Source organism: Roseofilum sp. SBFL (assembly GCF_017746885.1).
Lineage (GTDB): Bacteria > Cyanobacteriota > Cyanobacteriia > Cyanobacteriales > Desertifilaceae > Roseofilum.
Genome location: NZ_JAGHZH010000029.1, coordinates 1 through 51,103, shown reverse-complemented (window position 1 = coordinate 51,103; position 51,103 = coordinate 1). Strand labels below are relative to the sequence as shown.

43 protein-coding genes and 4 pseudogenes are annotated in these 51,103 nt (G+C 44.7%); 17 read left to right on the top strand and 30 right to left on the bottom strand.

The window, feature by feature from the left end; genetic code table 11:
- Positions 1-195 precede the first annotated feature (195 nt).
- Positions 196-384, top strand: a pseudogene (locus J7545_RS03170) (hypothetical protein); the annotation flags it as partial.
- A 148-nt stretch (positions 385-532) separates the two neighbouring features.
- On the opposite strand, the gene J7545_RS03165 reads toward J7545_RS03170, so the two are convergent.
- Positions 533-2,149 carry a radical SAM protein gene (locus tag J7545_RS03165; protein WP_318698978.1) on the bottom strand — a complete coding sequence of 539 codons (1,617 nt, stop codon included), beginning with the start codon at positions 2,147-2,149 and terminating at the stop codon, positions 533-535.
- A 310-nt stretch (positions 2,150-2,459) separates the two neighbouring features.
- On the opposite strand from J7545_RS03165, the gene J7545_RS03160 reads away from it, so the two are divergent.
- Positions 2,460-3,542 (top strand): tetratricopeptide repeat protein, encoded by a 1,083-nt coding sequence (locus J7545_RS03160; RefSeq protein WP_318698977.1) that lies wholly within the window; start codon positions 2,460-2,462, stop codon positions 3,540-3,542.
- Positions 3,543-3,599: 57 nt separating this feature from the next.
- Here J7545_RS03160 and J7545_RS03155 read toward each other — a convergent pair.
- The 3 genes and pseudogenes from J7545_RS03155 to J7545_RS03145 form a co-directional block, all read right to left on the bottom strand.
- A pseudogene (locus tag J7545_RS03155) lies at positions 3,600-4,187 on the bottom strand (DUF362 domain-containing protein); the annotation flags it as partial.
- A gap of 36 nt (positions 4,188-4,223) precedes the next feature.
- A pseudogene (locus J7545_RS03150) lies at positions 4,224-4,667 on the bottom strand (transposase); the annotation flags it as partial.
- Positions 4,668-4,777: 110 nt separating this feature from the next.
- Positions 4,778-5,269 carry a transposase gene (locus J7545_RS03145; RefSeq protein WP_318698976.1) on the bottom strand — a complete coding sequence of 164 codons (492 nt, stop codon included), beginning with the start codon at positions 5,267-5,269 and terminating at the stop codon, positions 4,778-4,780.
- 14 nt (positions 5,270-5,283) lie between these two features.
- Between J7545_RS03145 and J7545_RS03140 the strand changes: the two are divergent.
- Positions 5,284-5,516: pseudogene (locus J7545_RS03140) on the top strand (UPF0175 family protein).
- On the opposite strand, the gene J7545_RS03135 reads toward J7545_RS03140, so the two are convergent.
- The 4 genes from J7545_RS03135 to J7545_RS03120 are packed head-to-tail and all read right to left on the bottom strand — an operon-like array spanning position 5,513 to position 9,395.
- Positions 5,513-6,688, bottom strand: a complete 1,176-nt coding sequence (locus J7545_RS03135; protein ID WP_318698974.1) for a glycosyltransferase family 4 protein — start codon at positions 6,686-6,688, stop codon at positions 5,513-5,515. The pseudogene J7545_RS03140 and the gene J7545_RS03135 sit on opposite strands and share 4 nt — an antisense overlap.
- A gap of 25 nt (positions 6,689-6,713) precedes the next feature.
- Positions 6,714-7,208, bottom strand: coding sequence for a hypothetical protein (locus J7545_RS03130; protein ID WP_318698973.1), 495 nt, complete (start codon positions 7,206-7,208; stop codon positions 6,714-6,716).
- 3 nt (positions 7,209-7,211) lie between these two features.
- Positions 7,212-7,847, bottom strand: coding sequence for a hypothetical protein (locus tag J7545_RS03125; protein WP_318698972.1), 636 nt, complete (start codon positions 7,845-7,847; stop codon positions 7,212-7,214).
- A gap of 33 nt (positions 7,848-7,880) precedes the next feature.
- A complete protein-coding gene (locus tag J7545_RS03120; protein WP_318698971.1) occupies positions 7,881-9,395 on the bottom strand; it encodes a carbamoyltransferase C-terminal domain-containing protein in 1,515 nt (504 codons plus the stop codon).
- A 222-nt stretch (positions 9,396-9,617) separates the two neighbouring features.
- Here J7545_RS03120 and J7545_RS03115 point away from each other — a divergent pair, with 222 nt between their 5' ends.
- The 4 genes from J7545_RS03115 (at position 9,618) to J7545_RS03100 (ending at position 14,925) form a co-directional block, all read left to right on the top strand.
- Positions 9,618-11,018, top strand: coding sequence for an NB-ARC domain-containing protein (locus J7545_RS03115; protein WP_318698970.1), 1,401 nt, complete (start codon positions 9,618-9,620; stop codon positions 11,016-11,018).
- The gene (locus tag J7545_RS03110) at positions 10,999-11,322 is read left to right on the top strand and encodes a nucleotidyltransferase domain-containing protein (RefSeq protein WP_271944614.1); all 324 of its coding nucleotides are present in this window, start codon (positions 10,999-11,001) and stop codon (positions 11,320-11,322) included. The genes J7545_RS03115 and J7545_RS03110 overlap by 20 nt, the downstream gene beginning before the upstream one ends.
- Positions 11,319-11,714, top strand: coding sequence for a HEPN domain-containing protein (locus J7545_RS03105; RefSeq protein WP_271944612.1), 396 nt, complete (start codon positions 11,319-11,321; stop codon positions 11,712-11,714). Before J7545_RS03110 ends, J7545_RS03105 begins: the two co-directional genes overlap by 4 nt.
- 193 nt (positions 11,715-11,907) lie before the next feature.
- Complete coding sequence (locus tag J7545_RS03100) at positions 11,908-14,925, top strand: plasmid replication protein, CyRepA1 family (RefSeq protein WP_318698969.1); 3,018 nt, start codon at positions 11,908-11,910, stop codon at positions 14,923-14,925.
- A gap of 95 nt (positions 14,926-15,020) precedes the next feature.
- Here the strand turns inward: J7545_RS03100 and J7545_RS03095 are convergent, their stop codons facing one another.
- Positions 15,021-15,866, bottom strand: coding sequence for a shikimate dehydrogenase (locus tag J7545_RS03095; protein ID WP_318698968.1), 846 nt, complete (start codon positions 15,864-15,866; stop codon positions 15,021-15,023).
- Between the two features lie 166 nt (positions 15,867-16,032).
- Between J7545_RS03095 and J7545_RS03090 the strand changes: the two genes are divergently transcribed.
- Positions 16,033-18,804, top strand: coding sequence for a GAF domain-containing protein (locus tag J7545_RS03090; RefSeq protein ID WP_318719122.1), 2,772 nt, complete (start codon positions 16,033-16,035; stop codon positions 18,802-18,804).
- Between the two features lie 28 nt (positions 18,805-18,832).
- Here J7545_RS03090 and J7545_RS03085 read toward each other — a convergent pair whose 3' ends face one another.
- The 5 genes from J7545_RS03085 to J7545_RS03065 all read right to left on the bottom strand — a co-directional run bounded on the left by J7545_RS03085 (position 18,833) and on the right by J7545_RS03065 (position 21,825).
- Positions 18,833-19,414, bottom strand: coding sequence for a hypothetical protein (locus tag J7545_RS03085; RefSeq protein ID WP_318698966.1), 582 nt, complete (start codon positions 19,412-19,414; stop codon positions 18,833-18,835).
- A 199-nt stretch (positions 19,415-19,613) separates the two neighbouring features.
- Positions 19,614-19,835 carry a Nif11-like leader peptide family natural product precursor gene (locus tag J7545_RS03080; RefSeq protein WP_271944602.1) on the bottom strand — a complete coding sequence of 74 codons (222 nt, stop codon included), beginning with the start codon at positions 19,833-19,835 and terminating at the stop codon, positions 19,614-19,616.
- Between the two features lie 306 nt (positions 19,836-20,141).
- Positions 20,142-20,615 (bottom strand): hypothetical protein, encoded by a 474-nt coding sequence (locus J7545_RS03075; protein WP_318698965.1) that lies wholly within the window; start codon positions 20,613-20,615, stop codon positions 20,142-20,144.
- Positions 20,616-21,032: 417 nt separating this feature from the next.
- Positions 21,033-21,392 carry a VOC family protein gene (locus J7545_RS03070; RefSeq protein ID WP_318719121.1) on the bottom strand — a complete coding sequence of 120 codons (360 nt, stop codon included), beginning with the start codon at positions 21,390-21,392 and terminating at the stop codon, positions 21,033-21,035.
- Between the two features lie 58 nt (positions 21,393-21,450).
- Positions 21,451-21,825, bottom strand: a complete 375-nt coding sequence (locus J7545_RS03065) for a J domain-containing protein (RefSeq protein ID WP_271944598.1) — start codon at positions 21,823-21,825, stop codon at positions 21,451-21,453.
- A 301-nt stretch (positions 21,826-22,126) separates the two neighbouring features.
- Between J7545_RS03065 and J7545_RS03060 the strand changes: the two genes are divergently transcribed.
- Positions 22,127-23,290, top strand: coding sequence for a pyridoxal phosphate-dependent aminotransferase (locus J7545_RS03060; RefSeq protein WP_318719120.1), 1,164 nt, complete (start codon positions 22,127-22,129; stop codon positions 23,288-23,290).
- Between the two features lie 124 nt (positions 23,291-23,414).
- Here the strand turns inward: J7545_RS03060 and J7545_RS03055 are convergent, their stop codons facing one another.
- From J7545_RS03055 to J7545_RS03045, 3 genes are all read right to left on the bottom strand, one after another.
- The gene (locus J7545_RS03055) at positions 23,415-23,819 is read right to left on the bottom strand and encodes a phage holin family protein (protein WP_318698962.1); all 405 of its coding nucleotides are present in this window, start codon (positions 23,817-23,819) and stop codon (positions 23,415-23,417) included.
- Complete coding sequence (locus J7545_RS03050) at positions 23,806-24,288, bottom strand: hypothetical protein (protein WP_318698961.1); 483 nt, start codon at positions 24,286-24,288, stop codon at positions 23,806-23,808. Before J7545_RS03050 ends, J7545_RS03055 begins: the two co-directional genes overlap by 14 nt.
- A gap of 141 nt (positions 24,289-24,429) precedes the next feature.
- A complete protein-coding gene (locus tag J7545_RS03045) occupies positions 24,430-24,735 on the bottom strand; it encodes a CU044_2847 family protein (RefSeq protein WP_318698960.1) in 306 nt (101 codons plus the stop codon).
- Positions 24,736-24,936: 201 nt separating this feature from the next.
- Between J7545_RS03045 and J7545_RS03040 the strand changes: the two genes are divergently transcribed.
- Genes J7545_RS03040 through J7545_RS03030 form a run of 3 tightly spaced genes read left to right on the top strand, consistent with a single transcriptional unit; the run spans position 24,937 to position 28,155 of the window.
- Positions 24,937-25,962, top strand: coding sequence for an ABC transporter permease (locus tag J7545_RS03040; protein WP_318719119.1), 1,026 nt, complete (start codon positions 24,937-24,939; stop codon positions 25,960-25,962).
- Positions 25,959-27,101: an ABC transporter permease gene (locus J7545_RS03035; protein WP_318698958.1), complete on the top strand. Its 1,143-nt coding sequence runs from the start codon at positions 25,959-25,961 to the stop codon at positions 27,099-27,101. Before J7545_RS03040 ends, J7545_RS03035 begins: the two co-directional genes overlap by 4 nt.
- A 40-nt stretch (positions 27,102-27,141) precedes the next feature.
- Positions 27,142-28,155, top strand: coding sequence for an ABC transporter ATP-binding protein (locus J7545_RS03030; protein WP_318719118.1), 1,014 nt, complete (start codon positions 27,142-27,144; stop codon positions 28,153-28,155).
- Positions 28,156-28,168: 13 nt separating this feature from the next.
- Here J7545_RS03030 and J7545_RS03025 read toward each other — a convergent pair whose 3' ends face one another.
- Positions 28,169-28,729: a Uma2 family endonuclease gene (locus J7545_RS03025; protein ID WP_318698955.1), complete on the bottom strand. Its 561-nt coding sequence runs from the start codon at positions 28,727-28,729 to the stop codon at positions 28,169-28,171.
- 98 nt (positions 28,730-28,827) lie between these two features.
- Here J7545_RS03025 and J7545_RS03020 point away from each other — a divergent pair, with 98 nt between their 5' ends.
- Entirely contained in the window at positions 28,828-29,835 is a 1,008-nt protein-coding gene (locus J7545_RS03020) for an oligopeptide/dipeptide ABC transporter ATP-binding protein (RefSeq protein ID WP_318719117.1), read from the top strand.
- 116 nt (positions 29,836-29,951) lie between these two features.
- Here the strand turns inward: J7545_RS03020 and J7545_RS03015 are convergent, their stop codons facing one another.
- A complete protein-coding gene (locus J7545_RS03015; protein ID WP_318698953.1) occupies positions 29,952-31,874 on the bottom strand; it encodes a tetratricopeptide repeat protein in 1,923 nt (640 codons plus the stop codon).
- A 207-nt stretch (positions 31,875-32,081) separates the two neighbouring features.
- Between J7545_RS03015 and J7545_RS03010 the strand changes: the two genes are divergently transcribed.
- Positions 32,082-34,271 carry a hypothetical protein gene (locus tag J7545_RS03010; protein WP_318698951.1) on the top strand — a complete coding sequence of 730 codons (2,190 nt, stop codon included), beginning with the start codon at positions 32,082-32,084 and terminating at the stop codon, positions 34,269-34,271.
- Positions 34,272-34,400: 129 nt separating this feature from the next.
- Here J7545_RS03010 and J7545_RS03005 read toward each other — a convergent pair whose 3' ends face one another.
- From J7545_RS03005 to J7545_RS02985, 5 genes are all read right to left on the bottom strand, one after another.
- A complete protein-coding gene (locus tag J7545_RS03005) occupies positions 34,401-35,462 on the bottom strand; it encodes an LOG family protein (protein WP_318698950.1) in 1,062 nt (353 codons plus the stop codon).
- Between the two features lie 238 nt (positions 35,463-35,700).
- Entirely contained in the window at positions 35,701-36,078 is a 378-nt protein-coding gene (gene trxA, locus J7545_RS03000; RefSeq protein ID WP_318698949.1) for a thioredoxin, read from the bottom strand.
- A 704-nt stretch (positions 36,079-36,782) separates the two neighbouring features.
- Positions 36,783-37,946 carry a GuaB3 family IMP dehydrogenase-related protein gene (locus tag J7545_RS02995; protein ID WP_318698948.1) on the bottom strand — a complete coding sequence of 388 codons (1,164 nt, stop codon included), beginning with the start codon at positions 37,944-37,946 and terminating at the stop codon, positions 36,783-36,785.
- 211 nt (positions 37,947-38,157) lie between these two features.
- Entirely contained in the window at positions 38,158-40,095 is a 1,938-nt protein-coding gene (locus tag J7545_RS02990) for an SPFH domain-containing protein (protein ID WP_318698947.1), read from the bottom strand.
- A 93-nt stretch (positions 40,096-40,188) separates the two neighbouring features.
- Complete coding sequence (locus J7545_RS02985) at positions 40,189-40,875, bottom strand: OB-fold-containig protein (RefSeq protein WP_318698946.1); 687 nt, start codon at positions 40,873-40,875, stop codon at positions 40,189-40,191.
- 228 nt (positions 40,876-41,103) lie between these two features.
- On the opposite strand from J7545_RS02985, the gene J7545_RS02980 reads away from it, so the two are divergent.
- Complete coding sequence (locus tag J7545_RS02980) at positions 41,104-41,337, top strand: hypothetical protein (RefSeq protein WP_318698945.1); 234 nt, start codon at positions 41,104-41,106, stop codon at positions 41,335-41,337.
- Entirely contained in the window at positions 41,337-43,019 is a 1,683-nt protein-coding gene (locus J7545_RS02975; RefSeq protein ID WP_318698944.1) for a WG repeat-containing protein, read from the top strand. The genes J7545_RS02980 and J7545_RS02975 overlap by 1 nt, the downstream gene beginning before the upstream one ends.
- Here the strand turns inward: J7545_RS02975 and lptC are convergent.
- The 3 genes from lptC to metG all read right to left on the bottom strand — a co-directional run bounded on the left by lptC (position 43,009) and on the right by metG (position 46,536).
- Entirely contained in the window at positions 43,009-44,208 is a 1,200-nt protein-coding gene (gene lptC / locus J7545_RS02970; protein ID WP_318698943.1) for an LPS export ABC transporter periplasmic protein LptC, read from the bottom strand. The genes J7545_RS02975 and lptC overlap by 11 nt on opposite strands.
- Positions 44,209-44,241: 33 nt before the next feature.
- Positions 44,242-44,844 carry an NYN domain-containing protein gene (locus J7545_RS02965; RefSeq protein ID WP_413038672.1) on the bottom strand — a complete coding sequence of 201 codons (603 nt, stop codon included), beginning with the start codon at positions 44,842-44,844 and terminating at the stop codon, positions 44,242-44,244.
- Positions 44,845-44,937: 93 nt separating this feature from the next.
- Positions 44,938-46,536 carry a methionine--tRNA ligase gene (gene metG / locus J7545_RS02960; RefSeq protein ID WP_318698941.1) on the bottom strand — a complete coding sequence of 533 codons (1,599 nt, stop codon included), beginning with the start codon at positions 46,534-46,536 and terminating at the stop codon, positions 44,938-44,940.
- Positions 46,537-46,909: 373 nt separating this feature from the next.
- On the opposite strand from metG, the gene J7545_RS02955 reads away from it, so the two are divergent.
- A complete protein-coding gene (locus J7545_RS02955; protein WP_318719115.1) occupies positions 46,910-47,707 on the top strand; it encodes an alpha/beta hydrolase in 798 nt (265 codons plus the stop codon).
- Here J7545_RS02955 and J7545_RS02950 read toward each other — a convergent pair.
- The 3 genes from J7545_RS02950 to J7545_RS02940 form a co-directional block, all read right to left on the bottom strand.
- Positions 47,697-48,593, bottom strand: a complete 897-nt coding sequence (locus J7545_RS02950; RefSeq protein WP_318719114.1) for a HAMP domain-containing sensor histidine kinase — start codon at positions 48,591-48,593, stop codon at positions 47,697-47,699. The genes J7545_RS02955 and J7545_RS02950 overlap by 11 nt on opposite strands.
- Before the next feature lie 18 nt (positions 48,594-48,611).
- A complete protein-coding gene (locus tag J7545_RS02945; protein ID WP_318719113.1) occupies positions 48,612-50,354 on the bottom strand; it encodes an ATP-binding protein in 1,743 nt (580 codons plus the stop codon).
- Between the two features lie 184 nt (positions 50,355-50,538).
- Entirely contained in the window at positions 50,539-50,769 is a 231-nt protein-coding gene (locus J7545_RS02940) for a type II toxin-antitoxin system CcdA family antitoxin (RefSeq protein WP_318719112.1), read from the bottom strand.
- Positions 50,770-51,103: the final 334 nt, after the last annotated feature.

Genomic DNA, 51,103 nt, shown 5'->3' with positions numbered 1-51,103 from the left:
GAGCCATGCAGCGGTCAAAGTTGGACGTGTTCGCGGCAATGAGGTCGAGGTCTTATCCGGTCTTGTACCGGGCACCGAAATCGTGGCTGTTGGCGCTGCTAATCTTGCCGTTGGGATGGTGGTGACCCGCATGCCCAAGCGAGAGCAAGCGGTGCCTCGCGCCGGCGATCCGCAGTAAGACCGAGGAGTTTGGCAATGAACATAGGTGCTTACTCGGTCAATAACCCCGTGGTGTCTTGGTTGCTGGTGGTCATTCTGGTCGTCGGCGGCTTTTGGGGCTTTCAGAAGATGGGCAAGCTGGAGGACCCGGCGTTCACCATCAAGCAAGCGAAGATCATTACTCGCTACCCGGGCGCCTCCGCGCAGCAAACAACAGACTTGGTAGAAGCTCTGAGCTGTTCTAGATATTGTTAAAAACCGTCATTCATGTACCTCATAGCAGAGGAAACTGCTGTAACTTGTTCTGCTTACCCCCAGATGCTCAACATTTAGGCAAAATAATTTATCAACATTGGGGTATTGAACATCAAGTTTACTCCTCTCGCTGTATCTTCTGACTGGTGGCTAAATGTTGTTTTAGAGTTTCTACAGATAAAGTTCCTTGGATATGTTGCCAGGGTAAAACTTTTTCGGTTGACCAATTTTGATGCACATAATCCTCTAACGGGGGCAGTTGTCCTTGAAAATGCTTAAATGCTTGCCGATAACTCCCTAGAGAATCCCCGGAATTTTGCGTGAATTCTAGGATGTGAGATAGACGGCGATCGCCCCTGGAAATTAGAGCTTGGATCGCCGACCAGTTGTAACTCTCTGGGCGAAACTCCACGCCAATTTTTCCTAAACCTTTTTGTAAGAGCTTTAATCGCTTCTTGGCTTGCGGGTTTACCCCATACCATTGAAAGGGAGTATGGGCTTTAGGAACAAAGGTACTACATCCCAAGGTTAAGCGCAATCCGGGCGCGGCTTTTTTCAATTCTTGCATTAAGTCTAAAGTAGGTTCTAAATCCTCAATTTCTTCTCCAGGAATACCCACCATGCCATAAAATTTAATCCCTTTCAGTCCTCCTGCTTTGGCATTAATCGCAGCTTGGATAATTTCCTCTTGTTGCAGTTTCTTATTGACGATCGCCCGCAGTCTTTCCGATCCGCTTTCGATGGCAATGGTAATGGAGCGGCTATCCCGTTGACTAAGAATACGAGCGAGTTTTTCGGTAACCGTATTGGTGCGGACAGAAGCTAGACTCAGACGCACCTGGTCATACTGCGGTTGGCTCAGATAATCGAGCAGGGCATTAAATTCAGGATGTTGGGTGACTGAAGCACCTAATAATCCGAGTCGGTTGGTCAATTTTAACCCTTGTTCAATGGCGGGGATTAATCCTTCTTGAAGATTAGCGGTGTGAAAGGGTAGGGTGAGATAACTAGCGAGACAAAATCGACAGAGTTCTGGACACGATCGCACAACTTCCACCATATAGATGTTTTCCCATGCGGCTTGTGGGGTAACAACTCTAGAGGAAAGGAGGGTTTTACCGCGATAGGTTTGTTTCGTTGGCCGTTCGGGAATGGTATCCTCAAGGGGCGTAATTGTGGCGAGTTCTCCTGTTGGACTCTCGTAGGTCACCTCATATAAACTGGGCACATAAATTCCTTCTGCCCGAGCCAGATATCTCAATTTCTCGCCCCTGGATGCCGCCCGCACCTCTTGATAGCGGTCAATAAACTCGCCTAATAACTGTTCCCCATCTCCCAATAAAATCACATCAAAAAAGTCAGCAAAGGGTTCAGGATTGGCTGTTAATACGGGTCCACCCCCAAAAATTAGGGGATGATGCTGTTGACGCTGCTCACTGCGCCTGGGTATACCGAGTTGGTCAAGCAACAGCAAAATATTGCCATAGTCTAATTCCCAGGATAAGGAGAAACCAACCAGTTCAACCTGTCTGGGGAGTTTTTCCTGTCCATCTGTAAATAAACGGCTCACTGCCACCTGCGATCGCTCACGCAACTGCGACCAAATCACTTGATAGCCTAAACTGGTGATACCGATACTGTAGGTGTTAGGAAAGGCAAAAATTACCGGAATAGCAGTGCTTTCAGGGGATACTGGAGCGAATAAAAGCTGTTCTTCATGTAGGGGGATAGACAAGGAAAAATGCGGTTAGTTTAATTCTGATCGCAAATAGGGCAATCTACCGTATGACAATACAAAAAAATCGGACTTTTGTCAAATTGATAGAAATTGCCTCAAAAATAGGGTTAAGCTCTCATGAGGAAGTGCAAAACTTTTAATTGATCTAAGTCTCACTTTTTTAAAGAATAGGTAAAAAATAAGTGAAAATACTGAGTTTTTGTCTACCCTCATCAGTTATCCTGAAAGTATACCCTTCTTTATATTAATCGGGTGCATTCTAAGGGGGTAAACCGAGTGAGCCAGTTAGAAGGGAGTAGCCAAAACAATGAAATCCAGATCGACTCATTTACAGGGAAAAGCGCAAACCGTGGTTAGTATTCATCGAGAGGGGGTACATCGAGATACATTAATTCCCCGTGACGAAGGAGCGCTTAATGTAGAGAGTTTATCGTCGATCGCGTTGGGAGATCGAGCCGATCTCCTCTTTGAACAAGCCAGTACCTGTCAGCAGCAAGGAAACATTGAAGCGGCTCAAACCTACTGGCAAGAGTGTTTAGCCCTCTACGAAAGCTTGGAAAACCATCAACAGATTAGTCAAGTTTTGGGCCATTTAAGTCATGCCTATTATGCCCAAGGGGACTATAATCGCGCTATCGAATATCAAAAACAACGATTAAAATTAGCCCAACAATTGGGCAATGTGCGCCTAGAAGCCCAAACTTGGGGAAATCTGGGCAATGCTTACCGTCATCAAGGAAGCTACACAGAAGCCATTACCGCTGAAAGTCGCAGCATTGAACTGGCACAAGAGATGGGAGACAACTGCTTATTAGCCGTGGGCTTAAACAATTTGGGCTTAGTCTACAAAGCTCTCAACGACTTACCCAAAGCGATCGCATATCAAGCTCGGAGTTTAACCCTGATTCGGGAACAAGACAACCCCCTGATGCAAAGCCAAATCCTACGAAACCTGGCTAATGCCCACCATTCCCTAGGCAACTCTGAGCAAACCATTCACTATTATGAACAATTATTAGACTTAGCTCGTAAAACCCAAAATCAACGTTTAAGTGCCAAAGTATTGAGAAATTTAGGCAATACCTTCCACACTCTGGGAGATTATAGCCAAGCCATTACGTATTACGAAGAACGACTACAGCTTGCTGAAAAAGTGAAAGACCAACGCATGAAAGAACAAACCCTAGGCAGTTTAGGGGTAGCTCACGATGCTTTAGGAAACTATCACGAAGCGACTCGCTATTATGAACAGCGCCTACAAATTGCCCTACACCTCAAAGATAAACGCTTAACGGGGCAAACATTAGGGAATTTAATTGTAGCCTGTAGTGCCCTCGGTGACTTACTTAAAGTTGAGCAATACCGAGAGCAACGGCAAGCTTTAGCTTAGTAGGGAATAGAAAATAGGGAATAGCGGCTCAATTGTTCATTCTCTATTACCCCTTACCTACTCCCTTTGATAGGCGCTCATCGGTTCTTTTATTAACCGAATATATAGATGTTTAAACGTAGATCTAATGACCCTGGGCATCCCAAAATCAATGGGTTGGATCTTATCGGGTAACTTCCAATTGGCGATCGCCAATTCCTGCGGATTACACAACGGAAACTCTACCTGCTTCTGAGCATAACAGCCGGCTGCCAAAGCGGCCACATGGGTGGGAACCTCCATCGGATCGACTCCCAATATTTCCAAAACGTTTAAGTCCAGAGCAAACACATCCTCAGATGCTCCTAAAATACCCAGGAACCGGGGAATACCCCTCATTGGCCCATTTCCTTCATGGGCAATAATACCATCAAGAATCGTTAAATTTGGCGCAATAGTCCGAGCTGTTTCCACCAACATCGCTCCAAACTCCTGGGGACTTTTCCCGGCTTGCATATGCCACCAAGCCTTCATTTTTCCAGGCACACAGCCAAATAGATTTTTCACTCCCAACGTCATCGTCAATTGTTGGTGAGCCTTAATCTTCGGTAAATTAATTACCACATCCGCATCCATTGCTTCTTTAGACAGCAACAAATGCCCAAAGCGATCGCCCTCTGTTTGATACAGCGCTTCGCGCTGTTATGAGGTACAGTAACAACAATGAGCCAACCCTATTCTTAAATGTTTCGGATTAATTAAGTCAAGGGCTACAGCCAGAAGAGTATCAATCATAGCGGGAGTAGTCGCAGCAAAATCGAGAATAAAAGACTTCAGTTGTGACCCCCACATTTCAATGGGATTAAAATCTGGAGAGTAGGGAGATAAATAGATGACACTCGCACCAACCGCTTCAATTTTTGCCCTAATAGATTCTCTTTTATGAATCGCCAAGTTATCCATAGCAACGACTGCCCCTGGCCAGAGTTTAGGAACGAGAAAATGGTCAATAAATACCTTAAAAGCGGCGGTGTCTAAAGAGCCATCAATGCTCATCAAAGCTAAAACTTTGTCCTGAGTAATTGCACCAACTAAGGTGACTTTTGACCCTCTATAAAAGGGTTTCATTTCTCTGACTCTTGTCCCTACCTCCGAACGCCCCTAAGGGCGATTTTCTCCCAGAAGAATCCCCGTTTCGTCTATAAAAACTAGGTTTTTTGGCTCTACTTCTTTAACATTTTGCCAATATTCTACTCTCAATTTTTGTCCTCTTTCTGTTGCCGCTTGGCTACTGTATCTCGTTTTTTTTTACGAGATAGTCCTAGCTTTTGCAAACACCGGCACAGGGCGGTCGGACTTACCCAATTTCCCGTCAGGTTGGCAAACCCTTCACACAGTTCACTTAAAGTAGCATCTTGATGTTCTGCTACCAGCCCAAGGACAAGTTCCTTCGCTTCAGCATTATTGAGATAACTTAACTGTGGCTTTCCTGGGCATTTTGGCTCTACATTTCCCTCTTTTTTTTGTTGCTTTACCAATTTTTGTACTAGGCTTTTGCTCACCGCAAATCTCCCGGCTACTTGTCTAATTGAATCTTTTTCGATTAGATGAGCTTTGACTATTTTTTCGCGTAAATCTACTGAATATGCTTTCATTGCCTCTTCCTGCCTATCACATTTCTTCACCTTATATTGTACCTCATTACAGCGCGAAGCGCTGTAAGCTACGATCGAGTCTAAACCATTCACGGGATAATTAAAACATGGCTGTTCTCATTCCAGATGATATTCTCCAAGCTTCTGAAATGTCTGAAGCGCGATTATGCTCTTCCAACAAGATAGAATTAGTATAGGCAAAGCGCGTCATTTAGCCGGAATGCACTTGTTAGAGTTTCAGAAAGAAATTGCTAGTCGCGGTATTTGTATTGATTATGATGTTGAAGAATTTGAAGAGGATATAAAAACCTTGCAAACGTTAGAAAAAAATCGGACTTAATCAAGTAAATTTAGGAGATTTTCAAGATTTTCAATTTTAATTGAATCAATAAAATTATTAGCTCTAATTCTGACCAATTGAGATTGACTATAGTATAATTCTCTACTTGAAGTAAGTTGAATAATAGCGTCAGACCAAGGTTTAATATTTTGAGTGGGTACAACCGGAATCATAGTTTGATTTTGCTTGAAACCATGAGTAACTTTGGTAATTGGATTCACTGGTAGTATAAAACCAGTTCCTAGATTAATTTCTTCAATTCCTCCAACTTGACTAGAAATAACAGGAATACCTCTAAGCATTGCCTCAATGATAACCAGTGGGATATTTTCAAGCCATAGTGAAGGAACTAATAAAATACGAGTTTTAGATAAGATTTTGTTGATATCAGAAGATGGTTGAAGTATAGAAACATTTGAATTTGCTTGAAGGAGAGATAGTTCACGATCAGTTGTTCCCCATGTTGGAACACCTGCAAATTTTAAATCAGGAAATTGATTGGCTAGTTTTATAAATATTGAAATTCCCTTAAAGTCACATGGATTAACCAAGGTTATAAAACCCTTTTCAAAATTAGCAAAATTTGGAAAGGGTAGTTTGCCATAAGCAGGTAAATAGATAGGAATTACTTTAATATCGACACACCGACGAACATAATTAGACAGAAAGTAGCTATTAACTATAAATGCATCTGCTTGTTTTAACACAGATGTTTTTCGTCTATCTGGATAGAAAGAATGAGAACCAAAGGGTAATAATGATGGTGTCTGTGCCAAACAAATCACAGGATATTTTTTAAGATTTAGAGACGTTTTTAGTAGTTCTTGTGTAGTATCCTCAGTCGTAACTATTATGTAGTCAGGCTGAAATTTCTGTATTTCATTATTTAAATAATCACTAAGATTTATGGTATCTGCTACAGCATGAACTTGGACATAATTAAGAGAAAATATATATGCTCCTTGATTGAGATGAGAACAGATACTAAGTTTTTGTTGCTCATTGAAAAATTGATCTTTTGTCACGCCACCCGGAGGGTCTCCGAAAGCAGGTACAATAACGACTACTGAATGCTTTCGTAATGCTAATTCCTCAGCTAAATATCGGATAGTCTTATTCGCTCCGCCTAATGGAGGCAAATAAGGCATATGCATTGTCAATAAAATTTTCATAAAATTTCCTGATTGAACTAAAATCTTAGTTAATTAGCTCTTCAACAATTTTCACAATTGATTGGCCACCATTGGTTCCAATATTTTTTAAATATTGTTGTTTATTGATTTCATAAATATCAGGCTCAATCAATCTATTTTCAATTAATTGGTATAAGTTGTCTATGTATTTATTTAAATGTAGCGGATAAGAATAAATATCGTTAAAATTTTTAAGCACAGCTTTGACTTCTTCAGATTCATTAATATGTCGTTTGTATGTATAGTTTTTACCATAATAATTATAAGTACATACAGGACTTTCAATTCCTGCATCTATCAACGCCAGAAGTTGTAAATATTGGGTAGAGTTATGTGGCAGTAGTAGTACAGATCTTTTTACAAAGTAAACAGTTTCATAAAAAGTTTCAATTCCTGGTGTTGTAATTACTAAATCACTACTTGCAATACAGGACAGAAAAATATGATGTTCTAGAGTTTCAAATCGAACGTTCCCATAATTTTTGTATCTATTAGCCAATGCTTACATTATATGATTTTTGCCGGTTACAATAAATTTAAATTCTGATTTATCTGTGAATAACTGTGATAAAGAGTCTGTAATCATGAAAGGATATTTTGAATTTTTAGGAACTTTAATATATGGTGACTCAATACCACCATAATTGATAAGTATTTGCTTGTTGGAATTAGATCTATTCTCGATTTGATCGATGTTCTTTCTAAATACTGCACCTACCTTATAAAGATTAGAAGGTTGTTTACCAAGTAATTTAATTGCATGGTCAACACCTAAAAAATCCTGAATTATATAAGCATCTATTGAAATAATGTCTTCTATATTCGGGGAGCGCCACCAAAAAACAGAGTCAAACATGACTGATTTGATGCCTAAACTTTTAGCTCTTAATGCTAAACTTAAATCACTACAGCTTATAATCAAAGAATATTGTAAGAGTGTTTTATCATCTAAATTCTCTAGTGGGATAAGCCGACTTTTTTTTGAAATACTCATGCCATCTAAGGCAATTAGTTCCCAGCTAGTATCATAGGCAACAAAATCAATATTGTAATCATCTTTTAAGTGACTTGCTAAAGATAAAGCCTTGCCTGTTGGCCCATAAGAAAAAGGAGCAGCATAGATCAGTATTTTTTGCATTGCGTTTCTAGTCCCCTCAAAAATTTAGATTAGTTATTTGATATAAATCTTGCCATTAATATTCAAGATATGAACATCTGTAGAAACAAAGAAATTTTGACTATGTTCTTCTGTATCACAAATAGGAAAACCAGCACAATTTAATGAAGTATTCATAAGGATAGGGATTCCATTGATTTCATAGATTCTTGAAATCAATTCATGTAGTTCAGGATTATGGGATCGAGATAAAGTTTGAATACGACTTGTACCGTCTGCATGAACTATTGCAGGAGCAAGTTCTTTGGTTTTGGGTTTAGCTTTGGCAGTAAATGACATATAAGGAGAACTATATTGGACATCAAACCAGTCCGAAGCATACTCTTCTAACACAACTGGTGCAACCGGTCGAAACCATTCCCTTTTTTTTATTTTTTCACTAACAATAGTTTTTAATTCCATTGTCGTTGGAATGGCTAATAAGCTTCTATGTCCTAGCGCTCTAGGGCCAGTTTCAGAGCGTCCCATATGCCAAGCAACAACTTTGCCATTTAGCATTAGTTCAGTTAGTTTTTTATAAATTGAATCAGAAATAGGACTATTTTCAATTCCCCGACCCAAATACGGAAGGTTAGTGATAGGTATTTTTTTATTTTGAGAACCAAAGTGGTATAATAATGCCCCTAGAGACTGTCCTTCATCCCCTGGACAAGATGGAACATAAATATTTTTATATCCTAATGCTTCGCCTAGCTTAGTATTGGCGATCACATTTAACGCACATCCTCCTGTTAGAACCAAATTATCTGAGTAATGTCTATAATTTTGTAGTGTACTAATTAGGTTTTCGGTATACATTTTTTGCAGTGTAAAAGCTAGAGAAGCTGCATCATGTGGGGTTTGAACATCTAAATAACTACAAAGCCTATCTAAAGACTCCCGATCAAATACCCATCCTAAATGAGAAAACTTATTATTTAAAAATACCTCTTTATATTGTTCGCTAAATTCACCATATGCTGCTAAACCCATTACTTTGCCAGCAGCGTTGACATCATTAAATAGTTTATAAGCAATGATTGCCCAGAGCTTGCCATCAAATCCATCAAAACCTTGATTAAATGGAGATCCTATAAAGTTTAACTTTTTGTCTTTGTAATGATAGACAAAACAGTTTGCTTTATGTAGGGGGATTCGATAGTCTCCACCACCATCCATTGCTAAAACTAACGCGTCATCAAAATCGGTAAGGTAGCAGAAGGATGCATGGCAATCTAGATGTTGCACTTCTTCTATCTGTGATTTGGGAAAATTTCTATAAATGTATTCAATCACTTCAGGATATAATTTTTCTCCATTGTGTCTGCTAATAATAAATTTGATATTGTCATTGATTTTAAGCTCATGAATAAGCAGAGAAATCATTGAAAACAATCTAGAACTTTTATTAAATCTGTAGCGCTTGTGGTTGAAAAAGCGTTCTATCTCTAAATGTAAAATAATATTGCAATCATTGGCAATTGTGATACAAGAATCATGTGCATTCTCAGCTACTGCAATGTAATGCATAGTCCATGGAACCCTAAGCTAGGATGTAGTTGTATTTAATACTTCAATTTCATGGTAAACTTTATTCAACTTTTTTCAAGTCAAAAAAAGACTATTATAGAATATAATTTCAGTTTCTAAGTTGTTTTATTTTGTGATATAAAAGTCTAGTTTAGTCAAGAAAAGTTGTAAAAGACTCACAAAAGCGGTAAAATGTACAAAGTTTTATGTGTGAAGTTTGTAATGGATGTCAAAAAAATCATTGACTGGGCTGATGAGCTAGTGCTGGAGAAAACGGGATCGCACTTGAATAATCTGGAGCAGGCAGTGTTGATGGGGGTGTGGAATAACCAGAAGTATCGGGAAATAGCGGATGAATATCACTGTACCGAAGCGAATGTGAAGAGAGTGGCGGGTGAGTTGTACAAGTTTTTATCGGAAGAGTTGGAGGAAAAAGTTAATAAATCTAATCTCCGCGCTGCAATGGAAAGATACTATATTTCTAATTCAAGCGTTGGTAACTTTGCACAAAGTAAATTTTTTGGAAGTGAGATCCATCTTTGTGGTGAAACTGGAAAAAAGGAATTAAATTCTATAGTCAATCAACCAAATAAAATTCACGATCGCACCCACATCCCCAAATACGATCGCCTCTATCCCCACCGTACAGAGGAACTCAACACGCTCAAACACTGGATACTCAACGAAAATAGCGCCATTATCAGCGTCTATGGGTTATCGGGGATGGGCAAAACAGCCCTTGCAACCCAACTGGTAGACGAGATAGCAGCGCATTTCGATCGCCTCATCTGGTACAGTCATCGCACCTTTCCCCATCTTAATGCCCTCACAACCCACTTAACCCAGTTCCTCTCCCAAGGAGAAGCAACCGAACATCGCTCACTACTAGACTACTTGCGATCGCACCGTTGCTTCATTATCCTGGATGACTTCCAGGAAACCCTCACTCCCGGTGAACTCGTTGGGCGTTACCTACCCGAATACCAAAATTATGGTAAACTGCTGCAAGATATTGGGCGATCGCCCCACAACAGTTGCGTACTGCTCCTCAGTTGGGAACAACCCCCAGAAATAGCCACCCTAGAAGCCGAAAATCGTCCTTGTCATAGTCTCCTGTTATCCGGTTCTATCGAACTAGCGCAAGAGATTTTACAAAATAGAGGATTAAACGATCCAGAGCAATGGTTAGAACTCATCAACCGCTACAGTCAAAATCCTTCATGGCTTAACATTATTGCTGCTACGATCCAAGACCTATTTAATGGTAGTGTCGTCCAATTCCTATCTTATTCTCAGCTATTTTTAGGCGATATAGAACTTATTATCAGAGACCATTATGAGCGTTTATCTGCTTCTGAAAAATCTCTATTATCCTACTTAGCTCATCAAGAGTACATCAGCGATCTGTCTAACCTTCCTTCAGAACCATTTCCCTCAGACCTCAATCTTTTAGCCACCATTTACTCTTTAAGAAAACGGGGCTTTATTCAAAAATCTCTAGACTCTAAACACCTCCAGTTGATTCTAGAACCCGTGATTAAACACTATAGCGCTTTGCACGGTAATGATAAACACTTGGAAAGATCACCGGTTGAAATCAAAGATGACCAAAGAAACTCTTAACACTATCTTAAACCAAACCTGTCAAGAACTGAAAACCCTATATGGTCAGCAAATTGACCAAATTATTCTCTATGGTTCTCAAGCAAGAGAGGATGCAGAATCTGACTCAGATATCGATATTTTAATCATTCTGAAACAAGACTTTCAATATTCTGAAGAGAGCAACAGAATCAGCAAAACTATTGCCGATTTATGCTTAGAACATAATACCTTGATAAGCTGTGCTTTAGCCAGTAGTCGCCAATTCCAAGAGTATAACAATAGCTTCTTTCGTAACATCCGCCGAGAAGGAATACCCTTATGACACCAGAACAGCAAAAATTGCTGGAAAAAGCGAATCGCAGTCTACAAGCTGCCAGAGAGTTAAACCGTACAGGTTTTCCCGATTTTGCGGCATCGCGCACTTACTACGCTATGTTTTACATTGCCACAGCATTTTTAGAAGGCGAGGGGTTGTCCTACTCTAAACATTCAGCAGTTATCGCCGCTTTTGGTAGGATATTTGCTCGCACTAATCGCATTCCGGTTGAGCTACATCGCTATCTCATTGATGCGGAAAGAATCCGATTAAGAGCTGATTACAACACCGAACTCGATATTTCAGAAACTGATGTGGAACAACTGGTATCTCAGGGGGAAGAAATGCTGAATTTTGCTTTAGGAAATATCGATTCATTGCCCCCATATTCACCATAGCAGTAGTGCCGTGACACAGCTAAAAATGAGGTCATAGAGGAGTGTGAGCATCTTGCTCGCTGCCTTTCTCTATGGCGATCGCCAAACGTCCCCTATATCTAGAGTCATGAATCTTCGTTAACTGACTTGCCAACTACAGATAGTGTGGTTTACGATAAATACCCCTACCTCTAGTCAAGCCAACGCAACCGCCGTGAACCACCTACTTGAATGGGAAGCCAGTGGAGTCGATCGCCAGCTTACCACCCTGAATGTCATCCCCCTCGAAGGACAAACCCCCTACGACTATCTCCTGTACGCAGATGACCTGCCCCGCCGCAAAGATGGCCGGTTGCGAGCTACCATTATGCAACGCTATCAACATCTTAAGCAAGGGGGATGGTGGTGTTCCGGCATTAACCCCATTACCGGAGAAGATGAGGACTGGGGATGCTTCAAACCTGCTCAACCGAGATATGCAGACGGCAAACCGATCAAATACGAACATCCCCCCAAAACCCCCACCCGACTCTTTGCCCTGCGGGTTACCCAGTCCATCTGGCAAACCATTGCCAACCGGGGAAACGTCCCCCTCACCCCCGAACAGATCCAGCCCGAACACTCAGATCTGGGCTTTTGGCAGTGGGTAAAAGAGAATCCCAGCCTTCCCCTGTGCATTACCGAAGGAGCCAAAAAAGCTGGCGCTCTGCTCACCGCAGGCTATGGGGCGATCGCCCTTCCCGGTATCCATAGTGGCTATCGTATCCCCAAAAATAACCAAGGTCGGCGCATCGGTCATCCCCATCTTATCCCTGAACTGCAACCCTTTATCGCTGCCAACCGACCCATATATATGGTCTTCGACCAAGACACCAAACCCCAAACCCTACGCGCCGTTCAAACCGCCATTCGCCGCATGGGGTATCTCCTGCAACAAGCCGGATGTCAAGTCAAGATCGTCACCTGGAACCCAGAATGGGGAAAAGGAGTAGACGATCTGATCGCCAGCCAAAGTTCAGCCCGCTTTCACCAAGCCTACAGCCAAGCCATCCCCTTTGAGCGCTGGAAAGCCACCATCACCCAACAGCTCACCTATCCCCGCACCCTCACCCTCAATGACCGCTATTTTCCGGCAACTCTTCCCCTACCGGAAAGCGCCCAACTGGTAGCGCTCAAATCTGCGAAAGGAACCGGGAAAACCCAACTGCTCGAAACCATCGTTAATCAAGCCAAACGCGCAGGACAACCCGTCCTTGTCATCAGTCATCGAGTGCAATTGGTAGAATCTTTAGCCACTCGGTTTGGTCTTCCAACGCTCGCGGGCGAAGCCTCTCCAGATCCGGGGGTAGTGCTGTGCATTGACTCGCTGCATCCCAACTCCCGCGCCCAGTTTAATCCCCAAGAGTGGCAAAATGCCCTGGTGGTGATTGATGAAATCGAGCAAGTACTGTGGCATGGGTTAAACTCCAGCACCTGTCGTCGTCACCGGGTGGCTATTCTCAATACCTTGAAAACCTTAATCCAAAACGTTTTAGGGGGCAGCGGTCAAGTTTGGATAGCCGATGCAGACTTAAGTGATATTGCCCTAGATTATTTGATTGTCCTCTCTGGAATTGACCCGGATGTAGCGGTGGTGGAAAACACCTGGAAACCGAGCGCTCAAGAGGCTTGGCGGGTGTATAGCTATGAGGATAAAACCCCAGAGCGCCTAGTCCAAGATTTAGCCCATCATATTGCGGCTGGGGGACGGCCGATGGTCTGTTTATCGGCTCAGAAACGGGGCAGTAAGTGGGGGACTATTACCCTAGAGAGCTATCTACAGCAGCGATTTCCTGAGCATCGGTTTTTGCGCATTGATTCGGAAACGTTGTCCGATCCAACTCATCCAGCTTATGGTTGTATGGATCGCGGCCAGAGTTTAGATGAATTGTTGAGTCAGTATGATGGCGTTTTGGCTTCTCCAGCCATTGAAACCGGCGTGAGTATCGATCTGCGCGGTCATTTTACTTCGGTTTGGGCGATCGCCCAAGGCATCCAAGCCGAGAACTCTGTCCGCCAAGCTCTGTCACGAGTCAGGGAAACTGTGCCTCGATATCTTTGGGTGGCTCCCTATGGCTTTAACCGGGTGGGAAATGGATCTACCTCTCTTGCCAGTTTACTCAGTTGCGAACATCGGTTAACTCAGATGAATATTCGCCTGTTGCAACAGTCCGATTTTACCCAGTTGGATGGTTTAGACTTAGGATTTCAAGCAGAGTCCCTCATGACTTGGGCCAAATTGGCGGTACGGTTTAATGGGGGAATGGCGCGGTATCGCGAAGCGGCGATCGGCGGATTAATGGCTGAAGGTCATGTTTGTCAACCCGCAGTAGAGCAGACGCAAGCGCCAGAAGAGGAGAGCGAACCGAGCTTAAAGACCACGATCGATCGCGTGTTAGCGCAAAATTATCAGGCAGAATGTGAAGCGATCGCCCATTCCACGGTTCAACTAAGTTCCGTAATTTCACCGCAAGAGTTGTGCCATCGCAGTAGTCAAACCCCCGATCGACGACACCGATCTCGCCATCAGGAATTGTGGCAAAAGTATGGAATTCCCGTGACTCCAGAGTTAGTCAGTTTAGACGATCGCGGCTGGTACGAGCAATTGCAGTATCATTACTTTCTCACCGTCGGCCGTCCCTATTTAGCCGATCGCGATACGGCTATGGCGCGGGAATTGCTCTCACGGCGCACAGGGGGTCTCTTTTTACCCGATTTCAATGGCTCTCAATTGGGGTCAAAGATTGGTGCGATGGAACTTTTAGGCATTCCCGGTTTAATTGCCGATCCAGAGCAAGTCTTTATGAATACTGATATCGATTTACAGCAGTTACAGCACCTTGCTCTCTCGAACCGTCAGGAAGTGCGATCGCTCTTCGGTATTGGACTAGCGAAAAATTCCTCTGGAATTATGATTATGCGCCGTTTCATTAACCTCTTAGGCTATAGTCTAGAATATCAACGTTGCACCAGTCTTAAGGGTTCGCAAAAACGCCTACGCATCTATGGCTTAGTCTGTCCCCATGATCCCAGAGAACAGGTTTTTCAGCAATGGTTAGAGCGCGATCGCAGCGATCGCCAAATCTATCCGCGCATCCCGTTGACGCTTCCCGATCTAACTAAAGTAGAGGAGTCGGAAGGCGATCGCTATCAACAACTCAGTCTATTTAAAGATATAGCAAAGAACTCCTGAAGGTAGGATCACTAAATTGTGGTAATAGGGAACAGGGAACAGAAAAAATCTCTATTTTTCCTATTACCTATTCCCTATTACCTAGCGCGAAGCGCTTACAGCGCATCCAAGAGCGCTTGACGCATCACCCCAACCGGAGTGGGTTCATCAAGCCATAATTGTAGAGCGGCTGCTCCTTGCTGAACTAACATTTCTGTGCCATCAATTGTGAGCCGATCGATCTCTCTCCCCAATTGTAAAAAACGAGTCGGACGAGGATTATAAATTAAATCATATAATATGGCTCCTTGAGGCAACCGAGCCAAGAGTTCCCGATCTACCGGAGTCTCATTGACATTAGGAGACATACCGATGGGTGTAGTATTGACCAATACTGTCGTTTCCGATAATAAATCCGGTAACTCAGGCCATTGATGAATCATCACAGGACTTGACCAACTCTGTTGAAAGGCTTGCAAACGCTCAAGATTACGCCCTACCACATGCAATCGCTCAACCCCTAACTCCAAACAACCAGCAACCACCGCTCGCGCCGATCCGCCATTGCCTAAAATCACCACTTGTGCATTAGACCACTTCTGATGCTCCTCTTTCAAAGGAGCAATAAATCCCAAAACATCCGTATTGGTTCCTTCCCATCCCCGTTCCGTTCGCCAAACCGTATTCACTGCACCCACAGCTTGGGCAACTGGGGAAATTTGGGATAGATAGGGCATAATTGCTCTTTTGTGGGGAATAGTGACATTAAACCCAACCACCCCAACCGCTTGAAATCCCTGTAAGACAACCTCCAATTGGTCTTGGGTAACGGGAAAGGGGACATAGACATAATCAGCGCCTAGATGGGAAAGGGCGGCATTTTGCATCACCGGCGATCGCGAATGCTTAATCGGATCGCCAATAATACCCAGTAAACGGGTGGTTCCTTGAATCTCTTGCATGGGTTTAATCTCTTGCCAAAAGAAGGCCTTGTACAATCAGGGTATCATTGAGATTGATTCCATCGCTAAATCCGTTCAGATCAGGTTGCACGATATGATCGCCAATGAGAGCCACTCCCTGACTCCTTCTTCAAAATACGCTACTGGCCTGGATTTGGCCAGGGGAATGAGAGCCAAAACCCGGAATTATCGTACTCTGATTTCGACGATATTTTTCTGGACGGCTGCTCACCCTCTATTGACAATAGCCGTTTGTCAGGCGATCGCAGATTCTGAGGATGTACCAATCGTGGGTCGCGAAGAAGAATGGATTTCTAAGTTAGTGCAAAGGGAATTAATTCAGAATTGGGAAAACAATGAAGAATTAAAACATTTACGCAGTATTCGCGATCGCCTCTTACAACCCCAACCGGCAACCTTGAACTTGCTTCGACTGTATGAACAAGTATTAGCAGACAAAGGGATACCGGCTAATGAGAGTCCGGAACAGCGCGAGTTACGGACCATGGGATTAGCCATGCGCGAACAAGGGCGTTTATTAATCCATAACCGTATCTATGCCGGAATTTTTAATGCTCAGTGGGTTGAGAAGGCGATCGAAACCATTGAAACCGAGTTAGAAGTCGATGAAACCGAATTCCTGAAAACCTTTACCCAACTCGAGCGGAAATTACTGGTTTCTCAAGTCGATTTCCTTTCAGAAGGACAAACCCCCGAAGAAGGCCATCAATCGGCCCAAGCCCTATATGAAGTGCTGCGAGATGTGACTTCTACCGTCGGCCAGTTGCTCCGGGCCGAGCGGACTACCATCTTTTTGCTCAATGATGAAAAAACAGAGTTATGGTCTTTGGTGGCTCAAAATGAACAGGGTGAATTCCTCGATATTCATGTCCGGGTTGGCGAAGGCATTGCTGGAGGAGTCGCCCAACTCAAGCGGGTGATTAATATTCCCAACAATGTGTATGAAGACCCTCGATGTAAGTTGGTGAAAGAATACGATCAAAAGTATAATTATCGCACTCGCAATATTTTAGCCTTTCCAATTTTAGATGAGCAAAAGAATGTGGTAGCAGTGATTCAACTGCTCAATAAAATTGCACCCAAAATCCCCAATAGTCCCTCGCGTCCAGTGCAAGGGTTTACCCGCAAAGATTTAGAGCGCTTAGTCAAATGTGTGCTTCCCATTCGTCAGATTCTGCAAGCGTGTCAATCCTCCTATAAAGCGACTAAAAAGTTACGGGCAACGGCAGCACTTACGGAAGCAACGCGATCGCTCGATCAGATTAACCTAGACACTCAAACCGTATTACATCGGGTAATGAATACGGCCAAAAAACTGATGAATGCTGACCGCTCCACCCTCTGGTTACATGACCCTCAAGCTGGGGATTTATGGACAGAGTTACCTGGAAAAGGGAGGATTCGATGTGCAATTGGAGTCGGATTTGTTGGTGAAGTTGCCCAAACTCGGCACACCTTAAATATTCCCTTTGATCTCTACAATGACCCCAATGCTGAAAATGCAAAACGCACCGATTCTCAAACTCGCTATCGGACGTGTAGTTTACTCTGTATGCCAATCGAAAGTCCAGAAGGCGAATTACTTGGTATTACCCAATTAGTCAATAAGCGTAAGCCAGGTAATCATCCCGAATATAACAAAGAGGATTGGCCAGCAGTTCCTGATTATTTAAAAGCCAGTTTTGACCGCAACGATCAACAAACGATGCAGTTATTTAATGAACGGGTAGCGGTACTACTCCAGTTCATTAGAAGCCATGAAAGCTTGAAGAAACAAGCGCAAATTAATCCCACTGAGGTGACCCAGCAAAGCTTAGTTTTACTGAGTCAAATGGAGCTGGATCGAGCATCCAACCAGGAAGCCGCTTACCACTCTTTAGCTCATTTTCTCCAACCCCTGCACACTTCTGTAGAACAGGCGATCGGAGTGGCAAAAGCCACATTATTTATTCTGGATTCTAGCCAAAATAACCTCTGGTCTGCCATTTTAGATGCCCAGAAAAAACCTAAATTAATTACTGTTTCGACAGAGCAAGGGTTAGCCAAAACTATAATCAGTAGCCAAGAATTTAAAGGAACCAATAAACTGGGAAATTTAGCCGATCCCTTAGTCATTCAAGGAGCTGGTAAAATCGCTAATTATAGCCAGTTATTCTTATTTCCCCTAGTCAACGATCAGAAGGAAGTCGTCGGAGTCGTTCGCTTATTTAACAAACAGACGGAAGGTCGTCTCGATCCCAAAGGCTTTAACCGCGCCGATGCCGATCGCCTGCAAGAGTATACCCAACTGATCTCCCCCATTCTCCAAGGCTTCCAATCCTTCTATACTGACATCCCCACCTTGAAAAAATCGGGTCTAACTGTCGATCCATTAACTCACGCAATTAATCTGATTAAAAGCAGTAGTAGTTCCGCAGAAGAGATTATTCGTAATGTGATGCAAGCCGCCAAAACCCTAACCGATGCTGACCGCTCTACCCTTTGGTTAATCGATCGAGTCAATAAACAACTATGGACTAAATTACCTCAAAGCGATGGCTCCTTAATTGATATTCGCATTCCCATGGGAGAAGGGTTTGCCGGTCGTGTTGCTCTGACAGGACAACCCTTGAATATTCCCTTTGACTTATACGATTATCCGGGGTCGGAAATTGCCCAACAAACTGATAAAAAAACGGGCTATAGAACGTCTAGTTTGCTTTGTATGCCAGTGTTATCCAAAGATGGGGAACCCTTGGGAGTCACCCAGTTAGTGAATAAACGCAAACCCGGACAATTTCCAGCCTACGATCCTAGCACTTGGCCCCAAGCACCCGAGCAATTTAAGACCAGTTTTAGTGCTAAAGATCAAGAGGATATGGAAGTGCTAAATACCCAAGTAGGAGAAGTATTACCGGGAATTTTAGAGGACAGTTAAAGGTTGCGTCTACTCTAGCTTACTCCGTCTATCGAGAAGCTAACCACTGGGCATCTGGCTCTAAAATCCAAAGGGTAAATTGGGGAGAGTTGGGGATAATCAAGATTTTATCTCCCTTCTTGGCTAGACGCAGAGCTATTTCTGAGGCTTGATGAATATCAGGAAAGCTCTTAAAGAGACTGTAATATTGGTTCTCACATTCAATTGCTTCTAGGGAATCATTTAAGTCAGGGACTTGAATATACCCAAGTTGATAATCTTCTGGAGAATTGAGAATTTTATAGGGCGGTTCTGGAGGCTTGGCAGGGGTTTGAGCGTTCTGTGCTTTTTGGGTAGAACGGGAAACGGGAGACCCTTGAGCTTCTTTGACCCAGAGGGCACTTCCTTTGGGAGTAGGGGTAATCATGACTTCATCTCCTCGCTGAGTGAGGCGTTCGGCGATGGTTTCGGCGCGTTCACTATCTTGAATAACTTGAAAGAGACTATAGTAGGTTTGGTTGACTCGAATGGCAGCAATGGGACGATCGAGATCGGGGACATTGATCTTACACGGTTTGTACTGACTGCGATCGCTGAGAATTTGATAAGAGACGACAGGAGAATTGGGCATTTTAATCAAAGGGAGCTAGATTCACGGTTTTACTCAATTGTAAGAGTGTTGGGTCGCCAATGTCTTAAGGAAAATTACAGATCTTGATGAACCATTAACCCAATTTCCACCACTATCGTCCCTGCGGCTTCCTGTAAAGCCGTATTAAACTGAGGTTTGTTTAAGAAGCCAGTCTTTAGGGGGGACAAATCGTTCGATGTTATTTCAACCAAATGAATCGTCGGGGCGGGAAGCCCGAAAGTTCAAAGGAATTGCCGTACTCCTTGAGTACCTGATTCAGTTCCTCGATTGTAAATTTGTATCCATCCTTGTTGGCCTTCTCGACAAATTCATCTTTACTCTGAGTTTTGTCGTATTCTTCCCGAATTTTAGGATCTTGTCCGCCCGCCTCGAGCAATTTTTCTACATTTTCTGTGGACATATAATATCGCTCCGAACCTATGTTTTAGGATTAGGTATGAGTTGATTATCCCAGCCTGGTTGGTCAGAAAGTGTTACAGCATTTACTAAAGTGCAAAAACTAATCTGTAGGTGCGATCGCCCCCAAATCTCTTAAGGAAATTTACAAATTTTCATGAATAATCAAGCGATTCCCATCCGGATCATAGGCATAAATTTCTCGGCCAGAGGTCTGTTCTTGTTAAAATACACAAAAAAATGCACTTGCGAGTTACCTGCAAAAGTGCATTTTTTTTCTCAAACTACTTTTCTACAAGCATTTTAGAAACTATGCTTTGACGACTTGAGTATCAAATGTGAAGGTAGGCAGGTTCTTGTAGTCAACGGTATATTTCGGGTAGAAATACACATTATTAGTGTAATTATCAGGCAGTGGAGGACCTTCAATAGCGCGGACGATTTTCATAGTAAATTGATACCGACGACTCCAGGAACCCGGAGAAATATTGCCCAAGTTAGTGAACTCAATAAAGTCTGCCCAATTAGTAGTGGAGGGAACGAGAATTTCAGTATCAACAATAGGCTCTGTTGGAGTTTCTCCTGTGGTGATTTGTACTGAATCCAATACAATGGGAATAGGCAGTAAATTTTTTAGCCAGAAGTAACTTGTGTATAAACACCCATTACTGTCAGCAATCAAGAGCTTGTTCGAGTACTGGTAGTAAATCTCAATGACCGGATCGCTGATAGTTTTAGATGACCAAGAAAAACTTCCATTGATTATAGAAGGCGTTGTACTCATTAGTGTTGACCTCGTTGTGTTTGTCGTTTGTTTGCAACTAAGGTGTAATCTACCCTAATTCAAACTTTTCCCTAGAATCATCAGGTGAATATTACCCACCGACTATATAACAATTCTAGCTTGACACTGGACTGTCCTCAATAGCCCGATTTTTCGATTCCATAATTAAGACCATTTCAGGAGGTGACTTCTGACTTCTTTGGGTGAAACATTTTCTCGCTCGCAGGCCAGGTCTTTTCACTCGATTAGAATCATATCGACTAAGGGCGATCGCCTCATTTACTTATCTCAATCCTCATCCTCATTATTGAAAGCTCACAAACTAGACTTAGATCTCAAACCAACCCACAAAAGTGTTACATCGTTTACTCAATGCTCCAAAAACCTAACCTAGCCTCTTACCTCTTGCCTTTTGACTTACCGATTTTCATGAACAATCAGTCGATTTCCATCGGGATCGTAGGCATAGATTTCTTGGCCGTGGGAAGCCTTTTGAACCGATCCAGTGGGAGGATAGCCTAGACTACTCAGAAGGGCGATCGCCTCATGAATGTCCTCAACCTCTAAACACAAACTCATGGCTCCTGGGATAGAGCAGTGAAATTCTTGGCGATCGCGGGGTCGAAATAATCCCAAGCGCAACCCCCCAATGATAAACTCCGCATACACCCCTGGAATTTCTCGCTGTGCTTGAGTGTTCAGCACACAACTATAAAAATCCCTTAAGGTTTCTACATTCTCGGTTGCGATCGTTACCCAAAGTTCTGACATCACCATTGCGCGACGAATAGACTCTTACCTATTCCCTCTCTATTGCCTGACTTCTACAAAAAGTCTAATCTAACCAGTTTTGCATATCTCGGCTATGATGACGAATATAGTCATCTAATGCTCGGTTATAATCTTCTCTTCTAGCTTGGGAAAAGCCAGATGGCTCATAAGGGTTTGGTGCAGAGGGTTTCGTCCTTGCCCAGGCGCGATCGCTCTGATGTACTGATGCCATCACTAAATTTCTTTGAGACTTCAACTGCTCATAGGCTTCATTGAGTTGTTTAATTTTTTCTTGGGCTTTGTGATAAAGGCGGGGATTATGAACAAAACGGTCGGGATGCCAGACCATCACTAAATCCTTGTAGTTTTGGTGAATTTCCTCCAAACTAGCGTTAGGAGCCACTTCTAAAATCTCATAACAGTGATGTAAGTGACGCATAACGACAACTCCTGTCGAGAAATAAACAATAGTGTGCAGCAAATTGGGTCAGTTCAGGGACTTTCCACACATCAGTTCAAAAAACCTTGCGTTTCCAGTTTTTATTTAAATTAACTTCACACAAGTATTAGTAACTTGGATTACCGAATGTAAGAATTACGTTACAAACTCAAAGGCTAAAAAAAGTTGAATCTCTCTAGGCAAAGTGATATGCTCTGCCAGAATAGACAGTTGGCGGTCGCGAAGCGACTAGGCAGGAGTATCGCCCTTAATCAACATAAAAGAAGGATCTGGAGCAACTATGAAGTTAGCATCTCGTGTAGCACAAGTAACCCCCTCATTAACCTTAGCGATCAGCGCTAAAGCCAAGAAAATGAAAGCTTCCGGGTTAGATGTGTGTAGCTTTAGTGCTGGAGAACCAGACTTTGATACCCCCGACCACATTAAAGCGGCTGCACAAAAAGCTCTTGATGAAGGGAAAACCAAATATGGCCCAGCATCAGGAGAACCCAAGCTGAAAGAGGCGATCGCCGAAAAGCTAAAGAAGGATAACCATCTCAACTACCAACCCGAAAATATCATTGTCACCAATGGAGGGAAGCATTCTCTCTATAACCTAATGATGGCCTTGATTGAACCGGGAGATGAGGTGATTATTCCCATTCCCTATTGGGTGAGCTATCCAGAAATGGTCGCTTTAGCCGGAGGAAAATCGGTTTTAGTCACGACAGATGCAGCTACCGGCTACAAAATTACGCCAGAACAACTTCAAAACGCCATTACCCCCAATACCAAACTGTTTGTTCTCAACTCCCCCTCGAACCCTACAGGAATGGTTTACACTCCAGAAGAAATTAAGGCTTTAGCGGAAGTGGTGGTCAAAAATAATCTGTGGGTGGTCTCCGACGAGATTTATGAAAAAATTCTCTATGATGGAGCCGTTCATCTGAGTATTGGCGCTGCCAGTCCAGAAGCATTTGAGCGCACTATTATTAGTAATGGGTTTGCTAAAGCCTATGCCATGACGGGTTGGCGAGTTGGCTATTTGGCTGCCCCTGTGGAACTGATTAAGGCCTGCAATACCATTCAAGGTCATAGTACCTCAAACGTTTGTACCTTTGCCCAATATGGGGCGATCGCCGCTTTGGAATCTTCCCAAGACTGTGTAGAAAAAATGCGCCTTGCCTTTGATGAACGGCGCAAAGTAATTATTGAGCGCATTCAAGCCATTCCCAAGTTATCAGTGCGTGAACCCAAAGGCGCGTTTTATGTCTATGTCAACATCGGCGAAGCGGGTCTTAAATCCACTGATTTCTGCACTCAGTTCCTAGATAACTATAATGTAGCGACCATTCCCGGTGTTGCCTTTGGTGCCGACGATCATATTCGCCTTTCCTATGCCACGGATATGACTTCCATCGAAAAAGGCATGGAGCGGTTAAGTAAATTTGTGCAAAGTCTGTAATTAGACTGATTCCTGAGAGTAGGGGCTTTAGCGCTAAAATATTCAGAGCGCTAAAGCCTTACAACGAATTGTACCCAATACCCTACTTTAGATGAGACAGCCCACTACGCTACTAGAAACAGCACTAGAAATAACCGGCATCCGGGTCATCTTGCAGTAACGTTTGAGTCGTTTTCAGGAGGCGATCGCGGGTTTCGCGCATGTAGGGACCTTGTAATCTTTGAGACCCCCATTGCATTAAGATCAGGCCAAATAGCAAATCCACCAGGGCCGTCAGAGCAATAGCACCCAACCAACCCAGTCCTAAATGCTGTAACGTCACCACAACGGTCACTTGCAATAGGGCAATTCCAGTCATTAATAGGCCGGTTCCCACCAGTAAGATCAACAGTCCCTGAATTAATCGTTGCTGTTCTTGGGTCGCTTCCCGCACAGCCAGGTCTTGGTGCATGTCAACCAGCACTCGCAGCAAACGCACCCCACGGGTGAGGTAAACTTGTAGGCCATCTAAGAGTTCATGAACGGCCACGCCCACCTCCTGCGACCAGTAATCCCAGAATAAAGCCAACGCCCAATGCGGTTAATAAACTGGTTCCCACATGTTCTTTAGCCTTTTCACTCACCTTCGGGAGGACATCCTCTTCAAATTGGGCAACCAATTTTTCGGTACGTTTTTCTAAGAGTTTCAGGGTTTGATCGACCTGGGATAAAACCGGAGATTTGGAGGGTTCTGAGGTGGAAGGGTTATCCTGTCCATTGGCTGAGTCCGTTTGCCAAACCTGATAAAGTTCTGCTAAATGCCGGCGAATTAAAGCTTTTGTCCGTTCTGTACGACTGGCAATATATTGGATAGTTGCCTCTAAATCTGTTTGGCTTTCGGATAATTGCTCAGAGTCTAAAACTGGCCATTCCTCGAGAATGAGGGGAGAGAGAGACTTGGAGACTTCAGAAAAGGTTTCAGAAGAGAGAGAGGGAGAAGAATGGGTTGAATTGACCATGGGTGAAAGGATGAAGCTCTTCAGCTAAGGACTCTTCCATAGTATCGCGCACCCTATAACTTAATATAATGTAGTCTTGCCATCTTTCCCATTTTCCTAAGGGAATGGGGAATGGGGAATGGGGAATAGGGAATGGGGCAATTATTGCTTCCACTTCAGTGTAATTTCGTAATGTACTTCGGCATTCCCTGATGCAATCACCGCACCGAATTCCGCGCTCATTTTCAGTCCAAACTTGACTTCTACTTCATCGGCTGGCTCGTTCAAGCTGCGGACTTGACGGATAACGGTATTCGCTACTGGCTTGATTTTGGCGATCGCCGCCTCAAAGCTGCGTTGCCCTCTTGTGGTAACCTGGGGAGCGATACCGATGCGATCGTCTACGGGTTCTGCTTCTTCCACTTCCACAAAGATGGATTCCCCCTCGTCTAAAGAAAACTCAACCATGTGCTTCATCACACTTAACCTCATGCTCTAGGAATGCTTTTGATTGTATAGCGCTGATTACCAACGACCCAGACCTATTGTTAATTGTTAATCATTTCTCCAGCAAAGCCTAATGTTAACCTTTTCTTTACGCTCTGTTTAAACTTGTGCGGTAAATGTATAGAAGTCTGAGACGAAACCAAACAGGGTTATCGAGAATTGATGCTGTTATCTGGTGCGAACAATGAGGCGTTTTGGCGCTTTCTGGCTGGACGGCTTATTGTAGCAATTTTAACGTTATTGGCTGTCTCCTTTATGATTTATGCTCTGATTGAGCTAATGCCGGGAGACTATGCCGAGCGGGAGCTATTCCGTAAATATTCGGGGACGGGAGTGACGATTACCCAAGCAGAAATTGACCAAGTTCGGGCCAATTTGGGATTAGACCGACCCTTTTTAGTTCGCTATGGGGAATGGCTGTGGAATGTGGTCACGCGCTTCGATTTTGGCCCTGCCTTTCGGGTAGAAACTTCCGTTAATACCCTGCTTCAAGGGAAATTTCTCTATACCTTTGTCTTGGTGGTTGGCGCGATGTTGTTTTCCTATATTGTGGCGATTCCCGTAGGGATTTGGGTGGCCACGAGGAAATCGGGAATCGCGGATGGGTTGGTTACGTTATTGTCCTATTTGGGATTGGCACTACCGAATTTTGCGATCGCCCTTGTCCTCCTGATGCTTAATGCCTTTGTCTTTAACCTAGACGTAACCGGCTTAGTCTCGCAAGCCTATCGCGATGAACCTTGGTCATTTGCTAAATTCCTCGACTTCCTCGGCCATGCCTATATTCCTCTGCTGGTCTTGGGTTGGTCTACCACCGCTTTCCAACTGCAAACCATGCGCGGGTTAATGAAAGATGAATTAGGCAAACTCTACGTCACTGCGGCACGAGCAAAAGGATTATCGGGTTGGCCCATGTTAATAAAATATCCTGCTCGTCATGCTGTGATGCCGATTGTCTCGACCATTGGTTTTGACTTTGCCCGTTCCTTTAACGAACTTCCTATCGTGGCCTCTATTCTTGTTTTAGGAGAACTTGGCCAAGAACTCCTCCTCGCCTTCCTGGATGCTGACCAAAACACAGCCGCCGGAATTTTAGTTTGTGTCACCAGCATTATTATCGCTGCTAACTCTCTCTCTGACCTGCTGGTAGTTGCCATTGACCCTAGGGTGAGGTTAAAAGGACGATGAATCAACCGATAAGTAACATTAAACAGAACAAAGAAGATTACTATACCGCGTCCCAATGGCAACTCTTTTGGTCGCGCTTTAAGACCAACCGCCTGGCAGCTTTGGGGGGAGCAGTTCTGAGCCTGTTTATCATCATTGCTTTATTTGCTGAGTTCATAGCGCCCTACTCCGGGCTGGCAGATGATCGCAATCCTGACTATACCGCAGGGCCGCCCCAACTGATCCGATTGTGCGACAGTGCCGGATGTCAGCTTTGGCCCTTTGTCCATGACATGACCAGTGGTTACAGTGTTCTGGAAAAGCGCTATATCGTTGAAATTATTGAAGAAGATGGAAAACCCGTGCGGCGTAACCTGCGCTTCTTTCACAAGGCAGGAGAATATAAGCTTTTCGGCATTATACCTGGCGATCGCCATCTTTTCGGCGTAGACCGAGGTAAAGTGCATCTTTTTGGTACAGACTCTAGCGGTCTTGACCTCTTCAGTCGCCTCATGTTTGCCACCCGCACCTCCCTCACCATCGGTTTCTTAGGCATCATGATTTCCTTTATTCTCAGCCTCTTCTTTGGTGGAGTTGCTGGCTATATCGGCGGTTGGGTGGATACCGTCATTCAAGCCTTTACTAACTTAGTACGCGTCATTCCTCCCATACCTTTATATATGGCCCTCACCGCCATGTTTCCCCGTGACTGGTCAAACCAACAAGTCTATTTTGCCATGACCCTAGTTATGGGACTGGTTAACTGGCCCACCCTGGCGCGGCGTATCCGTTCATACTTACTCGCTTCCCGCGAAGAAGAATATGTTCTTGCTGCTCAACTGTGTGGAGCAAGTGGTTGGCGTATCGTCACGCGTCACCTCCTTCCCGGTTTTGCCAGTTACATTATTGTCGAATTGGTGATTAACTTCCCTTACCGCATCCTTGATGAAACTGCCCTTTCCATTGTCGGCCTAGGTTTGCGACGACCTACCATGTCCTGGGGTGTTCTCCTGCAAGAAATGACGACTGTTCAAGCCATTCAGCTTACCCCCTGGTTTTTCATTCCCCTAATCTTCTTCGTCGTTGCTGTCCTGTCCTTCACTCTCCTCGGTGATGGTTTGCGAGATGCCGCAGACCCCTATTCTGGCATTCGACGGTAATAGGTAATGTAATTTCCCCTATCTCCCATTCCCCAACACTATGATTGATTCCTTACTCACTGTTTCTAATCTTTCCATCCGCTTTCGCACCGATGAAGGTAAAATAACTGCCGTCGATGACTTGTCCTTCTCCCTTAAACCCGGTCAAACTCTGGGTATTGTGGGCGAGTCGGGTTCGGGTAAATCAGTTTCCACCAAAGCCCTGATGCGCCTACTGCCCGGTAATGCGGAAATTGACCCCAACTCCCATATTTTCTACTGCAATAAACAGGGAGAAACCTTTGATGTTGCCCAACTGCCGGAAAAAAGCAAGACTTTAAATCAAATTCGTGGCGGTGAAATTGCCATGATTTTTCAGGAGCCTTCGGCAGCGTTTTCGCCCTTGTATACCATTGGCAATCAAATGATTGAGGGGATTCGCCTCCATCATAAGGTAAATCGGACACAGGCGCGAGAAATGGCGATCGCCATGTTAGACCGCGTAGGAATGACGAACCCAGAGTTACGAATTGACCAATATGCCTTTCAACTCTCTGGAGGAATGCGCCAACGCGCCATGATTGCTTCTGCTCTAGTCATGCGTCCCGCGCTACTCATTGCTGATGAACCCACCACAGCCCTTGATGTCACCATTCAAGCTCAGATTCTAGACCTCTTGGCTGAACTACAACAAGAATTTGGCATGGCAATTCTCTTTATCTCCCATGACTTAGCGGTAATTTCCCAGATTTCCACCGATGTGATGGTGATGTATCTCGGTAAAGCGATGGAAATTGGCCCCGTGCGCTCCATTATCCGGGAACCCAAACACCCCTATACCCAAGGTCTAATTGAAGCTATTCCTCGATTAGATGCTCGCGATGCGCCCCTCATGCCGATTCCCGGAGATATCCCCAGCCCTCTCGAACGTCCCACCGGTTGCGTCTTCCACACCCGGTGTCCCCAAGCTACTACCCATTGTCAAACCCATGTTCCAAGAACAACTCTTGCCCATCCCAACCATCACGCCGCCTGTCATTTACTGGAAGAAAAAGTGTTAGAAGAAAGTGCCTAACCGGCAGAGTTATTCACACCATTTTCAACCCGCTAAATACTTCGTTAACTGTGAGCGTTAGGTTGAGATCGGGTAGAACTGGAATCACCCGATCGCCTTGACATAAAATCGGTTGTTGCTGAGGCATGAAACACAAGATACTGCGATCGCCTGGATCGATAAACCAACCTAGCTCACTGCCCTGCTCTAAGCAATACAGAACATTACCCAAGACTTTATTCGGACGCTGTTCGGGGGAAAGCATTTCAATGCTCCAATCGGGAGGAAGATTAAAGTTATCGGGAACTTCACCCTCCGAGGTAAAGGGTATGCGATGCCAACGAAATATGGAGACATCTGGAACGAGCGATCGCGTGCCAAAATTACACCTTAATTCTGGAAAAGCATAGGCAATTTGTGCTTCTTCACAGGCTTGATTAATTGTCGCGCAAAGTTTACCCTGTAAACGGCTATGTCTTCCTTTGGGCATGGGCTTCTGGATAGTTTCTCCATTAATATACTCGTTCGCTGGTTTTGTTTCTGGCTGTTGCAAGAATTCTTGCAGTGTAAGGGTCTGGGTAAGGATTTGTGTCATCTTAACTCCTTTGATCTAAATCGGTGTATATTGACCTTAAATGTAAATGAGAAACTTAAAGACATCTCCCATTATTTGATTATTAATTGTTAATTATTATGACTCCACTGGTATCGGTTCGTAATTTACAAGTTCACTACCCCGTCGGCGGGGGATTTTTGCATGGTAAACCCAAAATCGTGCGAGCGGTGGATGGGGTGAGTTTTGATATTATGCCGGGTCAAATTTTTGGCTTAGTTGGAGAGTCAGGTTCCGGGAAAACAACCGTAGGACGGGCGATTCTGAAGGCGGCTCCGATTACGGGGGGCGAGATTACGTTTAAGGTGGCAGATGTGCCTTTAAGTATCGCCAAGTTGGAAGGGGAGCGATTGAAAGCCTTGCGCCGCGAGGCACAGATGATTTTTCAAGATCCCTATGCTGCCCTGTCTCCCCGGATGACGGTGCGGGATATTATTGCCGAGCCGCTAGAGGCGATGCAACTGACGAAAACTCGCCAAGAGACGAATCAGAGGGCCAGGGAGATTGCGGAGCGTTGTCGGTTAAATTTGGAGCATTTGCGGCGATTTCCCCATGCATTTTCGGGGGGGCAACGACAGCGAATTGCGATCGCCCGCGCCCTAGTCTCCGGGCCCAGTTTTTTGGTCGCTGATGAGTCAGTTGCAGCCCTCGATGTTTCCATTCAAGCCAATATCCTCAATTTGTTAAAAGCACTACAAGAAGATATGAATTTAACCTTCTTGTTTATCAGCCACGATCTCTCGGTGATTGCCCATTTCTGTGATGTAGTGGCGGTGATGTACTTGGGTCAAATTGTGGAAATTGCTCCCACGCACCAACTGTTTTCTAACCCCAGTCATCCCTATACGCAAGCCTTACTGTCAGCAATTCCGCCCCTCGATCCCGATGATGAGCGATCGCGCATTCGCCTTTTGGGAGAAATTCCTTCTCCGGTAAATCCCCCCTCTGGCTGTCGTTTTCATACCCGTTGTCCGGTGGCTGAATCTCGGTGTAAAACGGTTGAACCCATTTGGACGCAAATATCAGACAAACATGGCGCTGCCTGTCATTTAGTCGAGGACAGATTAGCCAATCCAATTAATAATTAATCAATTCATACACTGCTTTGCTTGCGTTATGAAACACAAGCTTGAATCCTCTCTCTCCATGTACCATCAACCTATTCCCTATTCCCCAGCGCAAAGCACTGTAATTAATACAGCAATTAACCCAACTTAGGAGAAAAGGGCTGGATAATATCCTCTTCTGCGGGCGTAATTCCCAAATTTTGTTGAATCTGTAAGGCTTGACTAAAACAAGAAATGGCTTCCTGGTAGCGCTGCAATTCCGCTAAAGCTGTCCCTTTCCCGCGCCAAGCTTCATAATCATTTTCCTCCAACTGAATGGCGCGATCGTAGGACGAAATCGCCTCTTCAAACCGGCGTAACTTTTCCAATAAAATGCCCCGATGTCGCCAAGCTTGATGTTTATTTTGCTCTAAGGTTAATACCTGATCGTAGGCATCCACTGCTTCTTCATATCGTTGAATGCGCTCTAACATTTCCCCTCGCGCACACCAAATTTGCGGATCGTCGGGGTTAAGTTGGAGTGCGCGATCGTAGGATGCTAAACTTTGCTCATACTGTTTTAACTGAGCTAATGTTGTGCCTCGATTAAACCAAATTGTGCTTAAGAGCGTCTTTTCTGAGCGATCTTCTTGTTCTTCATACAGTGAAATTGCGCGATCGTAGGCTTCAACTGCCTCCTCATATTCTTCCAATTTTTCTAGAGCATTGCCGCGATGAAACCAAGGTTCCACCTTATCCCCATCCAACGCCATTACGCGATCGTAACAGGAGATCGCCTCTTGAAACTGTCCTAACTTTTCCCGCGCTACCCCCTGGTTATGCCAAGCTTCCGTATCTTCCGGTTGCAGGGAAATCGCCCGTTCATAGGCTTCTACAGCTTCCTGATGGCGATCTAACTTCAGCAGCGTATTTCCTAGACAATACCAGATTTCTGCTCCGTCAGGATTCAATTCCAGAGCGCGATTGAATGCCTCTACCGCTTCTAAGGGGCGATCGGTTAGCATCAGTGCTAATCCCTTGTGGTACCAAACCTCACCATTATCCGACTCTAAAAATAACGCCTGCTCATAGGACGTTAACGCCTCTTGGTAACGATGCAACTTTACCAACGTCTTTCCCCGCTCATACCACGCTTCAAAAGACTCCGGTTGGGTTTCTAGCACCTGCTCATAAAGGGCTACCGCTTCCTCATATAACCCCTCATCTGCCAATAAATTCCCCTGATCTACACACTCTTGAGCCGTGACAAAAAGCTGATTTTCATCCAACTTCTCTAAATCAAAGGATAAAACGGTTCCCTCTTGCTGATCTGATTCTACTAAATCCTCTAAAAAAGCAATTTCCGAAACCCCAGACACCGGACGAGGACTGATTTCCTGGCGAATTTTACCCAGTTCTCGGTTTAGATCCTCTCCTAACCCTTGCAGTTGTTTAACCAAATCTTGGCGTACTTCCTGGATAGTTCCAGCAGACTCTTTTAATTCCAAAACCTCTTGATTGACATTCTGGTATCCCCGTTGACGCTCGGTTTTTGCTGCTTCAATTTGAGTCGTCAAATCCTCAACCAACTGGCGAGCCATGTCGGTATACTGTTGAAGATGGCCTTCTGGCTGATTGAGATCTTCAAAGCGGCGATTCACCTCAGTAACGATTTGCCCAATCATACTGCTACGCATAAAGCGCAATAAAACCACAGTTCCGCCAATAAATACTACCATTAACAGCATCAACTGATTGAGGCGCGATCGAATATCATCTACCTCCGATAACTGCGCTTGCCACTCAATTTCTTGTCTGGCACGTTCTTGGGCAAACTTCTCATTTACTGTCTGCTCCACCGTTTGCTCAATCACCTCCTTGAGGGTGTTTAAATCTTGCTCTGATAAGCCAGCATTTCCCTGGGGAGCAGCAGGAGCGGGTGCCGGTGCAGGCGAAGGTTTCGGTTGCGCTTGAGTTTGGGCAAGCCTTACTTCTGAAGGATTCGCCCCATAAGCAACTGCCATTAAATTAAAGGAGGCTAAAGTCGCTAACAGCCATAGAGAAAGGGTAGTAACACGCATAGATTTTGAAGGAATCCCCATAAGATTTAAGCCTGAAATCAATATCAACTCTCCACTATTCACCGATCAGCAGTTAAACTCATAACAGGGCTATAGGAATAGCAGAATAAATTCGCCTAAATCGTAATACCAGATTAAAATCGTTAATCCGGGTAAAGATTAGGATTGAATTGAGGGTGCGATAAACAGATGCAGGAATTTACCCATATGACTTCAGTGGATCAACCTTTCCAAGATTCGCCATTTTCGGTTGTCTTCGACAATCATTTATCTCCCCATGAAACCCTCTCTAAGCGGGTAATGTTAGCCTTGCTACGATGCAGCGGGCATCAATCTGCCCATTTAGAGAATTGGACATTAGCTGGATTTAACTCTGGATTTGCCCAGGGTTTTGGCTTCAATACCTCAGAACCCCCCACAGAATATTACGATCGCCCCTTTTTCAATTTTTTACCAGCTTCGGGATATTCCACCCTACAACACTATTATTCTTGTCATTTGCTGGTTTTATTGCTGTTCCAGTTACTCACACAACTGCAAAGCATCCCCAGCAAGAAGGAAGAACTCGATCGCCTTAACTATCACATTCGAGAGCTGGAGCAGATCGTTAATACTCCTATCGTCGTTCAATTTAACCGCCCTTCCCAAGCTCCGGGTTGGTTACAACTGTGGTTCAATTCTGAAGGACTTAAAATTAGTGGAGTTCATCCGAAACTGGACGAATGGACTGTATTTAGCCGGCAACCGATGGGGGACAATCTTTTTGATGATTTGCAATGGCTAGAAAATTATACCGTCACGGGAGAGCTGATCCTGGAAGGGATTGAAGTGACTCAAACAGAACAAAAGCAACGGCTAATTAAACTCTTAACCAGTCCGGATTCTCTTTTAGAAGGTAATAAACTGCAACTGATTAATTACCAGTTACAGCAGCTATTCCGTGCCAGCTATTTGATGATTTTAAATGTGGATATGAATCAAGTGCGCCTTTTAGTGGGGAAAGCCTGTGGAACGCTAGAGAGCCATGTATTTGCTAGGGAGGAGCTAGATAGTCCTTATTTCATAACGGCTCTGGAACAAAATCAAGTGTTGCGAGTGGGAGAAATCAATCCTCAAAGCGATAAGCAGTGCGAGCGTACCTTATGGGAGGAGGGAGTACGCTCTCTGTTACTGATTCCTCTGCGATGGGATTATGAGCAACAGGGAAATCATCCAGAAATGCTAAGACTGATTGGGTTAGTTAGCGATCGCCCCCATAATTTTACAGCTCAAGATTGCCATTATGCCAGAGAACTTATCCCTGCTTTTGCTTGCGCCATGCGGCAAACGAACCACAATCAGCTAAATCCCATCCATCCAGCAGTCGCTTGGCGCTTTACCCAGGAAGCAGAACGACGCAGTTGGGGTTTTGAAGCCGCACCTATTGTCTGTGAAAAAGTTTATCCCCTCTTTGGCATTTCTGATATTCGCGGTTCTTCTAACGAGCGAAATCGGGCAATTCAAGCGGATTTAATTCAACAATTTGAATTGGGATTGGCGATCTTAGAGGCAGTGGAAGAGGGTCAAAAAAATCGATTGATTGAGCAGATTAAAATTGACTTAGAGGCGTACAAAACGCGTATTGAAGGAAAAGTAACGGTTGATTCAGAGGTGACGGCAGTTCAGTATCTTCAAGAGCATTTTGAGATTTATTTTGATTACTTTTATCAATGTGGAGAACCCGCACAAAACGCGATCGATTGGTATCGTACATGTGCCAATAACGATCGCCATTCAGTAGATACTGCCCGTAGAGCCTACGATCGGACGATCGATCGGATTAACGAGAATTTACTACAGACGTGGGAGCGTTGGCAAAAGCGAATGCAAGCGATTATTCCCCACTATTGCGATCTCGAATCTACCGATGGTATCGATCATATGATTTATGTGGGGAAATCGATTCATCATAGCTTTACGGCATTTCATTTGCACAGTTTGCGCTACGAGCAACTTTGCGCCCTGTGTGATGCGGCGCGCACGGGGATCAAACTGCATGAAGTGGATAAAATTTCCTTACAGCTTACCCATCTGGTGTTAGTGCAAGATGTGACGATTGATATTTGTCATGATGAAAATACAGAAAAAATCTTTGACGTGCAAGGGAGTCGAGATACCCGCTATGAAATCGTGAAAAAACGGATTGATAAGGGAGTCGATTTAGAAACTGGCGATCGCATTACCGCCCCTGGAATGCTCACCCTTGTCTATTCTACCGATGATGAGTGGAAAGAATACGAGCATTATCTCGATTATCTCCAGCGAGAAGGCTGGATTGCTCCAGAAATCCTATCTGGTTCCGTCGCTCCCCTACAAGGGGTGGATGGACTACGCTATGCTAGGGTGCAAGTTTTATAGCCGTTCGCGCAGGGATGATACAGCGCTTCGCGCGGTAATAGGGAATAGGTAATAGGGAATAGGAAAACCATTTTTCACGCTATAATGCCCATTCTTCCGGCTTTTCATGGGAAGGCACTCTATTCCCCATCACTTCCGTTCTGGATGATTCTCCTCCTCAGAGGGTTGACCCATTTGGTTCATCCGGTTAATCATTTGATAAAGCCGTCCATGATCCCGTTGATTAAAGTGTAAGACTAATCGGGGCAGGTGATGAACATCATTGAGACGCTCTTCCGGTAAGGCTTTGGTTTTTTTGATTTGACCGCTCACTAAAATATCACTAAACTCTTGATTGAGCTGCTCTACCTCTGTATCTGAAAGTTCTGTATTCAGGCGAATCACGAATTGCTCGCGCACATAGCGACTCGAATGATAAATGCGATAAAATTGGGCGATCGCCTGACACGCCACATCTACCTTATCTGTAATCGTATACAGACTCAAATCTTCCCCATTAATCAAACGTTGGCTTAAGAGGTGATCTCTCAGATATTTCTCCCATCCGTACCAATACTGACCTCCTGGCTTATCCAATAATACTAAAGGCATCGGCCCTGATTTGCCAGTTTGGCAGAGGGTTAAACACTCAAACGCCTCATCTTGTGTCCCGAATCCTCCAGGAAACAAGGCTACTGCATCTGTTTCTCGCAAGAAGAATAGCTTACGGGTAAAGAAATACTTAAACTCAATCAGTTTATCTGCAGTTACAAAAGGATTAGACCCCTGTTCAAAAGGAAGCTGAATATTAAGTCCAAACGAGTGTTCTAAACCGGCACCTTCATTCCCTGCTTGCATAATTCCACCCCCACCTCCAGTCATCACCATAAAGCCCTGTTGGGCAACTTTCCCCGCAAACTCTAGGGCAATCTGGTATTCTGGGGCATGAGCAGGTAAACGAGCAGAGCCAAAAATACTAATCTTACGCACGTGGCGATAGGTAGAGAAGATTTGAAATGCTCTTTCCATATCCTGTAGAGAAGCAGTTAAAATCTTCCAGTCTAAGCGATCAATCTCTTCCCCTGCAACAGCTAAGATACTAATCAGAGCTTGTTCTATCCATTTACCATGTTCTAAATGCGGCAATTGAGCCACAAGTTCTAATAAATCCGCTTTTAGTGTAGCGCGAGCATCTGAGGAGGATAAAGTCATCCGAAATTTACACTTTGTGAGTAAACAGGAGTAATCATAAGAAAGTTAGGCTTCTCATTTGAGAAACCTAATCAAAATTTTTGTTGTATCTGTTGGGTCTCATTTGTGGTGACCCTATAGATGGATTTAGAGCTGAGAAAATCTTTACATCAGCGTAGGGGATTTCCACTTAGCAATATATACCACCTCAGAAAAGCCCATTTGCCGAATTTCACCCACTATGTATTGGGCTTAGTTCTTACTCTTGCTCACTTTCAGGGGCACTCTCACTGCTATTTGAATCACCAATTTTCCCTAGATGTTTTTCCAACGTTGTAATCAAAGTGGTTTTAGGGACCGCACCAACCACCATATCGACACGCTGGCCATCTTTGAAGATCATCAGAGTGGGGATACTGCGAATACCATACTTACTCGCCACACTCGGATTCTCATCCGTATTGACTTTCACCACTTTGACTTGTCCATCAAATTGTTCGGCTACTTCTTCCACCACAGGTGCAACCATGCGGCAGGGGCCGCACCAGGGGGCCCAAAAATCAACTAAAACTGGAACTTGGCTTTGAAGCACTTCCTTGTCAAAACTGGTATCTGTAACGGGTGCTGCTGCTGTCATTAGGGGTAATCCTTATCCTACATTGCACATCAGGAATTTTATCTTGGCACTCCCTGGTCTAAAGCCTACCTGTTGGCAGACAGAACAAGGGAATTATTGATTTAAGGAACTTCCATTAGCTGGCAAGGTTTCTCCCACCCACTAAGAATGGGGGATCTCCTGTTGATGCCTGCGAAGTGGAAAGTGTAAATTTCCCTGTTCTTCAGGGTAGTCAATCCACATGCATCACTAATAGATGTAGCCAGTTTACGGTCTTTGATTAGCCTTTCCACATTTAAGTCTAGCCTTCGGCAAGCCGCTGGCGAGTCTACATAGACGACCCCATCGTCAGAGGTGATTAAGGAATATTCCGGTTTAGAGGTCTATTCCTTACGCTGTCTACCTAAACTCTTAAAGGTGTCTAGGTGTACCGCACTCTAGCTTTCTGAAATATTAACACAATTTAGCGCCAGAATAACCGGCTGCTTAAAACCACCTCCTAGCGTTCATCCTAGAGCAATGATCAAAGGCTTGTAATAGATCGATCCGTTTAAATAAGAAACCGCCTGAACAGTTTGTTCAGGCGGAGTGTGGTGTGAGGAGTGAACGGAAACATCATGCGTCTCCGCTATACCCTATTGTAAACAACAGATTTGACTTTTCCCCAAATTCTGTACAAATTGTAGGAATCGTTCTCAGATTTCTTTCGTTGAGGAAAACCGGAGCTATTTGCCCATCCCCAGTTGTTGGGCTTTCTGATAAACTTTGCCTTCAGTCAGTAAGGAGGGGGCGATCACAACTTCGACTTGCTGCATTTCACGAATGGTCTGAGCGCCTAGGGTTCCCATGCTGGTTTTCATGGCACCGAGTAGGTTGTGGGTTCCGTCATCTAACTGAGCTGGGCCTCGCAGGATTTGTTCTAGGGTTCCGGTAGAGCCAACCCGAATCCTGGTACCTCTGGGCAATACAGGGCTGGGGGTAGCCATCCCCCAGTGATAGCCTCGACCGGGAGCTTCTTTTGCTCTGGCTAAGGGAGAGCCGATCATGACTCCATCTGCACCACAGGCTAAACATTTACAAATGTCGCCTCCGGTGATGATGCCGCCATCGGCAATTACGGGGATATAGTTACCAGTTTCTTGGTAATAGGCATCCCGTGCAGCGGCACAGTCGGCGATCGCCGTCGGTTGGGGAACGCCCACCCCTAAAACACCCCGCGATGTACAGGCAGCTCCTGGCCCAATGCCTACTAAAACGCCAGCAGCCCCCGCTCTCATTAACTTCAAGGTCACATCATAGGTCACACAGTTACCTAACATGACTGGAATGGGCATCTGTTCGCAGAATTGTGCCAAGTCTAAAGGTGCGACGGACTCCGGGGAGAGGTGATCGGTGGAGACGACGGTTGCTTGGACAAAGAACAGGTCTGCCCCTGCTTCGGCTGCCACCTGACCGTATTTAATTGCCCCCACTGGAGTGGCACTCACTGCCGCGATGCCCCCTTGATCCTTAATTTCTTTGACCCGTTTGGTAATCAGTTCTGGATCGATGGGTTGGGCATACAGTTGTTGCATCAAGGATACAAATTCGTCTTTTCCCACTGAGGCAATTTTGTCTAAGATGGGGTTCGGATTGTCGTAGCGAGTATTAATTCCTTCTAAGTTTAGGACTCCCATTGCGCCTAACTCAGATAAGGCTACAGCCATTTTTACATCTACAACCCCATCCATGGCGCTGGCAATAATGGGAATTTCCCGTTCTATCCCACCCAAGGTTAGGGTTGTATTGGCCAAAGTCGGATCGAGCGTCCGAAGACCGGGTACTAGGGCGATTTCATCGATTCCGTAAGCTCTGCGGGCTGTTTTTCCCCGTCCAATTTGAATATCCACTGTCTCTCTTGCGTTTCCCAAAATAGATTTAATTAGCCTATCAAATTCACTTGAAAATAGGGAGTGGGGAGTCAGTGAAAAAAGGGGGGATGCGGGGATGCGGGGACGCGGAGAATGGGATGATTTTATGGATGCTTAATTTTTAATTGTGGGGAGTCAGTGAAAAAAGGGGTGGGGTAAATCAGGGCAGATGAGCTGCCCTGAGTAGGGTTTAGCTGGCAGTAGGATTTTCTGGAGCTGACGGGGGTTTCATGGGTTGCCGCTTGGGTGGGGCGATCGCCTTCGCGGGCTTTTCTGAACCCGGTGCTGGGCTGGATGCTTCCGGCTTAGGCTGGGCGTTTGAGCTGTCTGCTTCTGGGGGATTGGGGTTACGCACCATTTGGCTAATTTGTTGGAGCAGTGCCCCCAATTTTCCTTCGTCCATCAGGGCATTGACTAAGGATAAGCCACTGGTGGACATCAGGAGCTTGTTGATATCGCCCATACCGTTGCCGTTGTTGCCATTGGCTCCAGGGAAAGAATAGATGCGCGTATCGCCCAAGATACCGGGTTGGGGTGTGAGTCCTTTGACAATTTCGGGAATATGGGGCGCTAGAGCCGGCCAGATTTCCGAGATCAGTTGGGCGGAGAGTTTGGCATCCGATAGGGCATTTTTGGCTTCAATGAGAGCTTGTTCTCCTTGGGCTTCGGCTAACGCTCTATCCCGATTGGCTTGGGCTAGGGTACGGATCGATTCGGCTTCGAGTTCTGCGGCTTGGCGGGCAATTTCGGCTTGCCTGCGACGACGGAAAACGTCGATTTCGACTACATTTTGTTCGGAGATCCGTTGTTTCTGAGCTTCTTTTTCCGCTTCGATCGCCGTTAACCGTTGTTCCCGTTCCGCTTGTTCGATTTCTTGGGCGGTAATAACGGCGGCTTCGGCTTGGGCGCGTTCGGCATCGGCAGCTAACCGTTCCCTTTCTTTTTCCACAATGGCGATCGCCGCTTCCTGTTGGGCAATCTTAGACTCCCGTTCGGCTGCCGCAATTTCAATCTGTGCTTTGAGCTGGGACGATTCCACCATTTGCTGACGATTAATTTCGGCAACTTCAGATTCTTGTTTTTGCAGCGCTTGGGCAATCTTCAACTGTTTATTGCGCTCTTCCAAAGCAATATTGGCATCAATTTGACTCTGTTGTACCGCCAACTCTTGCTGAATCTTTTCTTCTTCAACAGACTTATTTTGCAACAATTTATTCCGTTCAATTTTCGCCAACTCTTGGTCTTTCGATTCCTGAATTTCCCGCTCCCGTTGAGCCGTCATCGATTCAACTTCTAATTTTTGGTCTAAATTCGCTTCTTCTTTTTCCTTCGCAATGCGTAAGGATTGTTTTTCTGCATCCAGTTCCCGTTGCTCAATCAGAACTTTGGTCTTCAGCTCTACTTCCCGCTTTTGCTGAATCGATTTCTGAATCGTTTCTGTTCTCAGACGCACACCCTGAGCATCGAAGAAGTTATTTTCATCATAGGTGTCGCTTTCTTCGATCTCAGAAATGGCAATATTATTCAGGGTCAAGCCAACTTTTTTTAAGTCCTGCTGAATCAGGTTTAAAACTTCATCGGCAAATCCCAATTTATCCGAGTCAATTTCAGCTAGACTTTTCTTCTTAGCGGCGGCACGAATGGCATCATCTGCCCGTTTTTCCAGCGCTTCTTTAATATCAGTTGCCGAAATTTTACCCTCCTTAGATAGGCGAGCCGCCACAGTGAGGACATCTTGTTTATCGGCACTAACACACACATAAAAGGTGACGCGCATATTCGCCCTTAAATAGTCTTGAGTCCGCACCGCTAAATTACCCGTGCGCTCCACATCAATGGAAATTTCTCGTAAGGGAACGCGGGTAATTTCATGAAAGCCAGGAATGACAATACAGCCCCCGTTGAGAAAGACTCGTTTTTGTTTAATGAAAACGCCCCCAGTCCGCACAAAAGCCTCGTTGTTAGGGGTGATTTTGTAAACGCTGGTATAAGCAACAATTCCTAAGATTAACAAGAAGACAAATCCCAAGGAGCCACCGGCTAAAAGCATACCTGCCGATCCCATTTGGGCAAGGGGAGCTTGAACGAGTAGGGGTTGGGAGGGTTGTTCAATAATGGTTGGTTTCATATGAGTCATAGGTAAAACAATGGGATAGTTCTATTCTTGAATAGAGAGGATACACAACCCGACAGTGTGGAGGAAGATTCACGGGTACTAAAACTAGCCTAGCCAGCGTTTTTGGTCTACACTATCTTTCACGATAGCTAGATAAAAAGGTTCGGAATACTCGATAATGATGACTTTATCGCCCCGTTGAGGAATTTGGCTTGCCCATTGGGGGAGCTGGACGTTAATACTGACTAAATTATGAGCTGAATCGATCGCATCGACTTGGCCGATTTGCGTGGTAGGCTGTTGGGGGAGAGTGGGTGAAGCTACAGTTCCCGTGCATCCGATGAGGCGATCGCTACGGGTATCTTCTCCAAATGCAGCAAACAGTTTGCCAATGGGTCGAGAAATCAGACTTCCCCCGAATAGACTTAAGATTAAGGAGACAATTAAAACGGCATTACCTAACAGTCCGGTGGGAAGTCCCAAGAGTAGGTTAAAAAACCATCCCAGAAGCCCCCAAAGACTGAAATCAATCGCCAATAATAACAATAGTGGTGCTTTTCCTAAGCCTAACCACCCCAATGCTTGCAGAGCGCTAAAACCACCTTCAGCGTCTGCTTCTACGTCTATATCTAGGTCAGTATCCCAATCAGCATCAGCGTCAATGTCTACATCGCCGTCAATATCTACATCGCCATCACTATCTCCACCTCCAGAAAAAATGACCAGTAGAAATAAGACAACTCCTAAACTAAGAAAGATCCAATAGGGAAGATTGGCAAGGTCAAAGACCATATTTAAAAACCTGAAATTTGAGAAGTTTTGAAAACGGAGATTTATCTCTAAGATAGCAATTGATGAAGAGTGGCAAGGGAAATATATAGATTATCTTAACTTCTCTGGACTGAGCTGGAGGGGATCGCTTGTAATATTTCGTTAAATAAATTAGCAACTTCAGGGTTTCCTAGGTCTTATAATGAATGATAGGCAACCTTAAATATCTAGGCATGAGGGTATTGAGTCATGATGGAAGTTAATGGGTTAATCTTTGGTCTCTTCTTGTGGATAGCCTATTCTTGGGTATTGCTCCAATTATTTAGCCCTCGCGATCCCTTTGTTACTGAGAATTTGGCCTATGGCTATGGGGGAACCACGATTACAGTTGAATGTAGAGTAGTAACCCTTTCTGAGTCTTTAAGTTTGCCAGATCATCGCCCAGTCAAAGCTAACCGTTATTTACGATCGCCGATAACCTGATGTTTTCTGATATTGAAGCTCATTGGTCAAAAGCAGCGATCGCCCAATTAGCAGACTTAAACCTAGTTCAAGGCTATCCCGATCGCACGTTTCGACCAGAGGGTTTAGTCACTCGCGCTGAATTTGCCGTTTTGCTCTGCAATGTGTTTTCCAGTGCTAAACCCATTCGAGAGCAGAAAAATTTTGTGGATGTGCCCCAAAGTCATTGGGCCTATGAAGCAATTCAAACCGCTGTTTCTAAAGGATTTTTAGTCGGTTATCCGGGTTTAGCATTTAAGCCAGAGCAACCCATTCCTCGGGTTCAAGTGTTGATTGCGATCGCGTCCCATTTAAAGTTAGAGATTCCGCCAACCGTTACCGTTAGCAAAACGAACCTAAAACTCTATTTTGATGAGGCCCAAGAGATTCCCCATTATGCCCTACCTAAGTTAACCGCAGCATTATTTGGCTATCTGATTGTTAATTTTCCCGATCGCCGCAAATTACGACCCAATCAACCAGCAACACGGGGAGAAGTGGCCGCCATTTTATGTCAAACGCTAGGGATATGGAATACAGTTCCTTTATCTGCTATCGGAGGAGGAGAACATTGGGCGATCGCACCCAAATTTAGTCGAGCGTCTCATTTCTTTCAAGGCGTAGCCCTTGTTTCGGGTCAATTGGGCTATGATTTAATCAACCTAAACGGTCAACCCATTGAAGTCGATCGTCACTATCAAATCTTAGAGTGGGGCTTTGAGATTGAGCGTGAATTGCCCACTTCAGACCCCCTAATTCCAGTCTCTTTAGAGACTAATTCTGGGTTGAAGTATGGATATCTGAATCAAGAAGGAAATTTGGTCATTCCCGCAGAATGGGAGATGGCTGCTCCCTTTTCGGAAGGTTTGGGTTTAGTGCGAAAAGGGGGAAAATCAGGATATATTGATCCAACAGGTCAGGTGGTGATTGAACCGCAATTTGAATTGAGCGATCGCTTCTACAATGGCCGTGCTGCGGTGAAAGTGGGAGAAAAATATGGGTATATTGATACCACAGGGCACTGGGTAATTCCGCCGGAGTTAGAGCGAGGATATCGATTTTCTGAGGAGCGAGTCGTTATCTGGAGTAATGGGCGTTATGGGTATCTGGATAACCAGGGAAATGCGATCGTTGAACCCCAATTTGAGCAAGCCGATCGATTTTCAGATGGTTTAGCCGTGGTGAGATTGAACGGCGTTTATGGATGTATCGATCGCACGGGTAATCTAGTCTTGGAAACGCCCCATAGAATCCAAAAGTTTTCCGAAGGACTGGCAGCCATTGAAATGGGAGAGGCATGGGAGAAGAAATGGGGATATATCGATCAAACAGGAGATATTGCGATCGCCCCCCAATTTTACGGCTTAGAGGATGTTCGCGATCGACCCTATTCTCCCGTAGAACCATTTTCTGAAGGTTTAGCGATGGTAAGATTCGGGCCAAAATGTGGATTTATCGATCGAACCGGAACGTTTGTAATTCCCCCTCATTTTAGCGATGCTAGTTCCTTCTCCCATGGGTTAGCACGGGTGACGTTACAGGGAGAGTGGTATCAAGAAGGACGGGGGAATACGGGATCTGGAATGCCCGCCGAATATGTAATCCTGTTTAGAGGCGGAACTTGGGGATATCTCCAATTAAACAGTGCTGTATCTAAGGGATAATCTCAGTTACCACTCTGGTGCGATCGCCACTGCTTACAGTAATATTTTGATCTTGTAACTGACCAAAGGCTCTGGCTCCTTGCAGAAACAAGGGGGGATTGATTTGACGATAGGTCACATTTCCGGTTGCTTCAACCTGTTCTGTTCCAAAAGACCAGGTCACGCTTTCTGCCGATAGATCGGACTGATTTTTACCCCCGGTTACCCGGACATTTTCCGTTAAATAGGCAACTTTATTGCCTAAATCCACTGTACCGCGATCGCCCACTAAGATCAGATTTTCATCCAGATGCTCTAAAGTGATTGTTTGATTGGCTCCCACAGACTCAGATTTGAGATCCCAAGTCATGGAATCGCTTTTGGCTTCTAAGGCTGGATCGGCTGCCGTTAATGTGACTTGATTCATCAAAGTAACCGATTCATTCTCTAAGTCCACTAAACTTCCTCCAGCTAAGGCAGTGTGGCTGGGAGACGTTTCTGGAATTTCAGTTAATTTTTGTTCTTCGTCTTCATAGTGCTTCACTTCCAGGGGAACCGATCCCACCACTTTCCGATCTTTCATTAACCAGACTAAGTGTTCCGTGGTCATCCGTAACTGGGGAGTATGAGTAATTGCATCTACATTGCCGATCAATTCCATTTGCCGTAAGCGGCTATAGACATTGACTCGATCGGCTTTGGCTTCGACCTGGGGATGAGAGCCAGTCAACGTATCTTTAACCACCAGAACATCCGCCTGGGGTCGCCATTCCAGTTCATTCCCTTCTAACACGACTTCATCTTCAATGGCGATCGCCTTGATATCCTCTTTGAGTAAAATCAAATTGCCATCTTGGTGAACTTCTCCCCGCTTCGCTTGCACTCGATAGACCAATTTTCCGTCTTGATACAATTCCCCTGACGGTTCTTCTACGGTGGCAATTTGTCGATCTTCGCTATAGGTCGCTGACTTCGCATCCACTTTCCAAAGTAACTGACCTTTTTCGTCTCCTTGTTCTAGAGTAATATCTTTAAAGACCAGTTGGATATCATCAGATGATTCTGCATCCGATGCTGCTTGCACGAGCTGATCCGGTGTATTCGAGCCACCACAACCCGATAAGGCGATCGCCAAAATTAAGGATAGCCCAGTTCCGATCCCTAGGTTAGATACGCCAACCTCAATGGGATTGCCAGTTTTCTTGCCCATGATCGATGACCTATGATTTCTGTACAGCGAAGATTATCGTTTTTCCTGTCGTTCATCCATCAGACTTAAGCTGGATAAGGGACGGTAGGAATAGGTGTTTTGCCGGGGGGTTTTCTGGATATCTTCCTTAATGCTCTCCAGATCGATATAGCGATCGGCCACATTAATTAAACTATCGCTAGTCATCGATCGCAAGCTCACCACCTCGACCCGTACCCCTCGATAGCTCACTGAATCCACGGCATACGCCAGATCTCCATCGCCACTGACCAATACCGCCGTATCGTAACATCCCACTAAAGCCATCATATCAACTGCAATTTCTACATCCAAATTCGCTTTTTTAGAACCATCTGGCAGTTGCACCAAATCTTTGGCAATCACTCGATAGCCGTTGCGACGCATCCATAACAAAAACCCCTGCTGCTTCTCGTTAGTGCGATCGACACCCGTATAGAAAAATGACCGTAACAGTCGAGAACCATTGGTTAAGCGGCACAATAACTTAGTGTAATCAATTTCCATCCCCAGTTGCAGGGCAGCATAAAACAGATTAGAACCATCAATAAAAATGGCCACGGTTCCTCGATTAGAAAGCACTTGTTCTGGAGTACAGAGACCTTGATTTTGTTCCATCGATTCATACATCATTGTTATACCTCAGTTATTAAAATCTTATAGTTTTATGGTGGTTTGGAAGTGAAAGTAAAGCTCGTGATTATATCAAATTCACGCTTCAGTTAACTCTAAACGTTGGAAAACCGGTTTGGGGTTTCCTAGGGTTTGTTGAGCGGGTAAAATACCCCATTGGGCATGAGTGTCAAAGGGAATTTTCTTCTGAAGATCTACCGTCTGATTAAAATCGACACTAAAGCCCAATTGATTATAGATCGCGGTACTAATGTCAGGAATAATCGGTGAGAGGAGATAGGCAGCTAAACGAACAGATTCTAGCACCGAATAGAGAACTTCTGCGACTGCTTCTTTTTGCCCTTGTTTGTACAACGTCCAGGGTGCTTGCTCATCAATATATTTATTACTGCTTTGGACTAGACCCAGAATGGCTTCACAGGCTTGGGAATAAGCTAGCGCATTGTAACCAAGATCTACTTTTGACTTCAAGGATGTTCCCAGGGTTTTGAGAGGGTTATCATCCGGAATCCGATCGCCAGATATAGCGGGAACTTGACCCTGACAATATTTTCTCGTCATGCCTAGTGTCCGATTGAGTAGATTCCCTAAATCATTAGCCAAATCAGCATTGAGAACATTAATAAATCGGGTTTCATTAAAATCCCCATCCTTACCAAACTCAATCTCCTTGAGAAAATAGTAACGTACCGCATCAGCCCCATACCGATCCACCAACTCATAGGGATTTAAGGTATTGCCCAAGGTTTTCCCCATCTTCATGCCATCTTTCGTCAGAAAGCCATGCCCAAAAACCCGTCGAGGTAAGGGGAGACCCGCAGACATGAGCATCGCCGGCCAATAGACGGTATGGAAGCGGAGAATATCTTTACCAATTAAATGAGTTTGAATCGGCCACCACCGCCTTAGGGCATTCTCTAAACTGGGAGCATCTTCAGGATCGAGTAAGGCAGTAATATAGCCTAATAGGGCATCAAACCAGACATAAAGGGTATGGTCACTATCCGTAGGTACAGGAAATCCCCAATCGAGGTTAACCCGCGAGATAGAAAAATCTTGCAATCCTCGGGTCACAAAGCTTAAGACTTCATTACGACGACTTTCCGGTTGAATGAAGTCGGGATGCTCATTATAAAATACTTCTAACTGGTCTTGATATTTAGACAAACGGAAGAAATAGTTATTTTCATCTCGCCATTCTGTTTGTTTGTTGGGATGGATGGGACATCGGTGGTCGTCGAGTAGGTCTCGTTCTTCTTTGAATTCTTCGCAGGAAACACAATACCATCCCTGTTGCACCCCTTGATAAATGTCCCCATTCTCCCAAACTCGTTGGAAGAATTCTTGCACAATTTGATAATGTTTAGCTGCTGTTGTGCGACTAAAGCGATCGTACTGGATATTGAGCTTTTGCCAAAGCGTTTTAAACCCTTGGACAATTTCATCACAATGGCTCTGGGGGTCTTTTCCGCGCTCATCGGCAGTGCGTTGGATTTTTAAGCCATGTTCGTCTGTCCCCGTAATCATCAAGACTTCTTCTCCCCGAAGTCTCCAGTAGCGAGCTAAAACGTCTGCGGCAATGGTAGTGTAGGCGCTCCCAATATGGGGCAAGTCATTGACGTAGTATAGAGGGGTTGTAATGGTAAAGGTCTTTTTTGTTTGATACTCAGAGTTCATGGAAGATTAAGATGACTTTTTTTAATGATCTGTTTTGTCGAATCAACCCGTCAGGTGATTTTATGGATTTTACTAAAGATTTTACTCAACCGATCAATAAAGGGAATTGATTATAATTGTAGCCTTAATCGCTCAGGTTGGTCTGGATGGCCAATTAATTTCAGGTGAGACTAAGATAACAGACTGGAGAGGGCTAGAGAAAAGAGCAGCTTATGGCTTCAAGCTTCAGGAGGAGCGGCTAATTAAGGGAAAAATAAGGGAATTCACAGGAAAAGTGCCTTGGTCTATGATTAGGATTAATTAATATTTCTTTAGGGATCAATGCATTTGTTATTGATCTTGAATACCCAAGGCTATATTTTGATTTTTTCCTATGTCTAATGGTTCTCCTCATTTTCTCCAGTTCGGCGCAGTGCGTCCCGAAGCTGATTTATTGGTTTTCTTACCGGGTATGGATGGTTGGGGATCGCTGTTTGCTCGTCAGGCGCAAGAGTTGCAACCGAATTTTGAGGTGTGTGCTTTGAGAATTCCAGTGAATGATCGCCTAGATTGGGACGGATTGAGCGATCGCCTAATCCATTTGATTGAAGCTCAGTTAGCTTCTAGAGTCAACCGGCAGGTGTATTTATGCGGCGAGTCTTTCGGGGGCTGTTTGGCACTGAAAACGGTTCTCAAAGCACCCGAATTGATTTCTCATTTAATTTTGGTCAATCCCGCTTCTTCGTTCCATCGTCGTCCTTGGATGGCACTGGGGGAGTCCATTGTGCCTTGGATTCCCGATCGCCTCTATAATCTTGGTAGTGTTGCTGTTTATTTTTTACTGGCTGCCCTCCCTCGCATCGCTCCCCAAGATCGTCAATCCCTTTGGTCTGCCCTTTGTAATGTGCCGGCTGACACCTCCGCTTGGCGGTTATCTTTACTCCGTCAATTTACACTCGATGTCCAGGATCTTTACCAAATCGTGCAACCAACGCTCATTTTAGCCAGCGGGAGCGATCGCTTGTTACCTTCAGTCTCCGAATCTCGGTATTTACAACAACATCTAAAAAATGCTCAAATCATTGATTTACCCCATAGTGGTCATGCCTGCTTATTAGAAGAGTCCATCAGTCTCTTCAGTATAATCGCCGATCGTCAATGGATTAAATCACCTACTTTATCTAGTCCTTAATCAGGATCGGTAATTGTTGTAAAGGAACCGTTAAAGTTACGGTCGATCCCAATCCTTCCCCCATACTAAAGAAATCAATTTGACATCCCATGGACTCCATCAATCCTTGGGAAATTGTTAATCCAATGCCTGTACCTTCGTATCTGGACGTATTCGATCCATCAACTTTGTAAAATGCCTCAAATAGCTTGTTTTGCTTGTCTAAAGCGACACCAATACCGGTATCCGATATAATCAGCTTGACAAACCCAGGGTACTCGCGTCCTAGGACCGCATATTTTTGAGCGATCGCTTGTCCTCGAATCGTAATTTCCCCCTCATGGGTAAACTTAATGGCATTACCAACCAGATTTAACATCACTTGTAGCAGTCCTTGATAATTGCCCACCACGATCGCCTCATCTCTAGTCGGAGGCGCAGAAATACTATACTCTAAACCTTTCTCCTCGGCTTTAGATCGGGTAAACTTCTCTACATCTTGCAACAGCTCATCCAGATGGATTGAACTTAGCTCAATCGTCATTTCCCCAGCTTGGAGCTTCGCTAAATCCAGAAAGTCCTCGATATGATTCAACAGTCGCAGCGCTGAGTTATGAGCTTCTTGAACAAACTCCATTTGGTCTTCGGGATCGTCAGCCATACCATCAAGGATAAGCTTTAGAAAACCAATCATGCCATTGAGCGGTGTTCTAAACTCATGGGAAACCTTATTCAGAAGTTGCTGTTTAAGTCGTGAGGTTTCTTCGCTTTGCGCTCGGGCTAATTCGAGTTCTTCGTAAAGGATAGCATTGGCGATCGCCGCCATCACTGTTAACATCTCTGGATTAGAGCAAGCCCCATGCCGATGGTCAGAACTTGAACTGACTTCCAATCCTTTATCTACCATCAAACCCTCCCCATGATTTTACTCCTTCACAATTACGGGCAACTGTCCCAAGGGAGCCGTAAACGTTACAGTTGAACCTAATCCTTCTCCCATACTAAAGAAATTCACTTCCCCCCCCATCGTTTCAATCAAACGCTGAGAAATGGCTAATCCTAATCCAGTTCCTCCATATTGACGGGTGCGAGACCCATCCACTTGAGAAAAATTTTGAAACAGTTGCTCTTGCTTCTCCAAAGGTACGCCAATTCCTGTATCCGCCACACTCACTTTGACGAACCCTGGATGCTCCCGATCCCCAACTTGGAATTTCTTCGCGATCACTTCTGCGGTAATAGTAATGCCCCCTTCATGAGTAAATTTAACGGCATTGCCGACTAAATTCAACAAGACTTGCAGCAGACGTTGATAATTGCCCGTAATCATTACTTCATCGCGGGTTGGGGTGCGGCTAATTTCATAACTTAACCCTTTTGTTTCCGCTTGAGGTCGGGTAAAGTTGTCCAGGTTCGTGAATAATTCATCCAAATTTACCGGACTGATATCGATCTGCATTTTTCCGGCTTCAATTCTGGCCAGATCCAACACATCATTAATCAAGTTTAAAAGATGCAAGGCAGACTTATGGGCTTCTTGAACCCATTCCATTTGCTCTTCGGGATCGTCAGCCATTCCATCCAGGATCAGTTTCAAAAACCCAATCATTCCATTGAGGGGGGTTCTCAGTTCATGGGAGGTATTGGCCAAAAATTCACTTTTGAGTCGAGAGGCTTCCTCAGCTTGTTCTCTGGCTAATTCTAGTTCTTGGTAGAGCGTAGCATGGGCGATCGCCGTTCCCACTTGATCGGCCAACTCCCTCACCAACTCTATCTCTTCGGCGGACCACAAATAGGCTCGATCTGGGTTGCATCTGACGGGAGGAGATAACAACAGTAACCCATTGGGGCGATCCTGATAGCAGGTGGCTACAGCTAATCGAGACCCTAAAGACTCTTTATCCTCTGATTCTACCCAGGCTAAGGGATCTAGGCTCGATAGGGCATCAATTAAGGGAGAATTATTTTCTAAGGGGAGCAAACTGCCGATTTGGGAAGGGTTCCCTTGATGGGTATAGTGGGCAACCACTTTGAGGTGTTCTGTCTCTAGGCACTTTTGGGCGATCGCACAGCTTTCTAAGTTTAAAGCAATACCCAAGCCTTCCACCGTCTGATTGCAGATAGTTTCTAAATCTAGCGTCCGTCTAATTTTGCGGGTGATCCGAGTTAGAAGCGTCTGATAATGATCGCTGGTTTTGCGCTCTCCCTGCTGCGGTGGATCTGAGCTACTGGCAAAGGATTGAGACCCTACAGCACTCGAGAGGAGTCGCCCAAGAACCAACACTCGATTGGCTTTCAAGGGAGAGGTTAGCACTGGAGCGATCACCAGATCGAAGAGGAAGTAGCATTCTCCATACTGAAAGGGATAGCTAAAACGATCCGGTAATTTATTTTCCAATACTTGGCGCACTCGATCCAAATAGGCATCGATGGGAATGGGGTAGAGGGTATTTTCCATCAATTGCCCCACCAAAGTCTCAGGAGCTAAATCATAGCGTTCCCCTTGAGTCCACTGAAAGGCTAGATACTCACCAGAGGTATTATGGATAAAGCTTAATTCAGCACCTAACTCGGACAGACTTGGCGGTGTTAGGTCTCCCGTCTCTAGATGATTAGAAAGGCTGGTTTCGTTTAGGGTGGAAATGGATGCATGGGAGGAAGCATTCATGAGTTGGTGTCGGTGAATTGAACAGACATTTGACCTCTAACCTAGAGTAGCTTAGATTTTCTAGATTGAGGAATAACCGATTCAGCGCATCTGAGGGTTGACAATTTAAGGTTCTTAGAACCCATTGGGGATCTGATGGTCTAAGATCCCAGTGTACTCCCATTAATCCTGGTCGCCTTGGGTTTTAATCGTTCCATTCACCTCTGGGAGGTAGGGGGGGATTTTTGATCAGAGTACGGGTGAGTTCATCATCCCTTTGGTTTGAGCCTTTGAGCCATTGACGAATAGCTGTTTCAATAATTCTTGAAGGGTCGTTGGTTAAATGTTGGATTTGTTCGAGTAATTCTGCGTCTAAGGCGATAGAAATTTCTACTTTGTCGAGCTTAGGTTCCGAAGAAAGGCTGGAATCATTCATTGGTTCAAGAACGTAGGGTTTATTTCAGTTTAACATGGTGCGATCGCCTGATGGATTGGTAATTGGGCGTGAACCTCCTTAAACTCCCGTACTTACGTTAGACTAGATGAACCACCCGAGCCCATTCTACAGGCGGCTTGTTTACCAAAGAACTGGGTTTAAAGCCCCGTCCTTTAGCGAAGCGGAGGGCGGTTTTTTTAATTGGTCGCACCATTGAGGAAAATCCATGCTATGATTTATCGCAAGCAAGAACGATAAAACCATGATGGTCTACGAGATGAAACTAGAAGGAGCGAAAGAGCAGTACGGAAGGCTCGATGAAGCTATCCGCACG

Coding starts and splice junctions, on each gene's coding strand:
- J7545_RS03085 (WP_318698966.1), bottom strand. CDS start 19,414: ATGCCCAATTCTCCTGTCGTCTCTTATCAAATTCTCAGCGATCGCAGT.
- J7545_RS03120 (WP_318698971.1), bottom strand. CDS start 9,395: ATGCATTACATTGCAGTAGCTGAGAATGCACATGATTCTTGTATCACA.
- J7545_RS02950 (WP_318719114.1), bottom strand. CDS start 48,593: ATGGTAGATAAAGGATTGGAAGTCAGTTCAAGTTCTGACCATCGGCAT.
- J7545_RS03125 (WP_318698972.1), bottom strand. CDS start 7,847: ATGCAAAAAATACTGATCTATGCTGCTCCTTTTTCTTATGGGCCAACA.
- J7545_RS03115 (WP_318698970.1), top strand. CDS start 9,618: ATGGATGTCAAAAAAATCATTGACTGGGCTGATGAGCTAGTGCTGGAG.
- J7545_RS03040 (WP_318719119.1), top strand. CDS start 24,937: ATGCTGTTATCTGGTGCGAACAATGAGGCGTTTTGGCGCTTTCTGGCT.
- J7545_RS03025 (WP_318698955.1), bottom strand. CDS start 28,729: ATGACACAAATCCTTACCCAGACCCTTACACTGCAAGAATTCTTGCAA.
- J7545_RS03010 (WP_318698951.1), top strand. CDS start 32,082: ATGACTTCAGTGGATCAACCTTTCCAAGATTCGCCATTTTCGGTTGTC.
- J7545_RS03160 (WP_318698977.1), top strand. CDS start 2,460: ATGAAATCCAGATCGACTCATTTACAGGGAAAAGCGCAAACCGTGGTT.
- J7545_RS03080 (WP_271944602.1), bottom strand. CDS start 19,835: ATGTCCACAGAAAATGTAGAAAAATTGCTCGAGGCGGGCGGACAAGAT.
- J7545_RS03020 (WP_318719117.1), top strand. CDS start 28,828: ATGACTCCACTGGTATCGGTTCGTAATTTACAAGTTCACTACCCCGTC.
- J7545_RS03030 (WP_318719118.1), top strand. CDS start 27,142: ATGATTGATTCCTTACTCACTGTTTCTAATCTTTCCATCCGCTTTCGC.
- J7545_RS02985 (WP_318698946.1), bottom strand. CDS start 40,875: ATGGTCTTTGACCTTGCCAATCTTCCCTATTGGATCTTTCTTAGTTTA.
- lptC (WP_318698943.1), bottom strand. CDS start 44,208: ATGGGCAAGAAAACTGGCAATCCCATTGAGGTTGGCGTATCTAACCTA.
- J7545_RS03110 (WP_271944614.1), top strand. CDS start 10,999: ATGACCAAAGAAACTCTTAACACTATCTTAAACCAAACCTGTCAAGAA.
- J7545_RS02955 (WP_318719115.1), top strand. CDS start 46,910: ATGTCTAATGGTTCTCCTCATTTTCTCCAGTTCGGCGCAGTGCGTCCC.
- J7545_RS03070 (WP_318719121.1), bottom strand. CDS start 21,392: ATGGTGATGTCAGAACTTTGGGTAACGATCGCAACCGAGAATGTAGAA.
- trxA (WP_318698949.1), bottom strand. CDS start 36,078: ATGACAGCAGCAGCACCCGTTACAGATACCAGTTTTGACAAGGAAGTG.
- J7545_RS03005 (WP_318698950.1), bottom strand. CDS start 35,462: ATGACTTTATCCTCCTCAGATGCTCGCGCTACACTAAAAGCGGATTTA.
- J7545_RS02965 (WP_413038672.1), bottom strand. CDS start 44,844: ATGGAACAAAATCAAGGTCTCTGTACTCCAGAACAAGTGCTTTCTAAT.
- J7545_RS02990 (WP_318698947.1), bottom strand. CDS start 40,095: ATGAAACCAACCATTATTGAACAACCCTCCCAACCCCTACTCGTTCAA.
- J7545_RS02980 (WP_318698945.1), top strand. CDS start 41,104: ATGATGGAAGTTAATGGGTTAATCTTTGGTCTCTTCTTGTGGATAGCC.
- J7545_RS03050 (WP_318698961.1), bottom strand. CDS start 24,288: ATGGTCAATTCAACCCATTCTTCTCCCTCTCTCTCTTCTGAAACCTTT.
- J7545_RS03060 (WP_318719120.1), top strand. CDS start 22,127: ATGAAGTTAGCATCTCGTGTAGCACAAGTAACCCCCTCATTAACCTTA.
- J7545_RS03135 (WP_318698974.1), bottom strand. CDS start 6,688: ATGAAAATTTTATTGACAATGCATATGCCTTATTTGCCTCCATTAGGC.
- J7545_RS03015 (WP_318698953.1), bottom strand. CDS start 31,874: ATGCGTGTTACTACCCTTTCTCTATGGCTGTTAGCGACTTTAGCCTCC.
- J7545_RS03035 (WP_318698958.1), top strand. CDS start 25,959: ATGAATCAACCGATAAGTAACATTAAACAGAACAAAGAAGATTACTAT.
- J7545_RS02940 (WP_318719112.1), bottom strand. CDS start 50,769: ATGAATGATTCCAGCCTTTCTTCGGAACCTAAGCTCGACAAAGTAGAA.
- J7545_RS03045 (WP_318698960.1), bottom strand. CDS start 24,735: ATGGTTGAGTTTTCTTTAGACGAGGGGGAATCCATCTTTGTGGAAGTG.
- metG (WP_318698941.1), bottom strand. CDS start 46,536: ATGAACTCTGAGTATCAAACAAAAAAGACCTTTACCATTACAACCCCT.
- J7545_RS03065 (WP_271944598.1), bottom strand. CDS start 21,825: ATGCGTCACTTACATCACTGTTATGAGATTTTAGAAGTGGCTCCTAAC.
- J7545_RS02975 (WP_318698944.1), top strand. CDS start 41,337: ATGTTTTCTGATATTGAAGCTCATTGGTCAAAAGCAGCGATCGCCCAA.
- J7545_RS03105 (WP_271944612.1), top strand. CDS start 11,319: ATGACACCAGAACAGCAAAAATTGCTGGAAAAAGCGAATCGCAGTCTA.
- J7545_RS03075 (WP_318698965.1), bottom strand. CDS start 20,615: ATGAGTACAACGCCTTCTATAATCAATGGAAGTTTTTCTTGGTCATCT.
- J7545_RS02945 (WP_318719113.1), bottom strand. CDS start 50,354: ATGAATGCTTCCTCCCATGCATCCATTTCCACCCTAAACGAAACCAGC.
- J7545_RS03090 (WP_318719122.1), top strand. CDS start 16,033: ATGAGAGCCAAAACCCGGAATTATCGTACTCTGATTTCGACGATATTT.
- J7545_RS03095 (WP_318698968.1), bottom strand. CDS start 15,866: ATGCAAGAGATTCAAGGAACCACCCGTTTACTGGGTATTATTGGCGAT.